At 42.0% G+C, this 57671-nt stretch carries 45 protein-coding genes, 1 pseudogene and 1 riboswitch (2 of these 47 cut by a window edge); of the genes and pseudogenes, 22 read left to right on the top strand and 24 right to left on the bottom strand.

Annotation, left to right across the window (positions count from 1 at the left end; all coding sequences use genetic code 11):
• The 6 genes from CWB80_RS01715 to CWB80_RS01690 form a co-directional block, all read left to right on the top strand.
• Positions 1 to 315 carry the 3' end of an HlyD family secretion protein gene (locus CWB80_RS01715; protein WP_138599091.1) on the top strand. The gene continues 963 nt to the left of window position 1, outside the view, so 315 of the gene's 1278 nt are visible here — the last part of the coding sequence; the start codon falls outside the window, past its left edge; it ends in the stop codon at positions 313 to 315.
• Complete coding sequence (locus CWB80_RS01710; RefSeq protein WP_055198568.1) at positions 312 to 1064, top strand: ABC transporter ATP-binding protein; 753 nt, start codon at positions 312 to 314, stop codon at positions 1062 to 1064. The genes CWB80_RS01715 and CWB80_RS01710 overlap by 4 nt, the downstream gene beginning before the upstream one ends.
• Positions 1064 to 3514, top strand: a complete 2451-nt coding sequence (locus CWB80_RS01705) for an ABC transporter permease (protein WP_138599092.1) — start codon at positions 1064 to 1066, stop codon at positions 3512 to 3514. Before CWB80_RS01710 ends, CWB80_RS01705 begins: the two co-directional genes overlap by 1 nt.
• Positions 3515 to 3571: 57 nt before the next feature.
• Complete coding sequence (locus tag CWB80_RS01700; RefSeq protein WP_138599093.1) at positions 3572 to 4948, top strand: sigma-54-dependent transcriptional regulator; 1377 nt, start codon at positions 3572 to 3574, stop codon at positions 4946 to 4948.
• Positions 4949 to 6229: a sensor histidine kinase gene (locus tag CWB80_RS01695; RefSeq protein ID WP_138599094.1), complete on the top strand. Its 1281-nt coding sequence runs from the start codon at positions 4949 to 4951 to the stop codon at positions 6227 to 6229.
• 185 nt (positions 6230 to 6414) lie between these two features.
• A complete protein-coding gene (locus CWB80_RS01690; protein ID WP_138599095.1) occupies positions 6415 to 9387 on the top strand; it encodes a DUF3857 domain-containing transglutaminase family protein in 2973 nt (990 codons plus the stop codon).
• Here CWB80_RS01690 and CWB80_RS01685 read toward each other — a convergent pair.
• Together CWB80_RS01685 and ylqF are read right to left on the bottom strand one after the other, a co-directional pair.
• The gene (locus CWB80_RS01685) at positions 9384 to 12833 is read right to left on the bottom strand and encodes a PAS domain-containing hybrid sensor histidine kinase/response regulator (RefSeq protein ID WP_138599096.1); all 3450 of its coding nucleotides are present in this window, start codon (positions 12831 to 12833) and stop codon (positions 9384 to 9386) included. The two genes, CWB80_RS01690 and CWB80_RS01685, sit on opposite strands and share 4 nt — an antisense overlap.
• A gap of 727 nt (positions 12834 to 13560) precedes the next feature.
• The gene (ylqF, locus tag CWB80_RS01680; RefSeq protein WP_054552314.1) at positions 13561 to 14505 is read right to left on the bottom strand and encodes a ribosome biogenesis GTPase YlqF; all 945 of its coding nucleotides are present in this window, start codon (positions 14503 to 14505) and stop codon (positions 13561 to 13563) included.
• 91 nt (positions 14506 to 14596) lie between these two features.
• Between ylqF and CWB80_RS01675 the strand changes: the two genes are divergently transcribed.
• On the top strand, positions 14597 to 15133 hold the full coding sequence (locus CWB80_RS01675) for a YaeQ family protein (protein WP_054552313.1): 537 nt from the start codon (positions 14597 to 14599) through the stop codon (positions 15131 to 15133).
• A gap of 8 nt (positions 15134 to 15141) precedes the next feature.
• On the top strand, positions 15142 to 15747 hold the full coding sequence (locus tag CWB80_RS01670) for a PGAP1-like alpha/beta domain-containing protein (protein WP_138599097.1): 606 nt from the start codon (positions 15142 to 15144) through the stop codon (positions 15745 to 15747).
• 4 nt (positions 15748 to 15751) lie between these two features.
• On the opposite strand, the gene CWB80_RS01665 is transcribed toward CWB80_RS01670, so the two are convergent.
• Positions 15752 to 15961, bottom strand: coding sequence for a hypothetical protein (locus CWB80_RS01665; RefSeq protein ID WP_054552311.1), 210 nt, complete (start codon positions 15959 to 15961; stop codon positions 15752 to 15754).
• A 364-nt stretch (positions 15962 to 16325) separates the two neighbouring features.
• Between CWB80_RS01665 and CWB80_RS01660 the strand changes: the two genes are divergently transcribed.
• A complete protein-coding gene (locus CWB80_RS01660; RefSeq protein WP_054552310.1) occupies positions 16326 to 16799 on the top strand; it encodes a Dps family protein in 474 nt (157 codons plus the stop codon).
• Between the two features lie 58 nt (positions 16800 to 16857).
• Here CWB80_RS01660 and CWB80_RS01655 read toward each other — a convergent pair whose 3' ends face one another.
• The 5 genes from CWB80_RS01655 to CWB80_RS01635 all read right to left on the bottom strand — a co-directional run bounded on the left by CWB80_RS01655 (position 16858) and on the right by CWB80_RS01635 (position 24896).
• Positions 16858 to 17259: a hypothetical protein gene (locus CWB80_RS01655; protein ID WP_054552309.1), complete on the bottom strand. Its 402-nt coding sequence runs from the start codon at positions 17257 to 17259 to the stop codon at positions 16858 to 16860.
• A 66-nt stretch (positions 17260 to 17325) separates the two neighbouring features.
• Complete coding sequence (locus CWB80_RS01650; RefSeq protein WP_138599098.1) at positions 17326 to 19404, bottom strand: S9 family peptidase; 2079 nt, start codon at positions 19402 to 19404, stop codon at positions 17326 to 17328.
• 275 nt (positions 19405 to 19679) lie between these two features.
• The gene (locus CWB80_RS01645) at positions 19680 to 20249 is read right to left on the bottom strand and encodes a hypothetical protein (RefSeq protein WP_054552308.1); all 570 of its coding nucleotides are present in this window, start codon (positions 20247 to 20249) and stop codon (positions 19680 to 19682) included.
• 108 nt (positions 20250 to 20357) lie between these two features.
• A riboswitch (cyclic di-GMP riboswitch) is annotated at positions 20358 to 20441 on the bottom strand.
• Positions 20442 to 20576: 135 nt separating this feature from the next.
• Positions 20577 to 23714 carry an efflux RND transporter permease subunit gene (locus CWB80_RS01640; protein ID WP_138599099.1) on the bottom strand — a complete coding sequence of 1046 codons (3138 nt, stop codon included), beginning with the start codon at positions 23712 to 23714 and terminating at the stop codon, positions 20577 to 20579.
• Positions 23715 to 23723: 9 nt separating this feature from the next.
• Positions 23724 to 24896: an efflux RND transporter periplasmic adaptor subunit gene (locus CWB80_RS01635; RefSeq protein WP_054552306.1), complete on the bottom strand. Its 1173-nt coding sequence runs from the start codon at positions 24894 to 24896 to the stop codon at positions 23724 to 23726.
• Between the two features lie 265 nt (positions 24897 to 25161).
• On the opposite strand from CWB80_RS01635, the gene CWB80_RS01630 reads away from it, so the two are divergent.
• A complete protein-coding gene (locus CWB80_RS01630) occupies positions 25162 to 27672 on the top strand; it encodes a zinc-dependent metalloprotease (protein ID WP_138599100.1) in 2511 nt (836 codons plus the stop codon).
• A gap of 47 nt (positions 27673 to 27719) precedes the next feature.
• Here the strand turns inward: CWB80_RS01630 and CWB80_RS01625 are convergent, their stop codons facing one another.
• Positions 27720 to 28334, bottom strand: a complete 615-nt coding sequence (locus CWB80_RS01625) for a PQ-loop domain-containing transporter (protein ID WP_054552304.1) — start codon at positions 28332 to 28334, stop codon at positions 27720 to 27722.
• A gap of 271 nt (positions 28335 to 28605) precedes the next feature.
• On the opposite strand from CWB80_RS01625, the gene CWB80_RS01620 reads away from it, so the two are divergent.
• Complete coding sequence (locus CWB80_RS01620; RefSeq protein ID WP_138599101.1) at positions 28606 to 29745, top strand: tetratricopeptide repeat protein; 1140 nt, start codon at positions 28606 to 28608, stop codon at positions 29743 to 29745.
• A gap of 1 nt (position 29746) precedes the next feature.
• Here the strand turns inward: CWB80_RS01620 and CWB80_RS01615 are convergent, their stop codons facing one another.
• From CWB80_RS01615 to CWB80_RS01595, 5 genes are all read right to left on the bottom strand, one after another.
• The gene (locus CWB80_RS01615) at positions 29747 to 32569 is read right to left on the bottom strand and encodes a TolB family protein (protein WP_138599102.1); all 2823 of its coding nucleotides are present in this window, start codon (positions 32567 to 32569) and stop codon (positions 29747 to 29749) included.
• Positions 32570 to 32654: 85 nt separating this feature from the next.
• Entirely contained in the window at positions 32655 to 32897 is a 243-nt protein-coding gene (locus tag CWB80_RS01610; RefSeq protein WP_054552301.1) for a hypothetical protein, read from the bottom strand.
• Positions 32898 to 32982: 85 nt separating this feature from the next.
• Positions 32983 to 34539: a PH domain-containing protein gene (locus CWB80_RS01605; RefSeq protein WP_249362488.1), complete on the bottom strand. Its 1557-nt coding sequence runs from the start codon at positions 34537 to 34539 to the stop codon at positions 32983 to 32985.
• Entirely contained in the window at positions 34502 to 35035 is a 534-nt protein-coding gene (locus CWB80_RS01600) for a PH domain-containing protein (RefSeq protein WP_138599103.1), read from the bottom strand. Before CWB80_RS01600 ends, CWB80_RS01605 begins: the two co-directional genes overlap by 38 nt.
• Positions 35036 to 35103: 68 nt before the next feature.
• Positions 35104 to 35955, bottom strand: a complete 852-nt coding sequence (locus CWB80_RS01595; protein ID WP_138599104.1) for a D-hexose-6-phosphate mutarotase — start codon at positions 35953 to 35955, stop codon at positions 35104 to 35106.
• Between the two features lie 329 nt (positions 35956 to 36284).
• Here CWB80_RS01595 and CWB80_RS01590 point away from each other — a divergent pair, with 329 nt between their 5' ends.
• The 6 genes and pseudogenes from CWB80_RS01590 to CWB80_RS01565 all read left to right on the top strand — a co-directional run bounded on the left by CWB80_RS01590 (position 36285) and on the right by CWB80_RS01565 (position 40990).
• Positions 36285 to 36770, top strand: coding sequence for a MarR family winged helix-turn-helix transcriptional regulator (locus tag CWB80_RS01590; protein WP_054552297.1), 486 nt, complete (start codon positions 36285 to 36287; stop codon positions 36768 to 36770).
• A gap of 105 nt (positions 36771 to 36875) precedes the next feature.
• Entirely contained in the window at positions 36876 to 38195 is a 1320-nt protein-coding gene (locus CWB80_RS01585) for a porin (RefSeq protein ID WP_138599105.1), read from the top strand.
• A 224-nt stretch (positions 38196 to 38419) separates the two neighbouring features.
• A pseudogene (locus tag CWB80_RS01580) lies at positions 38420 to 38809 on the top strand (YbaN family protein); the annotation flags it as partial.
• 196 nt (positions 38810 to 39005) lie between these two features.
• Complete coding sequence (locus CWB80_RS01575; protein ID WP_138599106.1) at positions 39006 to 39638, top strand: PepSY-associated TM helix domain-containing protein; 633 nt, start codon at positions 39006 to 39008, stop codon at positions 39636 to 39638.
• Positions 39638 to 40138, top strand: coding sequence for a DUF2271 domain-containing protein (locus tag CWB80_RS01570; RefSeq protein WP_138599107.1), 501 nt, complete (start codon positions 39638 to 39640; stop codon positions 40136 to 40138). Before CWB80_RS01575 ends, CWB80_RS01570 begins: the two co-directional genes overlap by 1 nt.
• Before the next feature lie 9 nt (positions 40139 to 40147).
• Entirely contained in the window at positions 40148 to 40990 is an 843-nt protein-coding gene (locus tag CWB80_RS01565; protein WP_138599108.1) for a DUF4198 domain-containing protein, read from the top strand.
• A 26-nt stretch (positions 40991 to 41016) separates the two neighbouring features.
• Here CWB80_RS01565 and CWB80_RS01560 read toward each other — a convergent pair whose 3' ends face one another.
• On the bottom strand, positions 41017 to 41553 hold the full coding sequence (locus tag CWB80_RS01560; RefSeq protein ID WP_138599109.1) for a hypothetical protein: 537 nt from the start codon (positions 41551 to 41553) through the stop codon (positions 41017 to 41019).
• Between the two features lie 128 nt (positions 41554 to 41681).
• Here CWB80_RS01560 and CWB80_RS01555 point away from each other — a divergent pair, with 128 nt between their 5' ends.
• Genes CWB80_RS01555 through CWB80_RS01545 form a run of 3 tightly spaced genes read left to right on the top strand, consistent with a single transcriptional unit; the run spans position 41682 to position 43976 of the window.
• The gene (locus CWB80_RS01555) at positions 41682 to 42107 is read left to right on the top strand and encodes a DoxX family protein (RefSeq protein ID WP_138599110.1); all 426 of its coding nucleotides are present in this window, start codon (positions 41682 to 41684) and stop codon (positions 42105 to 42107) included.
• A 60-nt stretch (positions 42108 to 42167) separates the two neighbouring features.
• Complete coding sequence (locus CWB80_RS01550) at positions 42168 to 43034, top strand: pirin family protein (protein WP_138599111.1); 867 nt, start codon at positions 42168 to 42170, stop codon at positions 43032 to 43034.
• Positions 43035 to 43088: 54 nt separating this feature from the next.
• Positions 43089 to 43976: a LysR family transcriptional regulator gene (locus CWB80_RS01545; RefSeq protein ID WP_054552289.1), complete on the top strand. Its 888-nt coding sequence runs from the start codon at positions 43089 to 43091 to the stop codon at positions 43974 to 43976.
• Here the strand turns inward: CWB80_RS01545 and CWB80_RS01540 are convergent.
• The 4 genes from CWB80_RS01540 to CWB80_RS01525 form a co-directional block, all read right to left on the bottom strand.
• On the bottom strand, positions 43971 to 44855 hold the full coding sequence (locus CWB80_RS01540; RefSeq protein ID WP_249362487.1) for an SMP-30/gluconolactonase/LRE family protein: 885 nt from the start codon (positions 44853 to 44855) through the stop codon (positions 43971 to 43973). The two genes, CWB80_RS01545 and CWB80_RS01540, sit on opposite strands and share 6 nt — an antisense overlap.
• Before the next feature lie 27 nt (positions 44856 to 44882).
• Entirely contained in the window at positions 44883 to 45590 is a 708-nt protein-coding gene (locus CWB80_RS01535) for a sulfite exporter TauE/SafE family protein (RefSeq protein ID WP_054552287.1), read from the bottom strand.
• 128 nt (positions 45591 to 45718) lie between these two features.
• Positions 45719 to 46498 (bottom strand): SDR family NAD(P)-dependent oxidoreductase, encoded by a 780-nt coding sequence (locus tag CWB80_RS01530; RefSeq protein ID WP_138599112.1) that lies wholly within the window; start codon positions 46496 to 46498, stop codon positions 45719 to 45721.
• A gap of 45 nt (positions 46499 to 46543) precedes the next feature.
• On the bottom strand, positions 46544 to 47266 hold the full coding sequence (locus tag CWB80_RS01525; protein ID WP_054552285.1) for a FadR/GntR family transcriptional regulator: 723 nt from the start codon (positions 47264 to 47266) through the stop codon (positions 46544 to 46546).
• A 261-nt stretch (positions 47267 to 47527) separates the two neighbouring features.
• Here CWB80_RS01525 and CWB80_RS01520 point away from each other — a divergent pair, with 261 nt between their 5' ends.
• Positions 47528 to 49156 carry a sodium:solute symporter gene (locus CWB80_RS01520; RefSeq protein WP_055020596.1) on the top strand — a complete coding sequence of 543 codons (1629 nt, stop codon included), beginning with the start codon at positions 47528 to 47530 and terminating at the stop codon, positions 49154 to 49156.
• A 43-nt stretch (positions 49157 to 49199) separates the two neighbouring features.
• Here CWB80_RS01520 and CWB80_RS01515 read toward each other — a convergent pair whose 3' ends face one another.
• On the bottom strand, positions 49200 to 50228 hold the full coding sequence (locus CWB80_RS01515) for a glycoside hydrolase family 43 protein (RefSeq protein ID WP_138599113.1): 1029 nt from the start codon (positions 50226 to 50228) through the stop codon (positions 49200 to 49202).
• 103 nt (positions 50229 to 50331) lie between these two features.
• On the opposite strand from CWB80_RS01515, the gene CWB80_RS01510 reads away from it, so the two are divergent.
• Positions 50332 to 51336: an arabinan endo-1,5-alpha-L-arabinosidase gene (locus CWB80_RS01510; RefSeq protein ID WP_105173865.1), complete on the top strand. Its 1005-nt coding sequence runs from the start codon at positions 50332 to 50334 to the stop codon at positions 51334 to 51336.
• Between the two features lie 85 nt (positions 51337 to 51421).
• On the opposite strand, the gene CWB80_RS01505 is transcribed toward CWB80_RS01510, so the two are convergent.
• The 4 genes from CWB80_RS01505 to CWB80_RS01490 form a co-directional block, all read right to left on the bottom strand.
• On the bottom strand, positions 51422 to 51847 hold the full coding sequence (locus CWB80_RS01505) for an FKBP-type peptidyl-prolyl cis-trans isomerase (RefSeq protein WP_138599114.1): 426 nt from the start codon (positions 51845 to 51847) through the stop codon (positions 51422 to 51424).
• 10 nt (positions 51848 to 51857) lie between these two features.
• Positions 51858 to 54302, bottom strand: a complete 2445-nt coding sequence (locus tag CWB80_RS01500) for a glycoside hydrolase family 127 protein (RefSeq protein WP_138599115.1) — start codon at positions 54300 to 54302, stop codon at positions 51858 to 51860.
• Positions 54303 to 54379: 77 nt separating this feature from the next.
• On the bottom strand, positions 54380 to 55717 hold the full coding sequence (locus CWB80_RS01495; RefSeq protein ID WP_054552279.1) for an MFS transporter: 1338 nt from the start codon (positions 55715 to 55717) through the stop codon (positions 54380 to 54382).
• Positions 55718 to 55989: 272 nt separating this feature from the next.
• Positions 55990 to 57671, bottom strand: partial view of a TonB-dependent receptor gene (locus tag CWB80_RS01490; RefSeq protein WP_138599116.1) — the 3' portion only. Its footprint extends 1135 nt past the window's final position; 1682 of the gene's 2817 nt are visible here — the last part of the coding sequence; its start codon lies beyond the right edge, outside the window — the gene reads right to left on this strand; the stop codon is at positions 55990 to 55992.

The raw sequence follows: 57671 nt of genomic DNA, 5'->3' as shown, positions 1-57671 counted from the left end.
CTTGATTTACAAGGCACACTGCCCGCTAATGCTCGCCCCGATTTAAGCATCGAAGGCTATGTCGTTAGCAACATTATTCCCGATGCATTAACCATTAACGTGCCACAAAAAGCACAAGCACACAGCGAAGCCACGCTGTTTAAACTTAATCCAAATACCCAGTTAGCAACGCCAACCAATATCGAATTTGGTACACTTAGTGACAATCAAATTCAACTTTTGAGCGGTGCCACCGTGGGCGAACAGCTGATCATTTCAGACCTTTCTAAATGGCAGCATTTGGCAACAATAAAAATCGAACAGGACAGTTTATGAAAACCAATACGCTTATCTCATTAAACAAAATCGCCAAAGTTTATCGCGGCCAAAATGTTGAAACCTATGCATTAAAAGACATCAGCCTGAATATTAACCAAGGTGACTATATCTGCATTAGCGGCCCATCTGGCTGTGGTAAATCGACGTTACTGTCATTATTAGGCTTACTCGATAGCCCAACTGCTGGCGACTATTTCATTAAAGAAGTCGACACAAAAACCCTTGATATGGATCAGCAAGCTGAACTTAGAAACCTTCACATTGGTTTTATATTTCAGTCGTTTAACCTAATTGATGAATTATCGGTATTTGACAACGTAGCACTGCCGCTCACTTATCGAGAGCCAGCCATGAGCCCAAGCGAAATTGAGCTTGCTGTAAAACAAGCCCTTGATGAAGTTGAGATGGGCCATCGTGCTCAGCATAAACCAAACCAATTATCAGGTGGTCAGCAACAGCGTATTGCTATTGCCCGCGCACTGGCTGGCAAGCCAAGCATTTTATTGGTGGATGAGCCAACTGGTAACTTAGATTCAAAAAATGGTGATGCCGTCATGGACTTGCTTGATGAGCTGAATAAAAAAGGCACCACCATTTGTATGGTAACCCATGATTTACGTTATGCCGGACGTGCTAAAACGCAACTTAAATTGCTAGATGGTGAAATTGTTTCCTACTCTGAAGCTCGCCAAGCACCTAGCAGCGACAATACTGAGCATGCACTTGAAAGCGCTGAGGTGATGTAATGAAATTAACCAAAACACGCGCCCAATTTAGCTTAGCGTGGGCATCATTAATGAATGCTCCGGGCTTTGTAACAGCAGTTATCGCAACGCTTGCTTTAACTCTTGCCACCTTGTTTGTGGTGCTTAGCCTTGTTAACAGCTACTTTTTAAAGCCCCTTGATGTGTACGATGAAAGCCGTATGGTGGTGGTTGAGCAATCACTTACTTATGATGACTACGATGCTACCGGCTTTCAAAGCTATCAATCGATGGTGCATTGGCTTAAGCATAATCAAAGCTTTGAACAAAGTATGATGATCAATGCGGGTGAGCAAATCTTTGCAAACCTAGATGGCGAACCGAAAGAGCCTGTGCTGTATGTTGGCGGCAACTATTTTGACTTATTAAACACACCATTTTTAATGGGACAAGGTTTTGACCTTGGAGAAACACTCGAAACTCCTGATGACCGCGTTGTTATCTCTGCTAATTTCTGGCGCAAGCATTACAACAGCGACCCGAACATTATTGGTAAAACACTTTCAGTCATGGCGGGTGAAACCGATTACGTTTACCGTATCGTCGGTGTTGTTGATGACTCATTCAGCCCACCCTACATGTTTAAAGCAAGTGACGTTGAAGTGTGGTTTCCATCCAGTGCGGACCGCCGTTTCTTTCACAATGACGATTGGCAAAGCCCGTGGACAAACACTTTCAAAAACCTAAAACTGATTGCAGTTTTAAAGCCTGGGGTCACCATAGATCAAGTTAAAGTCGATTTAAAACAGCAAATTGATACGGTTAAATCAGAGTGGCTAAACAACGGGGGGATCACCGATGTAAAACCTGAAGTAACCCCGTATCGTGACGTTGAGCTGGGTAATAACGATGACTTAAGCTTAATGATGTTAGCCGGTGCAGTAGGGCTACTGATTATTGCAGTACTTAATGTAAGCACGTTGTTTTTCTCACGCGCTCTTGCTCAACATAAAACCCTCGCTTTGCAGGCGGTGTTAGGTGCAAAACGCAGCACATTATTTAAAAGTATCTTTTTACAGTCACTGATTTTAATGACCTTATCGGTAAGCATTGCGCTGTTTTTATCGGTATGGGGCATACGTTTATTTAAAGTACTAGCAGAAGGCCGACTGCCACTGGTTAATAGCTTGGCCGTGGATAGCACGTTGGTCATTGTTGCCATCATACTGTGTATTGCTCTTGCTTATATTTTCTCTGTAATTACAGCGCGTTTGGTGAATTACAAAACCCTAAATACGCAAATGCAGAACAGTGGTAAAGGCGGGGTTTCACAGGTATCTGGCCGTACAGTGCGTATTTTAATTGGTTCACAAATGTTTGTTGCCGCGCTGCTTGTTAGCTTTTCAGTGATGGTAGTGAGTAAAGCCATGGGCACGATTAACCGCCCACTCGGCAGTGATACCGAAAACCTATATTTTGCCAACCTTTTCCAGCCAAATAATCAGATGTCATTGGCTGAGCGCTACGAACATATGCTGCAATACAAGCAGGTTTTGCTTGATAGCCAAGGCATTGATGATGTTGCCCTGGGTCATAGCCCGGTTTCGCAAAGACAAAACGCCAACACCTTGACTGATGTAAACGGTAAAAGCTCAGTTTTCTTCCCTAGTCAGTGGGTAGGGCCTGATTACTTTGCGTTAGTTAACACCAAAATTCTCGCTGGCCGCACCTTTACTGAACAAGCAATACGCGGTGAAACTAACGAGATACTGGTATCGGTCAGCGTGGCTGAAAACTTATTACCAGGCCAAGACTATCGAAATATCATCGGCAAGAGCTACCAAGGCTTAGAAGAAAAGATGTATGAAGTGGTGGGTGTAACCGAAGATTTTAATCACCCTAAATACTACGATGAATCGTTTGGTCGTCACATTTGGTGGCCTGCGACACCGTATAGCTACATGTTTACTATCAAAGCATCTGAAGGCGTTAAGCTGACTAATAAACAAATACTTAATACGCTAAAAGAAAAAAACAGCGACCTAACCATGTGGCAGTTTAATGACCTGCAACAAGAGTACGACAATTTACTGTACATGAGCCGACTGACCGTGGTTCTGTGTAGTACCTTAGCGCTATTTACTCTATTATTAGCAGCAATCGGTATTTTTGGGGTACTGAGCTACAACCTGGGTCTGCGCCGCTATGAGTTTGGTATTCGTATGGCATTAGGTGCAAAAAAAGCACGCTTATTCAAGTTGATGAGTGTTGAAGCTATTATCCCTGTGCTCATTGGTTTTGCGGTTGCTCTCGCCGCGGTAATGGTGGGTTTTTACATGTTACAAGGACAGCTCATGTCTTGGCTGATACTTGATGTAAGACTGCAGTTACTCGCTTGGAGTATTACCTTATGTATTGCGCTATTCACTTGCTTTAGACCTTTGGTTTTACTGCTTAAAGCAAAACCTATGGCCGCACTACGTAACGATTAACAGCACAAAATGGTGGCTTAAATTTAAGCCACCTCAACAGGATAATAAGAAAACATCATGGACAAAATCTTAGTCATAGACGATCAAGCTGATGTGCGTCTGGCTGCTACTGTTGCATTACAACAACTGGGCTTACATTGCCTTGAGGCCGAAGGCCCTGAACATGCCCTTGAATTATTAAAATCGGAGCACATTAGCCTGATTTTGCTTGATATGAACTACAAGCTCGACACCACCTCAGGTGAAGAAGGGTTACGCTTTTTAAAGCAACTAAATCAATTAGGTTCGACCATACCTGTCATTGTCATGACCGCATGGGCCAGCATTGATGTCGCTGTTAAAGCCATGCAATTAGGGGCTGTCGACTTTGTTGAAAAGCCATGGAATAACTTACGCTTAACCGCCGTTGTGCAACAACAACTCAAGCTCAAGCAAAGTAATCACGACAACGCGTGCTTAAAGGCGCTAACCAGTGACACAGAAGCACATTACATAGCTCAATCAGAAATCATGCAGCTGTTGCTTGCCAAAGCTGAGCGCGCAGCTAAAACCGATGCCAGCATTTTAATTACCGGCGAAAATGGCACTGGCAAAAGCTTATTAGCACATTATATTCACCAGCATTCACTCAGAGCTGATAAACGCTATGTCAGCGTGAATGTTGGCGCCATTGCGCCAACGCTATTCGAAAGCGAATTATTTGGCCATAAGAAAGGTTCTTTTACTGATGCCAAAGAAGACCGCCTAGGGCGTTTTGAAATTGCCGAAGGCGGTACTTTATTTTTAGATGAAATTGCGACTTTAAGCCTTGAGCTGCAAAGTAAAATGCTCCGTGTGCTAGAAAGCAAAGAATTCGAAGTGCTAGGCTCAAGCCAAACCAAAACCGCGGATGTTCGGATTATTTCTGCCACCAATAGTGAATTAGCTACGACCATTGAGCAGGGTGAATTCCGCCGTGACTTATTATTTAGACTCAATACCATTGAACTACACATTCCACCGCTTCGCGACAGAAAAGACGACATCGCTCCCTTGGCAGAACACTTGTTGTTAGTGCATGGTAAAAAATACCAACGCGCGAATATGGCGCTAAGTCCTGATGCCCTAAACGCGCTAAAAAATTACAGCTGGCCTGGTAATATTCGTGAGCTAAGTCACTGCATTGAACGCGCGGTGATCATGAGCGATAACAACAATGTTCAAGCCAATGACCTCATTTTAGATCAACCAAGTTGCGAGCAAACAAATAGTAATGCAGAACAAGCTTTGCCACTATTGCCCCTTGAAGAGCTTGAAAAACAGATGATTCAAAAAGCACTGCTGCAATTTAATGGCAATGTTATCGCCGCAGGAGAGTTTTTAGGATTAAGTAAATCGGCTATTTATCGTCGCATTGATAAACATCAGCTCGATTTAAAAGAAGTAGAACGCTAAATGAGTAGCAAGTTGTCGTTAGAGCAGCGTGTTCGACGCTATTTTTATATGGTTATAGCGGTGCTATTAGCACTTGGTATTGCCCTTTCGCTCAGCTTAGAACTAGATTTGTTTGCCAGTATCAGCCTATTATTGCCGTTTATCGGGATAAGCGCTTTTGCTTTAATTAAAAGCTACCGTGCGATCACCGATGTGGTTGAACGCTTTGGCCTGCAACTAGATGCACTGGCAAATGACGAAAGTAATAGTTGGCATTTAGCGTCTTATCAAAGTGGACGAGTCGCAGCGCTTAAGCAAGATTTTGCCAAGCTCAGCAATAAAATAGCCAAGAACAAACGCCATTATATGCAAACAGAAGAGTTTGTTTTTGAGTTTGCCAGCATGCTGGACTTACCCATCGTTATACTAGACCCCCATGGCTTGATTTACTTTAGTAATAAGGCGTTTATCAACAGTATTAGTCATCGCCAGATTGAAGGTAAATCGGCCAGCGACTTAGGCATTGCACTGCATGATGGCGAATGGCAACAAAACAGTGACTCACTGTTTAAACAACGCTTTCAAATCTCATCGCAGACTTTTTGGCGGACCGGCAGAAACTTTGAATTACTAACCTTCTTTTCAATTGAGCAACAGCTTCGCGATAACGAACAACTTGTTTGGCAACGTTTAATTCGCGTGTTGAATCATGAAGTACGTAACTCACTCACGCCGATTTATTCAATGAGTCAATCATTGCAAACCCTCAAGCGCCAAGGACAAATTAGCAGTCACGATGATCTCGCCCAAGATATGCTGCAAGTAATAGAAAAACGCGCTCAACACTTGCTTGATTTTGTAGCCAGTTACAGTGCATTTGCCAAGCTACCACCCGCACAAAAACAAACAATCAGTAGCGAGCAACTAAACACACGTTTAAACGCTATCTTTCCTGAACTAGTAATAAATAGCAGCGAAGAGTTACATGTTAATGCCGACTTTGGTCAGCTAGAACAAGCATTGATCAACTTGATAAAAAATGCCTTTGAAGCAGGCAGCAATTCTGCCCCAACCCTCACTTGGTCAAGGCAAGGTGATAACTTAAATATTGCAATTAGCGACCAAGGTTGTGGTATTCAAAACCCCGATAACTTGTTCGTACCATTTTACTCAACCAAAGCAAATGGCACAGGCATCGGGCTTGTGATCACCCGAGAACTTGTGCGCAACCAAGGTTTTGAGTTATCGATAAATTCAAAACCCCAGCAAGGCACACAAGCTATAATTACTGTGCCCTGCTAACTTATTTTACAAATGTGGCTTTCACACGCTTAGATAAACCTAAATAAAAAGCAAAACTTCAGCGCCATTTTCTAGGCATTTATATGAGCCAAATTAAAAAAGCCCTAAATAGTGAATTTTATTTGGCTCATGCAGCGAAATTCAGTAATTTGTCATATAAAGCTAAACGTAATTAGAAAATAACAATGAAATGGATGCACTTACAACTTAAGCTACTGGCTGTTTTTTTATTCTTTGTGAGCTGCTTTGCAGCCGCAGAAGAGTATCAAGTTGCGCCCGCAGCTAACTGGGTAAAACAACATAAGTTACTCACCCCTGAGATTCCTCGAGACCAAATACGAGACGGGACTTTCTACCTGATGCTCGACACTCAGCTTCAGGTATCTGAGCAAGCCCCACAGCAACGCTTTAATCGTACTGTAATGCAAGCGGTCAATCAGTCTGGGGTTGATTATATTAGCCAGCTGAATATTGATTTTGACCCAAATTATCAATCTCTTACGCTCAATAGTTTAGGCATTATTCGTGACGGCCAATATATAGATAAACTAAATAGTGCCGAGCTACAGGTGTTACAACGCGAGACTGACTTAGCAAGTCGTATATACAATGGCACCTTAAGCCTAAATGTCATTATTGATGATATGCGGGTCATGGATATTTTAGATTACAGCTATACGGTTTCGGGCAGTAATCCGGTTTATCAACACTTCAGCACCAAGCGCACACTGAACTGGTCGGTGCCGATAGTGCAGCAATTTATGCGGGTACAGTGGCAAAAGCCTACGCCCTTATATATCAACTTTATAAATGGCGAGTCGCCTGTTACTAAAACCAAGCTAGATACGGGTTTTGACTACCAGATTAGCCAACACAATGAGCCGACCCTTAGCTCTGCAAGCGAAGTACCGCATTGGTATTCGCCTTACAAGGAAGTGTACTTTTCTGAAGTAAATAATTGGCAAGAGGTAGTCAATTGGTCGTTACCTTTGTACCAATCTGCCATCGAAGTGAGCCCTGCTATTGAAACAATTGCTCGTCAAATTAAGTTTCAACATGCCGATTTAGAGTCTCAAATTGTGGCTGCCCTGCGCTTTAGCCAAGACGAAGTACGTTATTTGGGCCTAGAAATGGGCACCAACTCACACCAGCCTACTCCAGCATCAGAAACTCTGGCACTGCGCTATGGCGACTGTAAAGACAAAACCGTCTTGCTCATTTCTTTACTTAAAGCGCTCGGGGTAGAGGCTCATCCTGCTTTAGTTAACACTGAAGACCGAAAACGTACTGCTAGTTTACCGGTCTCTCCTAGCTTATTTGACCATGTCATTGTCACCTTAGAGCATCAAGGTAAACGATATTGGCTTGATCCGACCATTTCGTATCAACGCGGCGATTTAGAAAATTTAGCTCAACCGAACTACGATGTAGCGTTAATAATTAAACAAGGTGAAACAGGCTTTACGGATATGTTCACTGAGCCTGCCCTAAAACGCATACAGGTTTTTGATAATTATCAGATCCCAGAAGGTATTGATGAGCCAGTTAGTTTCTCAACTCAATATAAATACGGTGACTTTGAAGCAATTAGCCGCCGCAGTTCAATCGCTAAAAACAGCTTAAAAAGCATAGAAGATGATTACCGCGAATATTATCAAGATACCTACAAAGGCTTAAAAACTGCCAAACCTATGCTAGTTGAATCCCCAGAGGACACCGGTCAGCTAATTACCAATGAGCACTATACTATTGATAACTTTTGGCGACCTGAGGGTAATGATTTTCAAAACGACTTTTACGCCAGTGAAATTCAAAACTCAGTTTATAAGCCGGAGCAGCGAGAGCGAAACAATGCACCAATGTGGTTTCGTTACCCAAATAATATCGAAACAACCATAAAGGTTACGTTTACGGACTCTAATTGGCAGTTTGATGATGAGCAAGTCACGATCGACAACCCATTTTTTCATCTCGAAAAGCGCGTAACATTTAAAGACTCAGTGTTGACCTTATACTTTGATTACAGTGCTAAGCAGGATCATATTCCAGCCGATCAAATAGACCTTTACCTAAGCGAGCGCAAAAAACTCAATAACGCGACCCATTACGGCATCATTAAATACGGCACAAATAGGGCCACAACCACACCAGTAGATGACGAAACCAACTGGTATAGCGTTTTTATTTTAAGTTACTTAGCGGCAATCATCTTTTTCATCGCGGCTTGGCGTTTTGAAGTTCGAAAACGTCCAGAATTTGAAGGTGTGCAGTTTTACCCTGTAAGCAACAGTAAATTTTACCTTTATAGTTTATTCAGCTTGGGCATATTTATTAATTACTGGAGTTATCGCAATTGGAAGTTTATTAAGCAGCAACAAAACAGCCATATGATGCCCATTGCCCGAGGTATTTTTGCGCCTTTATTCTTTTTTGCACTGTTTCTTCAACTTATAAAACATAGCGAACAAACCTTTAACAAAAATAAAATATTACCAACTGCGGTTGCTTTTGTAATTTGGCTAATGATTATTGTATGTGAAATAGCAAGTTCACTAGGTGACTATGGTATGTGGCTATTCTTAATCATTCCTTTATTGTGGCTACCAATTGTTAACTACATTCAAAACCTTAACCAACCTAAAGATGCGTTAGAGTACAACTCAAAATGGCGTGCAAGACAGCTGCTAATTTCTGTATTCGCGACGCCTTTACTACTTTATGGGCTAATTGCTGAATTATACTTATTGCCTAATTCAACCATAGTTACAGGTGACAAACTTTGGTCTTATCAGGTTAACTTTTTAAAGCGTCAAGAGATTATGCCTAGTGATGAAAATGTGGAGTATTTTTATAGCGATGCATTTTTTGATTTCAGAGATGATGGCAATGGCATGACGAAAAATACGCTTTTTAGTTACTGGAAAAATGAACAAGGTGTAATTGAAAAAGATCTGCTCTACTTTAATGAAATAAAAGAAGTGAAAGCAGACTATGCAAAAAGTCCTCTAACAACATCTTCACTTACCGTTATTGATCATGACGGTAATGAGATGCTTTTATTCTTAAGCAATGAAGACGACCTAGATAGACGCTTTGTTGCCAAGGTTAAGCAACGCCTCAAAGAGTCAACCTTAGCAACTGAGCAAAACGCAGATTAAGTCAGTCGCTTAATCATGCGTTTTAAGGCGGGCGCTTTCAGAGGCTTATAAAGCAATGGATAGCCCGCATCGAGCACTAACTCGCGTATGCCTTCATCATGATTCGCGGTATTAACGATGGCTGGTAAGCGTGTTAGTGCCGCTTGCTCAATCACTTCAAGTCCCGTTACTCCATCATCAAGCTGATAATCAATAATCAACAATTGCGGCAGGGCTTGACTTGCCTTTAACTGCTCAAGCTCCGCTAAGTTAGTGGCTATTGAAATTTCACAGCCCCAATTTTCGAGTAGCTGCTTTAATGCCTCTAACACGTTGCGGTCGTTATCAAGCAACCAAATACGCAATTGCCCCAGCTCTGTTTCTTGTGATGCCTCAGCGCCTTTCGCTTGCGCAGGCGCAGTACTCACTCTACAAGGCAGGGTAAGGGTAAATTGCGTGCCTTTACCAAGTTCAGACCCCATCACTAAGGGTATTTTAAGTAAGTCACATATACGTTTAGTGATTGCCAACCCTAAGCCTAACCCCTCGGCGCTTGGCTTTGCACCAAGCTGTTTAAACTCTTGGAAAATAGTTTGTTGATCGCTCGATGCAATCCCAATCCCTGTGTCTTCAACAATAAAGGATACATGATCATCGTCGTACTGCATTTTTAAGCGCACTTCACCTTGCTCAGTATAACGAATCGCATTACTCAAAAGGTTACGCAGCACTCGTCGCAGCAGTGCTTTGTCGGTATGCAAGCGCACATCGCAGGTTTCAATAATAAACTTTAAGCCTTTTTCGCGGGCAAGGGCTTCGTAGTCATTACGCAATGGTTCAACCAACGAGCTGGCAGCAAACTCGCTCATTTGTACTTTAAACGAGCCCGAATCGAGCTTAGTTAACTCTAAAATACTCGATAATAACTCTTCGGCGCTGCCCAATGAATTCTTAATATTCATCGCCAGCTCTTTAAGTTCGGTGTCTTGGGCTTTTTCATTCATTAAAGAACAAAACAAGCTCGCAGCATTGAAAGGTTGCAGTAAATCATGGCTAGCAGCGGCAAAAAAGCGCGTTTTACTGACCGTTGCTTGCTCCGCCACTTGCTTTGCCATCGACAACTCTTGGTTTGCTTGAGTCAATGCTAAGGTGCGTGCTGCGACTTTTTCTTCAAGGCTAACATTGGCTTCGGTTAACGCTTTTTGTTGTTTTACGAACTCGGTGATGTCGGTATAGGTTGTTACAAAGCCGCCACCTGGCAGTGGGTTACCTTGCATTTCAAACACGCGACCATCATTGTGCGAGCGCTGGTATTTATAAGCGCTGCCTTGGCGTAAATAGGCTAAGCGTTTTTCAACTTCGCTGGTCATGCTCTCGCCGCTAAATAAACCGCGTTCGGCATTAAAACGAATAATGTCGGCAACCGGGCGGCCTATGTAAAGCGCATCATCTGGGTAGGCGAACATGTTTTTGTAGCCTTGGTTCCAAGCTACCAAGCGCAGCTCACTATCAACTACACTGATCCCTTGTTGAATATTTTCGATTGTTGATTGCAGTAAGTCACGATTAAATTTAAGCACTTGGCTTGCTTCGTCAACAAACTCAGCAACCTGCTCTAGAGGCTGGCGCTGCTCATTCTTAGCCACATCTAAAATAAGCCGTGCCGATGCGCCGCCGATCACCGCAGACATCTCACGCTCAACTAATAGTTCTAACTCAACATTGGCAGGACGTTTCCACTTACTTTTATCATCCGGAAAGTAATGATTTACCAAAGACTGTGCCGCTTCTTTTTCGGCAAATCGTTGCAATAGTGCACCTAGATCATGGTAACTCAAAGGCTGTAGATGATTACTCACTCGAGAATCACTAAGCTGCGACACAAACTTATTGCTCTGCAAGCGTTCAGCTAAGGTTGCTCGACTAAATAACGGTACTAAGAAATACACTAAACAGTTCGCACCTAGCGATAGCAATAAAGCTTGGCTAATGCTTTCCATGCCTAATGAGAATAAGTCGGTTGGCGCTAACCAGCTTATTCCCCAAGGTCCATTTACAAGCCATAAACTATCGCTTCCTAAACCTCCGGCGATATTCGGTAGTAAAAGTGTATAACCCCAAATAATAAAACCGCTTAAAATCCCTAATTGCGCACCGCGACACGATGCTTGTCGCCACCATAAGCCTATAATCATGGCTGGCGAAAATTGCGCGACTAAGGTGAACGACATCAAACCCACATTGGCAAGGGTTGTACTTTCGCCCAGCACTCGGTGAGTGAAATAGCTTAGCAATAAAATCAATACGATAACGATTTTACGTGCATGTAATAGGTTATTTTTATCAAGCCCGCGACTGCTCGATGTAAGTTGCGAGCGGCGTAAAATAAATTGGTTAATAAAGTCATTAGTGATCATCACTGAAAGCACAATTGATGACACTATTACCATACTTGTTGCCGCTGAAAAGCCACCTAAAAAGGCTAATAACGCCACAAAGGCATCATCAGCTGCCATAGGTAAAGCCAATACAAAGGTGTCGTAGCCGACTTTTTGACCTTGAAAGTAAATTAATCCGGCGTATGCAATCGGTAGAATAAACAGGTTAATAAGTAAGAGGTAAATCGGAAATAGCCAACGCGCCGAGGCCAGCTCTTTATCGTTATTTTTTTCGATAAAGCTCATGTGGAATTGTCTTGGCAAACATAAGGTCGCCAAAATACCAAGCAAAGTATGAGCAACATACACATAGGTTGGACTTTGTGTGGCAGCCACTTGCTGATCAATATTTAGGTCATGCGCTTTTTCAAACAGTGCCACAGGGCTGTCGAATAAAGCAAAGCACACATACAAACCCACCGCTAAAAACGCCAATAATTTAACCACAGATTCAAAGGCTATACTGGCAATCAAACCAGGATTATGTTCGCTGGGCTTTAACCGCCTCGCGCCGAATAAAATAGCAAACAGTGCCAATACAATCGTGATGTAAAAAGTACTGTCGGCCCATACTTCATGGCTTTGTGTGGCAGCACGGTCGGTAAGTAAGTTGATACTTTGTGCAGTTGCACTTAGCTGTAAAGAGATATAGGGCACAATGGCAATCACTGAAATCAATGAAATGAGCCCAGACAAACTCGACGATTGACCATATCGGGTCGCAATAAAATCTGCCATTGAGGTTATTTTTTGCTGCCGACAAATATGCGCTATGCGGCAATAGACTTGCCAGCCAAAAATGAATAACAAGATAGTGCCTGCATAGGTCGGAGCCAACCACCAACCGTTGTATGCAGCTTGTGCTGTGGTGCCAAAGAACGCCCAAGAGGTGCAATACACCCCAAGTGATAAACCATAGGTTAAGCCTTTAAAAGGCAATACTTTTCTTTTATCAGCCCAGCCTGCAACCGCAAATAAAATTGCCAGGTATACAATTGCAAGAAGGCTTATTGACCAAATTGAGAACATCGCATGTGATTATTTTAATTGTTATAGCCCCAGCATAGTTTTTATTGCACGTAATTTACAGCCTAACTTTAGTGCTAATGCATTGTATTACGGAAGTTTAAAAAACAAACACAAAGAAATGAGAATTATTTTCAATTGAGTGTTGACAGACATGTAAATCTAATTGATAATCACTATCAACAAGACGATAAAGTACTTGTTCGGAATAAACTGATTTGTTTCTCGACCCTGAAACACGTGTGGCCCACGATAAAGCTAAGATCGCCTGTTGCTAATCGCAACGCCCCTTGATATTGGCAACAGGTGATCGCCCTACTATTTTACTTGCTACATTGCTCATATCGGTGACGGTAGATATGAAACTCAAAAAGCCCTTACAGGGCTTTTTTTATGTCTGAAATTCGTACAAAACCTGCAATAAAACTAAATGAGAATTATTTTCAAAAAAGTATTGACAGCATCACAAACCTAATTGATAATTAATCTCAACAAGCCAAGCGAAGTATGATGACTTGTTGAGATTGAATTTGTTTCTCCCCAGAAACGCGTGTCGCCACGTTAAAGCTTTAGCTTATATGTTGCTAATCGCAACGCCCCTTGATATTGGCGACATATAAGCGACCCTACTTATTTTACTTGCTACATTGCTCATATCGGTGACGGTAGATATGAAACTAAAAAAGCCCTTGCAGGGCTTTTTTTATGTCTAAAAGTTAATGCGTTAACTTTATCGACGGTTCTTACGTGCACGTGCACGGCGTTGTTTTTTCTCTTCTTCTTTAGCGGCTTTTTTCGCCTCTGCAGCAGCGCGAAGCTGTGCAACCATTTGCTCTTCTTCTTCACGCATGGCCGGTGTTTCCATGGTAATACGACCAATAATGCCATCGCGTAATTCGTTGATAAGAATTTCAGACATTTTGTAAGTATCGATTTGATTACCACCGCGGATACAACCACGCTTTTTACCTGCCATTTCAACAAACTCCCAGTCAGACTCTGGTAGCTCATCAATTTTATAGCGGCTTTTTAAAAGCTCTGGGTATGCATGCAGTAAATATTCAGCGGTGTAACTTGCCACTTCTTCGTAGTCGATAGCGGTATCACGAATTGCACCAGTTGCCCCTAAACGATAACCAGAGTTTTCGTTCTCTACTTTAGGCCATAACATACCTGGCGTGTCGTAAAGCATAATGCCATCGTCAAGCTTAATACGTTGCTGCGCTTTGGTTACCGCAGGTTCATTACCTGTTTTTGCCACGATACGGCCGGCCAAGGTATTAATAAGAGTTGATTTACCAACGTTTGGAATACCCATGATCATGGCTTTAATTTGTTTATCAGCGCCTACTTTATGCGGCACTAACTTTTTACAAAGCTCATTAATACGGTGCACTTCACCCGCTTTATCATTACCAAAATCAATCGCTTTCACACCACTTTGCTGCTCAAAGTAGTCTTTCCAAGCTTGCGTTAACTTAGGATCAGCCAAGTCCGCCTTGTTCATGATTTTGATCACCGGCTTGTCGCCACGCAGCGCAGTAACCATTGGGTTTTCACTACTGTAAGGAATACGGGCATCAAGTACCTCAATGATCACATCCATCTGTGGCATGATTTCTTTAATTTCGTTTCGGGCTTTGTTCATGTGACCCGGGAACCACTGGATGGCCATTTTTAACTCCTACAAGATAATTTCACGGTATTTTAACTGGCTCGGCAACGAATTGCGCTATAATGACGCAAATTTTTTCAAGTAAGCAGTTATGGCTCTTAAATCAACCATTATTAAAGCGCAATTATCGTTAAGCGATATGGATCGCCACATTTATCAAGATTTCAATTTAACTCTGGCACAACACCCATCAGAAACCGAACAACGCTTGATGATCCGCTTGTTGGCTTTTGCACTAAATGCCCGTGAAGGCTTAGAGTTTACTAAAGGCTTATGCGCCGATGATGAACCTGAGCTTTGGCACATTAACTATAGCGAAGAAATTGAATTATGGGTTGAGCTTGGTTTACCTGATGAAAAACGCCTGAAAAAAGCCTGCAATAAGTCGAAGCAAGTTGTTTTATATACCTATGGTGAAAATAACCAAGCGATTTGGTGGCAAAAACATCAACCTAAGTTGTATGATTTTAAAAACTTAAGTATTTTTAGTCTCGATTATGCTGCGACTCAGGCATTAGCCGACTTAGCTGATCGTAATATTAAGCTCACTATTACCATTCAAGACGGTGAAGTATGGGTTAGCTCAGACACAGCAAATATCGAAATTAAACCGCAACAGTTAATGTAAGGAATGCGATGGCTATTAGGCAAGTTGTAGTATTACACGGACTATATATGTCAGGCTTTGTGATGCGCCCACTGTGCGCGCGTCTTGAAAAGTCAGGACTAAAAATACTCAATTTGACCTATAACACGCTCTCTCCCGATAGAGCGGCGATTTTCGATAAGATTGATCGCTTTATTGGTGGTAAACCTACCGCCTTAGTTTGCCACTCAATGGGCGGCTTGGTTGCTCGCGCTTACTTAGAGGCCAATTCTCTTCAAAGCCGCCATGTCGAAAAGGTGATCACCTTAGGCACCCCGCATAAAGGCAGCCATATTGCCAAACAAATGCAGCTGAAGGGCTTTGAAATGCTGTTAAAAAATAGCGTGGAGTTTCTATTATCTGAGAATGGCAATTGGCCGTTTAATGCCAAGCTTTATAGTATTGCTGGTGACTTACCCATAGGGCTAATGCCACTGATTGCTAAAGGCAGTGTCTCTGATGGTACAGTTTTGATAGATGAAACCAAGCTCAATGGCATGGCAGAACATAAGGTGTTTCATTTGAGTCACACCAGTATGATCTACTCACGCCAAGTGATGGATTACATCATTAAGCTTATAAATCAAAGTGAGTGATACTTTAATCTTCAGCACTTGCAGCCACTTTATATGAGATTAAAACAATGATCCCTAAGATCAATGGTACAGGTGCTGCAATATAGCCAAAGGTATCAAAGTTTGCGAAGCTAGCACCTGCTAGATGACCTACCAAACCGATAACAAATGCAAGTAATGCGATCACGACAACGACTATTTCAGCTTTGTTTTCTTTAACTGTTTTACCGTCCATTTTTCTTCTCCTGGTTAAATGCGGTAAAGTCATTATGCGCTTCTGGTTCGTTGTTTTTTTGACCTAAATCAAGTTCTAAATCAGCGTGTTTCTCAGCAGGTGCAAACCTTGTTTTAGATCATACTTTCTGCCTAATTTTAAAATATTCGTAAAATAAGGTAGATTTTTTGCTCAGTTGCCCCAAGTCTATTAAAAGTAATTCAAAGTTATATTGATAGTGCATAAATGGACAACACCAACCTTTGATAGGTAAAACCTATCACTGTGTTCGAATTAAACCATTTTACAGATTAACCAAGATGGCTAATACTTAACACCAAGCACTAGCAAGTAAACACTTAACGGTTTTTTTAAGGAGCAATCTATGTCACAGGTAAATGCAATTGGTTTAAACAGCGCAAAAAGTGAAGATATCGTAAATTCACTAAACTCTTTACTAAGCTGCTACCAAATTCAATATATGAACGCACGCGGCTTTCATTGGAATATCAAAGGTCGTAACTTTTTTGAATTACACCTTAAATTTGAAGAAATTTATAACTTACTACTTGAGAAAGTAGACGAGATTGCAGAGCGTATTTTAACGTTAGGTGGTACACCGGTACATGCATTCTCTGAATACATTGAAGCAAGTAAGATCAGTGAAGCTAAAAATATCACTGAAGGCACTGCTGCAGTAGAAAACCTTTTAGCAGGTTACAGCACGCTTATTCAAATGCAGCGTGAAATCTTAGCACAAGCTGGTGATGCAGATGACGAAGGTACAGCATCATTAATGGGCGACTACATTAAAGAACAAGAGAAACTTGTTTGGATGTTAAAAGCTTACCTAGGTTAATATTCAGAATTGACACGGAAAAGCCCTCTCTTGAGGGCTTTTTTATATTCAGAAGGTATTATTTTAACCACTTTCTTAAATTATCGTACTCGGGTCTTATTTGAAAAAAGCTTTCAGCGTCTTGGTGAAAGTTAATATCCATTTCGACACCAGACCAAACTGTTTCTAATAAATTGCGGGCAATGATATTCGCTTTGATGTAATCAACGCGTTTGTAGCCTCGTGCTTTGACAGCCTGAAAGTAAACCTTAGCAGTTTCAATACTATCGGCAGTTGCTAATTCAAATTGTTCCAAATTAACCACAGCATACTGAATTGAAAACTCTGGGTACTTCATGATTTCTTGAGCAACTTCAATACTAAATGAAGCAACGGCTTCTTTATTAAAACTGCCACTCATTTCCACATAAATCACCGGCGGCTCAACAAAATAACGCCAATCACCATGGGCTTTAAACATGCTTACCCCTTTGAAATACAACTTAAGTTTACGCTTATAAAATTTATTTACCTATTTATCTAAGCCTTAATTCGATAATAAAGCAATAAAAAAGGCCATTTCTAATGCCTTTTCTTCAAGGCTTTTAAAACGACCCGATGCACCACCATGGCCTGCATCCATGTCGGTTTTAAATACCAAAATGTTGTCATCGGTTTTAAGCTCACGTAGCTTAGCAACCCACTTCATTGGCTCCCAGTATTGCACTTGAGAGTCATGAAACCCGGTTGTAACAAGAATATTAGGGTAAGCCTGTGGCTTAATATTATCGTACGGTGAGTAAGCCTGAATCACATCATAAAACGCAGGATCATTTGGATTACCCCATTCGTCGTATTCATTGGTCGTCAGTGGAATACTCTCATCAAGCATGGTGGTTAGCACATCTAAAAATGGCACATGACACCCAATACCTAAATAAAGCTCAGGTGCTTGGTTAACCACAGCGCCCATTAATAAGCCACCAGCACTGCCACCAGACGCGAATACTTTCTCTGGGTGTGCATAGCCTTGCTCAGTAAGCGCATGCGTAACATCAATAAAATCGCTAAAGCTATTTTGCTTATATTGCTTTTTACCTTGCTCATACCAGTGACGCCCTAGCATTTCACCACCACGAATATGTGCAATCGCATAAACAAAACCGCGGTCAAGCAAGCTTAGTGAGCTACTTGAAAAACTAGGATCGATGGTAATACCATACGCGCCATAGCCATATTGCAACAGCGGATTACTTCCATCTTTATTAAATTGGTCGATACGATAAACCAAAGATACCGGCACTTGCTCGCCATCTCTTGCAGTAACCATTAAACGTTCTGAGCGATAATGCTCTGGGTTAAAATCACCCAATACTTGCTGTTGTTTTAATAAGGTTTTGTTACCTGTTTTTAAATCAACATCATACAAAGAGCCTGGCGTAGTTAAGCTTGAATAGTAAATACGCGCAGAGCTCACATTCGGCTCTGGATTCATGGCAATTGCAGCATAATAACAAGGGTCATCAAACTCTAAAGTAAGACGCTCGGCTTGCTGATCCACCACTACAAAACGTGTTTGGCCAAGCTCTCGCTCGGTGAGGATAAGGTAGTCATCGAAAATCTCGATCCCTTCTAACAATACGTTCTCGCGATGTGCTGTATGCTCTTGCCAACGATGTTTATCGGCAATGGTGCTTTGCGTCGCGGTCATTAAACGAAAGTTTTTCGCTTGCCAGTTGGTCACAATGTAAAAGGTATCACCTAGCTTATCGACATCAAACTCATGGCCTTCTTCGCGTGGCATTAAGGCGCTAAATCCACCTTCTGGATTATTGGCATCAAGCACCCAAGTATCGTTTGTTTCTGTGGTCGCAAGGTCAATTATGATCAGGCTTTCATCGCGGCTTTTGCCAAGCCCCATAAAGAAGCTTTTATCTTGCTCTTCATAAACCAGTACGTCATCAGCTTGCGGGGTGCCTAAAACATGGCGGTAAACCTGAAAACCCAATAAGGTTTGCAGGTCTTTTTTCACATAAAACACCGTTTTATTATCATTAGCCCACACCACTTGGCCTTCGGTGTTTTCCAGCACATCACTAAACATCTCACCGCTGGCAATATTTTTAAAACGCACGGTATAAATACGACGACCTTCAGTGTCTTCAGAGTATGCAAGTAGCTGCTCGTCAGGGCTAATTGCAACTTCGCCTAATTCATAAAATTCGTAATCGCCAGCTAATTGATTTACATCTAACAGCAAGTGCTTGTCGCGCGCCTCTATTGAGCTACTGCGATAATGACGTGCATATTCATCGTCGCCACGTACTTCTGAGTGATACCAATATTGGCCATCTTTCACGGGTACCGTGTTGTCGTCTTTTACAATGCGGTCTTTTAGTTCATTAAATAATTGTTCGCGCAGTGGCTTTATATCGGCGAGTTGCTCATCGCAATAATCGTTTTCGGCGTTTAAGTGCGCTAATACATCTTTATTTTCACGCTCATCATCACGCATCCAATAATAGTTATCGGTGCGAGTTAGTTGATGAGTAGTTAATGGATGAGGCTGTTTTTTGGCAACAGGAGGATGCGCTAATAAAGACAAAGAATACGAATTTGACGACACAAGAAAAAACCAAAATAAAAAACGAATTGCTGGCAGTTTATCACAGAATTATACCAATCAGCTTAATTAAGTAGTCTATTTTGAGGCAATAAAACCTCGTTGATAACTAGGCAAAAATTTCGTTATTTAGTTGTTCTAAATGAGAAATTTTTAACGCAGTTAACGACAGGTTTAATCCCTCAAAATGATTAAGTATTATTGCGGGTTGGTATTAAAAAAGCCCACTCAAATTGAGTGGGCTAAGCAATGCTAAAATAGCATTTAGGGGGAAACTCTTAATGTGAAACTTGCTGCCAAGCCATAGCCCAGCTTTTTCCTACACCTGGTTCAAATAGCGGGTTGTGTGAATCTTTAACACGACAAAACTCGCTAAATGGCCATGGTTTACACATATAAATATGGCCTGTTTTAGGTTGTAAAACCTTAATTCCTGCACTGTAATCGTTGCATGCTTGAGGATAAACATAGTCATAATCTTGCAGACTATCTTTTACTCGCTCTTCACACTTGGCGATACAATTAAACGCCACTTTTACATGCGTAATACCCGAGCCTTCTAGGGCATAAATTTGGTTTGAGCGATAGGCTACCACTAAACCTTGATCAGTCATTTTTCCAGCTTTTACTAGCGGAATATGCACATTAATATGCTCAGCAACGGAGCGCGGCCAATTATGAGGCTCACCTTGATCCGTACTGACTATTGGATATTCGAATGATAAATCGACTAGCTCTCCTTGCATGTCATAAAAGGTCACAATCACCCTATCACCAACAAATAGTTGGGTATGATGATTCAAGCAACCAATCGGCAACCACTTCCCGGAGGCCATTGACGTATGCATAAACAAAGTATCACCCTAAGAACAACTAATAGGCATTATCTAACAACCGTACAAAATAAATACTTTTTAGTTTGAGGCAAAAGATCCAAAGCACTAGATTATGTGCTTATCAGCGGTCCCGCTATCATAGTTTAAAACCTTAGACCGGAAACTTTGCGTCCTAACTTTTCAGTTAGTTTGCCAAAAACAAGACTGAGTATAATCGCGACCGAATCACAAATCAAACAAAAGAATGTAACCAAAGGTCTTATATAGCAAATAGTTACTAGCAAAAGATGCAGAAACAAAAAAGCCAACCGCTCGGTTGGCCTTAAAACAGAAAGAGCTTTAGTCTTTCACCAGCTTTCTTCTGGTCGTTACTCGGTGACCAGAACGGAATATATTCAAAAAGCCATTACCTACATCACTCATGATAATGTACAAACAAGGTACTAGTACTAAAGTGATTAGAGTTGCAAACATAACCGCAAAACCAAGTGCAACCGCCATTGGAATTACAAACTTAGCTTGCAAGCTGGTTTCGAACATAATCGGTAGTACACCCGCAAAGGTTGTAATTGATGTCAGGGTGATTGCTCTAAAGCGCGCACAACCTGCTTCAATAACCGCTTGGCGAGTTGAAATACCTTCGCGGCGTGCTTGGTTTACAAAGTCTGTCATAACTAACGAGTCATTAATTACAACACCGGCCGCAGCAATCAAGCCAAAGCCCGACATCAAGCTAATATCTAAACCAAACCAGAAGTGACCCCAAATAGCACCGGTTAAGCTAAATGGAATAACCGACATAACAATTAGAGGCTGCGAATAGCTCTTAAGCGGTACAGCAAGCAAGATATACACTAAAATCATACCGCCGATGAAGAACATGATTTGCTCATTAGCTTGCGCTTGTTGTTCTTCAATAGAACCACCTAGCTCAGTTTTAACTGACGGGTACTCTTCTTTTAACTGTGGCAACAAGTTCTCGTCAACTTGCTTAACAACTTCGCCCGGCTCAATAGCTTCTTCATCGATACTGCCGTAGATATACACAGTACGATAGCCACCTTCACGGCGAATATAGCTAATACCTGGTTTTTCGTTCAGCTCAACAACATCACCCAGCATCACCTCTTGACCTGCAGGCGTTGTGATCACGGCGTGCTTTAATGATGCAAACGCTTCACGTGTTAGTTTCGGGTAACGAACCATAACACGCACTTCTTCACCGCGACGAATAACACGCTGAGCTTCACCACCGTAGAAACTTGCACCTACTTGGTTAGCAATGTTGGCAAGGTCTAAACCTAGATCATATGCCACTGGTTTTAAGCTTAATTGCACTTCTTTACTCGCCGGATCGATAGTCGAGCTAATATCAAACAAGCCTTTTTGCTGTTGTAATAGTTGGATGAAACGACGACCAGCCTCATTTAAGGTATCGATATCAGGGCCATAAAGTAAGTAACCAAACTCACCATCCATACCACCGCCATTTACATCATCATAAATTTGCAGTGATTTCACACCTGGGATGCTTGGCATTTGTTCACGCCAACGACGAGATAGTTCGAATGCGTTATAAGGGCGAAGCTCTTCATCTACCAGCGGAGCAAGTAATTGTGCTTCAGTACGACCTTGGTTGAACACTAAGATATCGCGAATTAGCTTTTGGCCAAATTCACGTTCTGTTTCTTGGTCTACCTTGTTAACCATGGCTTCGATTTCACGAATAGCATTAATTGTTTGCATATCCGAGGCATTTTCATTCATTTCTAAACGAATTTGCGGAAAGTCCTGAGGTACTTTTGGTGTTGGTACCACACGCACTTGGTTTGAAGAAATTAAGCCAAACGTCAAAATCAATAAACCGATAAACGCAAATAGTACAAACCAGCGCCATTCAACACACAACTCAATAAAACGCTTATATGGACCATTTACAAACTCAAAGAAACGTTTGTTAAAGCGCGCTCGCCAGCTATTAGGATTAATTGGCGGAAACTTAGTATGGGCAATGTGCGCTGGTAAAATAAGTTTTGATTCAACCAAACTGAATATCAGACACAGAATTACCACCACTGCTATACCGAAGAAAAATGCACTCTCTGGGCCACTTGATAATGTAAACGGTGCAAATACAGCAATTGTTGTTAGAACACCAAATGTTGCTGGGGTAGCAACACGTTTTGCCCCATTTACCACGTTTACAACACCACCGCCTTTTTTCTCAATTTCGGTGTAGGCGCTCTCCCCTATGACTATGGCATCGTCGACCACGATCCCGAGTACCATAATAAAGGCAAATAACGACACGATATTAATACTGATACCAAATAATGGCATCATCATCATTGCCCCTAAGAAACACACAGGTAAACCAATCATTACCCAAAGTGCCAGCTTAAAGCGTAAGAAAATAGACAACATAATGGCCACCAAGATAGCCCCTTGGAAAAGGTTGGTTTTCATCATGTCTAAACGGGCATTTAGGTAATAAGTCATGTCCATCAGTGGCACAAGACGAAGACCGGCTGGTAGCTCTTTATTCTTTTGTTCAATAAAGGCTTTAACTGAATCAGCAACCGGGATCATATTTTGTTCTTTAGTTGCTTTTACAGATAAATAAACGGCATTTTCACCATTAAATTTAAAATAGCGTTCACCTTCAGTGAATTGGTCTTTGATCACAGCAATGTCGTTTAGCAGTACTTTCGCGCCATTAGCGCCAATTTTTACTGGGATCTGGCGGAACTCATCACCATTGTAATATTGATTTTCAACACGTACCGAGATAATACCTGCGTCAGTACGTAATTGACCGGCCGAAATATTCGCAGAGTAACGACGTACTGCACTGGCCACATCACTTAAAGTAAGGTTGTATTGACGCAGTGAATCTGGGTCAATTTCAATCGCAATCTCATCAAGTGGTACATCGTTTTGCACCAGCGACACATTAGATAACTGCAATAACTCATCTTCAATTTTGTTTGCAACAGGCTTTAACTCAGTCAGTGGAATATCACCTACTAGGGTCATACCAATCACGTCTTGGCGAAACTCAACCTGACTAATCGTCACCGGCTCCATGCCCGCAGGGAAAGTCGCAATACTGTCTACTCGTAGCTTCACTTTATCGAGTACATCAGTGAGCTCTGCATCTGTGTTGATCTCTAAACTTGCAGTGCCACTATTTCGGAACGAACGATATACACCACGTTTAATTTCGGTGACATCTTTTAGTGACTCTTCAATTTTGATCAGAATACTTTCTTCAATTTCCTGTGGTGAGGCACCCGGATAATTGGCCTGTACCTCGATATAGTTAATTTCAATATTCGGGAACATCTGACGCTGAATAGTGAAATAACTAATGATCCCCATGATGATGATAAACACCATCATTAAGTTAGCAGCGACCGAGTTATTGGCAAAATAGGCAATAAGGCCAGACTGTTTTTCTGTGTTTGTATCAGTCATAGTGCTACCTTAAAGCTTTTCAACCGCTGCAGTTTCTGCATCGCTTGTCATTTCTTTCATTCCAGCAATCTTCACTTCCATACCCTCTTGCGGATACTCAGGTAGCGTTAGAACCAACTGGTCATTCACTTCAAGGCCATCACTGATATAGAAGTACTCACCTTCTTCACGCACTACGGTTACTTTACGTGGTTCAAGTTTATTCTCGCCGTTCACAATCCACACCGTTTGGTTATTCACTAAAGACTGCGGTAAACGGTAGATGTTTTGTAATGTTGCACCGGCAAAGTTCACTTGAACGTAAGCACCAAATTTAATAGGTTGTACGTCGTGCTTTAAGCCGTATGGGTCATCAACACGAACAACTAAGTTGCTCATACGCGTCGCGTTATCAACAACGCCTAGGTCACGGTCAATTTCGGCTTCACGAGTAAAGCTGTTTAAGCCTTTATTGATAATGGTCGCTTTAACGCCTTTTAAGCGTTTTGGTAAAAATACACTATCGAAACCAGCAATTGGTACAATGATTTCTGCACTTTCAATATTATTAATTTCAGCAACTTGGCTGCCTACATTAATGTATTGACCAACACCAATTTCACGGCTGATCACCAGTGCATCGTAAGGTGCTTTCACCTCACAGCGAGCAAGGTCACGCTCGGCACGTTTTAATGCCGCTTGCGCTGATTTAACAGCTGCTTGTGCACTTAAAACTTGAGGTTTACGTAGGAATAAGTCGGTGCGCTCACGCTCTGGGTAACGTCTTGCTTCATCCTCTGCCACTTTAGCCTGTGCTTGCTCTTCGATCAGTGCCGCTTGAGCACTGGCAAGTGACGCTTCAGCTTGTAGTACAGCTGCTTCGTAGTTATCTTTTTCGATGGTAAATAACACTTCACCACGCGCTACGATGCCACCAGCAACAAAATTTGGATGCCAGCTTGTAACTTCACCTGCCACTTGCGAGGCAAGTAAGGTACTTTCAAGCGGTTTCACTTCGCCGTAACTATTAATAATCACTTGATGATCATCACTTGCTACTGGCTCAACCTGTACTAAAGGACGCACATCAACTACATCCTTGTCTTTAGGCTCTTGAGCAATCGCGTTTATTGCCTTAAAACCAGCAACACCAACGATTAATGCAACAAACGGTAAGATCCATTTTAATAAACTTGTGCGCATAACTTACACCTATAATATTTTCACTGGCCCTATCATACCAAAGCTGACAGAAACATTAATGTGACATTTGTAAGGAACTGTTACAAAAACAGATAAATTGGCAACACAAAAACCAAAACTTATCTAAGAACAATTTGTTACAAACAAAAACCACTTAATATCAGAGGCTTACAACACTACTTTCACACTTGTTAACAAACAGCCTTTTATCAAAGGGTTAATTCATTAAACTTGATTGAGAAATAATTAAAGGAACGAGTTAACAATGAAAATAACAAACATTGCGCTGGCACTAAGCTTAGCGTTTGCCATGAATGGCCACGCCGCCGAAGCGAAAAAAGAAGAAAAGAAGCCAAAAACACTGGCTGAAATGATCAAAGATAAAAGCGAGTTTGCCGGTGTTTTCAGCATTTACCAAGATGCGAAAACCGGCGATAACTTAATGGTGATCGACCAATCTCAACTTGATACACCATTTGTGTACTTTGCTCACACCGTTGATGGTGTTACTGACGCAGGTCACTTCAGAGGGGCATATCGCGAGACAAAGCTAATTGAGTTTCGTAAATACTTTGACCGCATTGATATTATTAGCAAAACACCGCGCTATAAATTTGATGAAAACTCAGCCCTAGCACGCTCTGCCGATGCCAACATCAGCGAAGCTGTCCTTGCGAGTATTAAAATCGAAAAAGAAGAAGACGGTAAAATTGCTTTTAAAGTTGATAAGCTCTTTTTAAGTGAAGCACTGCATAAAGTGTCACCTTGGGCAAACCCAAAAGATAAAAATGCCAGCAAACGCTTTAAACTTGGTAAGTTAAACGACAAAAAATCGCGAATCGTTAAACAGCGCCCTTACCCAAATAACCTAGATGTTGTGGTGGATTATGTATTTTCTAATGCTAACCCAACAGTGCGAGGCTCAAAAGCCGTAAGCGACCCTCGTAATGTTTCAATTAAAGTACAGCATTCATTTGTCGCGTTACCGAAAAATGATTATCAAGCTCGCCAAGATGACGCGCGTATTGGTTATTTCACTAACGAATTCGACAATATGACATCAGCAGATTGGGCACCATATGAAGATGTCATCAAGCGCTGGGACTTACAAAAGAAAGACCCATCAGCTGCACTTTCTGAGCCAGTTAAACCGATCACTTGGTGGATTGAAAATACCACGCCAGTTGAGTGGCGAGACACTATTCGTGATGCAGTACTAGCATGGAATAGCTCATTTGAAAAAGCAGGCTTTAAAAATGCCATCGAAGTAAAAGTACAACCTGATGACGCTGATTGGGATGCGGGCGATATTAACTACAACGTGTTACGTTGGACTGCATCACCACGCCCTCCATTTGGCGGTTATGGCCCTGCCCTTGCAAACCCATTAACCGGTGAAATATTAGGCTCTGACATCATGTTAGAGTATGTTTTCATGAAAAACCGTTGGATGTACGACACTTTATATACTCAAGGTGCAGCCACGCTTGAAACTAGCCAAAACAGCACCGATTTACATTGCTCATTGGGCCACAGCATTCAAGAAAACATGCTACTTGCTAAAGGCTTAGGCACAGGTGCGAGCATTGAAAACAAAGAGATTTTACGCCAAGGCTTAACTCAGCTTGTTTTACACGAAGTGGGCCATACCCTTGGTCTTAACCACAATATGAAATCATCTATCTTGTGGGATGAAAAAGAAGTTCACGATAAGAGTAAAACGCAAGGTATCGTAACGGGTTCTGTTATGGACTATGCACCAGCAAACATTGCCCCTATTGGTATGCAGCAAGGTGATATCTTCCAAACCAAACCTGGCCCTTACGATGATTGGGCGATTGAGTACGGCTACAGCCAAGCATTGGCTGATAAAGCAGCTGAGCAGAAGCGCCTTGAAAAAATTCTCGCACGCTCATCTGAGCATGCTTTAGCTTTTGGTAATGATGCTGATGATATGCGTGCCCCAGGCCGCCATATCGACCCACGTGTGATGATTGGCGATATGTCATCTAACCCTGCCGCATATGCTGATGACCGTATGGAGCTTATCAATAAGCTGTTTACTGAACTTAAAGACAATGCCACGGTTAATGGTGAGTCATACCAACAGCTGGTTACCTCAGCGAACATTTTATTTAGAAGCTACAGAACACAAGCAGGCGTGGTATCTCGTCAAATTGGTGGTGTTTATGTAGAACGTAATGTGGTGGGTGATGACAAAAATGGCGCACCATTTACGCCAGTGCCACTTGAGCGCCAGCAACATGCAATGCAAGTATTAGCCGACAAAGTATTCTCGCCAAATGTGCTTGCTAGTATGCAGCCACTGTATAACTACCTGCTACAGCAACGTCGTGGCTTTAACCATTATGGTAAGAACGAAGACCCTAAACCACATGGCATGATTTTAGGTATGCAAAAGCTGGTACTTGCTCAGTTGTTGCACCCAGCAGTTATGCTGCGTATTTCAGACAGTGCAATGTATGGCAACGAGTATTCACTTAACCAATTTATGAATGACTTAACAGCAAGCATTTTTGTAGACAGCAAAAAAGCAAACACCCTAAGTCACAATCTACAAGTTGAATATGTGAATCAGCTAATCGCGATCGCTGGTTTAGGCAAAGCGAGCAAGCACGATAACCTAGCCAAAGCTGCCGCGCTTTATCAGTTAAATCAAATTGCTGATATGAGCGTGCCTTGGGGTGCAGACACCGCAGCTAAAGCGCATAAGCAATATATCGATCGCTTAATTAGTAAAGCCCTCGAAGCATAATCTTAGCAACACAAAAAAGGCTGCCACTTGGCAGCCTTTTTTTTAGTTTAAGCCATTGCAGGGCGTGATTTATAATACTGAATACATCCTAATTGCGCTGCATTAGTCAGTAATATCATCACAAAGGTTAGTATGTGAGACACACTTGGTGTCGCCATAGCAAGCTCGGCAGCAAGGCCACAGCTTCCAGCAACAAACTGTAGGCTGAAGTAGCGCGCACTTAAATTACTAATATCACCACTTTTAATAGTTTTATAAGTCTGCGGCATAACACGAATAGAGCTCATGACTAAACCTACATAGGTGAGCCAGTTAAGCACCGTTGCTGTTTCATAATGAGGGTTAAGCAACAAACCAAAAGGCACGACCGAGATAGCTAATAACCCAGCTAGCTGCATGCGTTGCTTTCGTTCAGCATTGTAACGAACAAAGTAGTAAAGAATCACACCACTTAGCATGCCGGTAACAACAAACGGCAAAACCATGTAAAAACGCTGAAAAAACAAATTAAAGGTGATGAAATACACACTTTGCGCAACACCAAAGCTCATCATTAACAGCGAAACGCCCGACACACTGCGATTTTTACGGATCTTATTTAAAAGCGGATAAAAGCTAAACGCTAAAATAAAGCATGAAATAATCGGCAAAAAGTGCGCCAAAACAGACCTCTCTCGTTACAATTTAGTTAATAAGTTAGTAATTTATAAATCTCCCATAAAAATTCAGTAAACAACTGTTTTTAAAGCGATTTAAAAGAGCGCGGCATTGTAATGAGAGAGTTTTAGAATGCAATAAAGAATAAAAAATATACAATTGGCTATTGGCAAGATATCCGTACAAGCTGTTTACAGCTGATGACACTAGCGACTGACTTGAATAGTCACTGCAATATGGGTACATTGAGCGGATAGTATTCAGGAGAGAAAAGCTATGAAGCCAATTTTATATGTAATTGTTTTATTTTCCTTTTTGGCTGGATGCGAGAGTACAAGCCAACAGTCAGCCCCCCCTCCTAGCGTTGCCAGCTTACTAAACAATGAACATTTTCAACAAGTTGAACTAAAAGACCCTGAACTTTTTACCTTACCAGCCGAGGAACAAAAACGCTTCCTTAACTATTTCACAAGACACCAAGGTGACTATTTAAGAGATGATCAAGTTCTTTATCAATACTTAGAAAATAAGCTCAGTAATTTTAATTATTTTAGCGCCACCTTAAATGCCCAACAGGCATTACAAAATGAGCAAGGCAATTGCATTAGTTTAGCAATTTTAACTCACGCATACGCGCAACTAGTCGGGCTCAAAACTGGTTTCCAAGCGGTCTCAAGTGAGCCTGTTTATAGTAAGCAAAATAATATAGTGTATGTGTCAGGCCATTTTCGCACCAAAGTCTATGCCCCTTTAAGTGAAGAAGATAATTACTTGGTACCGCCAGGTACTGTCATTGACTACTTTCCTGCTCGTGGTAGTTTTTATTCCGGCCGTGCTGAACTAAAAGACTTAATTAGCCGTTATTACAGCAATTTAGCAAGCGACGCACTTATTGCTAACCAATTTGATTTGAGCTACAGCTATATTTTAAAAGCCAATGAATATACACCAAATTCTGCTGCGCTTTACAATTTAGCTGCCGTATTACATCGTCAATCGGGTGATTTAGCTGGAGCAAAACATATTTATCAAACAGCGATGCAGCATGGCTTTAAAGATACGAATTTACTACATAATTACGCAGTGCTGGCCGAGCAACTGAATGATCACGTATTGGCAGAGCAGCTCAATTCACAACTTGCTATGCTTAGACAAGACCCGTTCGAGTTACTCGCTACAGCGATTAACGCTCGTAACAATGGCCAATTTTACAAGGCAAAACAACAACTCGAGGAGGCTATCGCATTAGCTCCGTATTTATCTGAACCATATATAGAGTTAGCGATTGTAAGTTATCAGCAAGGTAATGAACAAAGCAGCAAAGAATGGCTAGAAAAAGCCATTGAGATAGAAAATAAAGACGAAAAACTAGCACTTTATCACGCCAAGCTTTTCGCCTTAAAAGGTCAACACTAGTTTATAACGAGTAATAAAAGCTTAGCCAAGCGCGTAAATCATTTTCAAAGTCGTCGCCTTCTACTCGGGCGACGCCAAAATCAAGGTTTACATCATTTAAACCTGCAGGCCCCATGCCAAAGCTAAAGTCTCCTTGCCACTTGAGACCGTAACTTTGTGCATAAACTCGGTTATCGACCTGATGCTGTTGGTAATAAAGCCAAGGTAATGAATCTTTGTAACTAATACCCCCGCCATAGCCTTTATAGCGGTTACCTAATTGACTAATAAACGGCAGCTCAGGGGCAACAACAAAGCCACTTTGCGTGTCATTATTAATTAAGTTTGACTCATAACCGCCAAGCGCAAGGCTACTGTTATCGCGATATTGCTGAGCAAAATTAACATAAACTGGAATATCATAGGCATAACCGCTCAATACGGTAGCAAAGTTATAGCCCTGCCAATTATTCGAGTCAGCATCACCGGATAGCCACTGGGCACTTACGGACTGAGCAAAACCATATTGCTGTCTATCATGTTGCCATTTTTGTTCAAGGCCAAGCGTTAACCATTGATCATCCCCATTACTAAAGTCACTGTAGTTATAGCTCAAACTCGGCGTAATACTAAGCTGCTGAAACTGCAACGGGTAACTCAAAGCTAAATGCGCCCCTGTGTTACTAATGTTTAGTGGCATTTGTGAGTGGTACTGTTTTGCTGATTCAAGGTCGTAATCAAATAACAGCGCTTTAAATTTTAAATCAAACGCTGAGTACTTAACGGCCGCGAACACCCCTTCTAATGCTTTGTCATGTAAATCAGCACTATAGCCTGCCTGTAAATCGAGCTGCTTTAAAAAGTCATTGCTTTTTACTCCAAGGGTAAGCAGTGAAGATGAAGCCGAATAGTACTGAGATGCCAACGAAAAGGTTGGTTTTTGCTGCCAAATATCATAATCGGCTGGCTCAGTTGGGCTTTGCGGGTAGATTTTCGCCTCAGGTAATACTTCGCTCGTTACTTGCCCTCGTGGTGGCGCCGCACTTTTAGCAAATTCAACAACCTCTAATCCTTGTGGTTGCTCAGCAAAATGCTTGATATTCGGCCCTTCAGCAGTGATCGATAAATACAAAAGTTCACCATTATTCATTGCCATTGGGTGTGCAACAGCTTCTTGGCCTTGCGTTAATTGGCGTAGTGAATTGCTTTGTAGATCATAATGATATAAATCGAGAGCTTTCTTTTTACCGGCAACAAAATATAGCCCTTTGCCATCTGCTTGCCAATTAGGTTGTGACAGATACTGATAGCCCTCAGGCATTGGCACAGTAAGTGATTTTTGAGAGCTTAAGTCTTGTATATACAACTGCCAATTGGCATTCAATGTCGCTTTTAAATAAGCAAGTTGAGCTTTATTAGGGCTTAGTAATGGATAGTCATAAACCGTTTCTAGGCTTTTCTCAAATAAAGGGGTAGAAACACCCGTATTGAGGTCAAGGCGCACTAGCTCAGAGAAACCATGCTGAGTTTGCTCAGCATAAACAGTTTGTCCGTTATCACTAATACTAAAACGGCGCAGCCCTGCATGATGCGTCAAAGGGCTCACTTTACCAGTGTCGATATCATAGCGGTATAAATCAGAAATACCTTGAATGGAGCCTTTAGCAACCGTTGTTGTGGCAGTGAAAAACAGAGTATTTTCGTCTAACCACTGCGGGTTTTTTATACCTTGCCTATTAATTTGCTGAAGCACATGTTGTTGCTTACGTTTAAAGACATTGGGGGCTTTATCTGCGATATCGACAGGATCATCATCAAGTAACGCTTGTTGCTGCTTTGCAAAATCATCGGCAGCCTGTTGATTGTCATCAGTGCTATAAATGACTAAACGTGTTTCGTCATCTTTGTTGCGCTCAACAATCGCAAGTTTACTGTTATCTAAACTTAAAACAGGGTTCGAAGCGTATAAATCAAGCTCTAACCAAAGCTTGCTTGTAAGTGTTTGCTCACTTACCTCTTTAGCCATTGCTTTATAAGTATATTCGGCAATAAAACGACGATATAGGCGCTCAGGTGAATCGCCAAATACCCCGCTAAAGGCCTCATCAAAATCACGTGCTTTAACCGCTTGCATACGTGTCCAAACTGCATCAAGAGTTTGCGCTGAATAGTTCTCTTCGAGCCAAGCAAGAAAGCGAGAACCCATTAAATACGCCATTGAGCCAGCTAAATAGCCTCCTTCGGTACTACTCAATTGGCTATATTGTGGCAGCGCACCTTGCTGGGCAAATTCAACCAGTATTGCTTCTGAAAGGTTATCGTATAAACGGCCTCGGCCTGTCATTTTCGACTCAAGCAGCGTTGCATAGCCTTCGGCAGCCCAGCGCGGCATTTCGCCATCAACTAAATCGTAAATATCCCAACTATTACGAATAGCTTGGCGCACGTCGCTTCGAGTAGGCTGAGCAAGATGCACTAAATGAATATATTCATGCAAAATCAATAACTGCTGCCAGCCATCAGTGTTAGAAATCACCGTGTCGGATTGCGGGGGCGTTGTAAACAAGGCCATTAAAGGCTTATTAGTTACAGGCAAAGCAAAGCCATTGGAGGCGTTAAACGGGTCGAAAACCAGTACATCGACCACTTCATCAAGGGCACGGTTTTGCTGTTTTAAAACCTTATCACGAACAATTTCAAGCTCTGTTGCTGCTGAACGGGCCCATTGCTGATTCTCAGTACTAAAATGCACGTTAAAGTGTTCGGTATGAATGGTTTGCCAAGTTTCTTGGCTTGAAGCGTGGCTAGCAGCAAGTAGTGCCGCAGTTAACAGGGCTTTTTTCATCACAATCCTTGATTAGCAAGTTACTTAATTTAAGGATTAGTATGCGATGCTTTTTAAAAAGGCTGAAGTTAAAAAGTGTAAGAAATTACTCGATTTTAAGTGGGCGAACCAAGCCTAGTAATTGATAAACAATAAATATTGTCGCTGCAAACATAATACTGCTTCTCAATGCACCAAGACCCGCAAGAGCCATCGCGCCAGTCACAAGCAAAGCAATACAAGTCACTGCACAACTTACGCAAAGACCTTTACACTCCTTCTTATTGCGAGCATAGCAAAGCAATCCGACAACACCTGAAATAGCTAAAATAGGTAGTAAATAAATCATTGCGAACCTCCATCTGTAGCTTTTGAGAAAGTATACTCAAAAACCCAAATAGGTCAATGATATTGAGAATTATTTTCATTTAAAATCAATTCCGCTCGACGCCTTCTATTTCATATAGGGCGAAATCAGCAAACTGCTCAGCCAGCTCTGCTTTTAAATAAGGCATTGATACTGAACCAGAAGCAAGTTGTATATACAAGCTTTTAAGCTGTGATCGGCGCATTAAATAAGTGCTTATTGTGGTGACACTTTGTGCTTTATAGATTTCAAAAACACGATACTGCACACCCAGCATGCCGGTTTTAAATACGGCAAAAAAGCGGCCGTCATGTTGATACATAGCCACACCCGTTTTTTGATAATTCAAAAACACACCGATCATCAAAACTAAGCCCACGACAATGCTCCACAGCATCGTAGCAGCATCAAATAAGACATTGAAAATTAAAGCAGAAAATATAGTAGGTAGGACCACATATAAAAACGTATTCTTATAAAGTAAAGCGCGCTCAGGCTTAACAAAGTTAAGCTCTGTTAAATCAACAAACCATGGAAATAACCAGCCACACACGGCTTGCACTTGCTCTTTGGTGATTACTGGCATCACTAACGTTTGTTTATTTTTATGTGCCGCAACCCCAGCTGCCATACCACCACTACTCACTTGTGGACAAATTAAGGTATAGCGATTAAGCAGCCGAGCAATAATATTTTGCTTGATTTGCACACTTTGAATTTTCGACACGCTGATCGAGAGTTGCTGGCGCTCAAATAAACCTGCCACACGCTTAAACTTATCGTCCTGAAAATACAGCTGAAAGTTAAAAAAGCGCACCAAGGCCATGACAACAGAAAGTAAAATAGCACATAAAACAATGGCAACAACCATGATTAACACAGCGATTGCAGCGGCACTACCAACGAACGCAGCTTGCTCATTCAGTATGGCCTCTAGGCGGTTTATGATGGTTTTTTCGAGGTACTCAAAAATCACATTCATAAATGGAGCAAGTGCAGCCAATGCCAATATTGCCATGTTCGACATCAAACCAAACTTAGCAATTTCAGCATTGCTGATCGTTAAGGTTTTCGGTTTATCTGTTGCTTCGCTCTGCTCAATAGACGGCTGTTCTTGCTGTTGTAACTGAGCCTTAAATTCCATAACTTGTTCACGAACTTGCTCGGCATAGCTAAGCTTAACTCCCGGGATCACAGCTTCTTGAGCACTACTACCGGCGGCATCGAAAATACAATTAACTAAATTAACTGGCTGAAAATAAAAAGGTTCGGCAATGTTTACGTTCTGTACTCGAGCAAATTTTAGGGTTAGCCGCTCTTTTTTAAATACCCCTTTATTGAGCAGTATTTCGTGACCATCCGTTATGCGGTATTTAAAATTACGATAATAAGCAAAGGCATACAGCACTAAAACTAAAGAGGCCACGGCAACAGCTATTTGCCCCCAAAACAGCTTTTGCTCAACTTGCGTAACAAATAACACCAAAATAGGCAGTAAATTAAGCAGCCCATCTTTTATGAAGCGCAGTGCAAAGTGAACAATAAAATACAGTAGCGCCCATGGCGACACGCGTTGCCATTGTTGCTCACTCATCGGCAAGCTCATTTTCTTGAGTTGCTGCATTATCACCATAACTTTGCACGAACTGGCGGACATCATTGCATTGTTCGTCCGTTAACCCACTGATATGTAAATCAGCACTCATGCCACCGGCACTGTAAAGCCTGAGTGTTGCGAGTCCTAACTTTCGCTCAATTGGGCCGCGATGAATTTCGGTGTGTTGCACGCGAGAAATAGGCAATAAGGTGATTTGTTGCCAAATTAAACCTCGCTTAAAGGCAATATCATGCTCTCTTACTGCCACCCCTTTGGCGCGAACGCTGTAAAGGTTGTAAACCATCGACAGTATTACCAACAATGGCAAAACTAAAAGCCAAGGTGTAGCAATAGCTTGGCTAACGGCAGGATTAAAGTGCCGTACAGCAATAATCACGGCCATTAGAGGCACATAAAACAACAACCAATTTAGTTGTACATGCCATATCGCATTATCTGCAAGTGGTTGGAATTGAATCGTTTGATGCTTTGGAAGGGTTTCTATTTGTTGATTACTAAACACGGTAATTCCTTGTAAAGGCCAGCGGTGCCGGCCTTACGTGCTAACACTGAGTTGTTATATGTTATAAATTATACCCAGCGTAGTTTTGTTGCAAGTGTATGGCTTGCTCCTGGTGCAAGTTCAACACTATCATCAAGGACATTAGCCGCTTCTAAACACAGCATGACGTGATATTCGTCATCAGCAAAATTTGAAAGACGTTTTGATTTATCAATCCATGGGTTCCAAAGTACACAGGATGTTGAATTTTCGCGGCCTACTTCAATAATGCCATCAGGTGTAATGATACGCTGAGTGTCTTTTGCTTCGGTGTAAACCATATCTGTTTCACGCGCGAACGACACTAATTCATTTTGCTCAAATGGACCTTCAGCAAATTCAATGTATTTCGCGCCTTGCAGACCATCTACTTTTGTTTCTTCAATTGCTGGTGTTGGGAAGTAGGTGTGCAGTGCTTGAGTAAACTGTACTGTTTGGTTATCTAAGTTCGTGGTTGTTAAACGTAGCTCTAAGCTAGAGGTTAAAATAAACTCAGCCAATAACTTAGTTTTATAAGGCCAATACTTTTCATCAACTTGCGTCATCGGTAATGACAAGCTGATATAAATAGAATCGTCTTGTTCTTTCACTTCTTCTGCACGCCATAAACTTGTGCGAGCAACACCATGAGCTGGCCAGCCTTCATGTTGGCTTACTCCGAACCATGGCCAACAAATCGGAATACCGCCTCGCACACCTTTGCCTTCTTGGTAATCTTCTAATTCTGAGACCCATAATAGTGGCTTTTTATCGGTTGGCGTGAACTCAGTGATCTGCGCACCTTGCAGAAAAATAGTAGCGCTACAAAACTCACTAGCAACTTTAATAAATTCAAGCCCGGTTTCACTTTGCTCAATCGTAACTGATGGCGATAACTTCATAATTCGTCCCATTTAATGAAAGAAAAATCCACCTTACCCAATGCAGTGGCTTTTAGTAAATAATATTTAGTTATTTGTATAAATTGTTTTACTACAAAGTGATGGTGTCACCTCGTAGTTGCATTTTAAGTGTTAACAACAATTACTCCATCTAAATTTCAACTTTTATGTTTTAATTTCTACTCTAATTAATAAATAAACACGATAACAACCTTTATGGCCGCAAATTATAAGCCACATAGTTATTATTTATTTGAACTCAATTTATTAGATGTGTAATATTTTGCGATTGCGGTTGTTCCACGCCGCCTTATTTAAGAGACAGAAACATGCAAAAGTATGACGAGCTACTAGTGTCGCTGCGCAAAGTGATCAGAGCCATCGACCTTCATTCAAAACAGCTCAATAAAACCTCAGGCTTAACAGGCCCACAATTACTGATTATGAACGAGGTTGCACAAACCGATGGCATAACCGCTAGTCGCATTGCACAAAATGTAAATTTAAGCCCGGCTACGGTTACCAATATCTTAGACCGTATAGAAAACCGTAACCTGATCACCCGTGTACGTAGCCAATTAGATAAACGCCGAGTTAGTTTGCATCTCACAGAAGCAGGTAAACAGCTATTAGAACAAGCACCTCAACCTCTGCAAGAACACTTCATCGAAAAGTTCTCAGCACTCGAAGAGTGGGAACAAAGCTTATTACTTTCATCAATGCAACGTATTGCCGCAATGATGGATGCAGATCAGCTTGATGCTTCACCACTACTTGAAGTTGGCGCAATCACCAAGACATTAGAACCACAGTAAAAATTAAAACTGATTGATTAATATTAATTTTCTGTGGCTAGTCTTGGGTTCAGCATGAATATCAACTATGCTTGGTAGTACCCATTCCAACACTAGCGAAAATTCATGCTTAAACTATCAAAGTTAGCCCTCGCAATAACCTTGGGCACAACTTCAAGTCTTAGTCAGGCATCTGAAATTGATGACCTTCAAAAACAGCTGCAGTTACTGAAACAGCAAATGCAGCAACTGCAAAGCAAACTTGATGCTGCAGAAGAAAAATCACAGCAACAAGCCGAGAAACAAGCGCAAATTGATGCACAAGTAGCAAAGCAACAAAAGCAACTTGAGCAGCAAACAGCGGCTGTTGAAGCTCCTAAAAAAGAATCTGGCATTAAGGTTGGGGGTGCAGTACGTACCAACTTCAGCCATACATCCTATGACGATGGTAATAAAAACCGCGGTGGCGACTTCGACTTTGACATCTTCAGACTAAATTTTGCAGGCGATGTCGGTGATGTACAGCTTAACGCTGAGATCCGTTTTTTCGATTACATGACTGCAGTTAAATATGCCTATGCAGCCTATGACTTTGCTGAAGACTGGCAGGTGCAGGCAGGTATTACCAAAGTGCCTTTTGGTAACTGGCCTTACAACTCGCACAACTATTTCTTTGGCACTACTTATTACATAGGTCTTGAAGATGATCATGATTTAGGTGTTCTATTCAAGCGCAAAATTGCTGATAACTGGCAAATTGATCTTGGCTTTTTCAAAAATGATGAGCTAGGTGGCGTTGACGGCTATGTAGACGACAGAAGCGACCGCTACTCATATGATGTTGTCGGTTTCCGCTCTGCTGATGAAGGTGTTTATGCCGAACCAACCAATCCAATTGGTGAGTACAATACCTTCTCTGGTCGTTATGGCTATCATTTTGAGCATGACGGCGGCACCACCGAGCTAGGTGTTTCTGCGTTATCGGGTGGCTTACATGACGGCGAAGATAAAGCCGGTGATTACTACGCTTGGGCTGTGCACTTAAACAGTACTATTGGCCCATGGAATTTCCAGCTTCAGCATGGTGAGTATAACTACGATATCGACAACGTCGACCGTATGGCTGTGGGTGCTTATGCGTTTTACGATAGCATTGCCGCAGAAGCAACCATGACTAATGCCAATATCGCTTACAGCCTGCCTGTAGAATGGGGTCCGGTAACAAACCTGCAGTTTTATAATGACTACGGCATTATTTATGACAAGTCAGATAACAGCGAAGATACATGGATGAATGTAACAGGGGTATCTGTTGCCGCAGGTGGCTTATTCACTTATTTTGATTTTGTACAAGCGAAAAACCAACCATTTGTTGGCGGCTCAATTGCTGGCGACAGCGACGACACCGAAACTCGCTTCAATATCAATATTGGTTATTATTTCTAGAAATAGCCAAAAATAAGACCTACAAGCCCAGTTTAAACTGGGCTTTTCATTTGTTTGAAGTAAGTTTACTTATAGCGTTAGCTAATAATATTAAGCTGAGCTAAAGTTAAATAAACAACATGGTGTAGACTATGTTGCTAAAACCAATAAATACAAACCAACTTGATCATAGGTATCAAGCAAGCACTACAACGATTTAAGTTTTATCAGGCCCAACTTTATTGATGAATGTGAGAGCGGCGTTTAACGCCTATAAAAATGGCTGCTATCAATTACTCGGGTTATTGATGGTGGGTTTAGGTATCATAGGTATTGCATTACCTGTGATGCCTACGACTATCTTTTTTATACTAGCATTGGCGTGCTTTACCCGCTCATCACCCAAGCTTTCTGCCTGGCTGCTAAACCACCCAAGATACGGCCAACCGTTAAGGTTTTGGCAAGAGCATAAGGTTGTTCCTACCCGTGCTAAGTTATTAGCAGGTTTTGGTATGGCTGTCGGATATGCTTTTTTACTACAAAGTACCGCGCCAATTTGGGTGATGTATCTTGTGGCATTGATTGAATTGAGCGTATTAGCTTATTTAATTAACCGCCCATCTGCGCCCAATAAACCAACCCTAATTCAAGTTAATATAACCACACAGATGCGCTTGATGTTGCTTGCCTGTTTTCTCAGCTCGCAGCTAGCAGTTATGGCTTATCTCGCTATTCATTTCTAGCACAAAGAAATGTAAAGAACGTAAACCTGCTTGTTATCAGTAATACAAATCATTATCATATTTGTATCTTTAACGAATAAACCGCATTATGTTCTCATTTAACAAACGCAACTTTTATAGCGTTAGCCGTGCCTTGCATATATACCTTTCGACGGCCTTATTCTTTTTACTTATTTTATTTTGTGTCAGCGGCATCATCCTTAACCACGTTAGTTGGCTCGAAAATGATAAACATAATGGTCAGAACCAACTACTTGTTTCTGCAGAGTTATTTGAAAAAGCGCAAACAAACCTCGACACATTGCCAAGCCTTTACCCTGAAATAGAACAATACATGCAACAGCAGTTTTCACTCAGCAATGTAAAAAGTATTGAGTGGGAAAAAGAAGATGCCTTGGTAATGCTCGACTACCCGCTTCCGGCTGGCTTTGCCTACGCCGAAATCGATTTTCAAACCGGTGAACTTAATATTGATTATCAAACCGGTGGCTTTATGAGTCTGATCGGCGACTTACACAAGGGCCGTCATACAGGTGAAGCATGGAGCTGGGTGATTGATATTTCAGCTGTTTTGATGATTCTGTTTGCTATTACCGGATTATTTATCCTCTTTCAAAACCGTAAAAAACGTGCCGCAGGTCTATGGTTAACGCTTCTTGGTGTTGCCACGCCTTTGGTTATTTATCTAGTTTGGGTGCCTCAACTTAAAGGAGTATCTTAATGAAACAAGCCCACTTACTCGTTGCTCTACTAATTAGCTGTTTATTCAGCCCTCTGAGCTTTGCAAAAGATCCCAACCTCACCGTTGAATTTACCTTACCTGAGCTAGATGTTTCTCCATATCATCGCCCTTACGTGGCGTTATGGCTAGAAACACCTGAACGTAAACACGTTACCACGATTGCACTTTGGGTCGAAAAAGCTGAATGGTTTAAAGACTTACGTCAGTGGTGGCGAAAAGCCGGTCGTAGCAACGACAACTTTGATGGTGTGACAGGTGCAACAAAACGCCCAGGTACTTATACGATTGAATGGCAAGGTAAAGATTTAAAGGGTAATCCAGTTAAACCTGGCAGCTACCTACTTAATGTTGAAGTTGTACGTGAAGAAGGTGGCCGAGATTACACCCGCGTTGAAATCGACTTAACAAAAGACGGCAAAGTCACAATTAAAGGCGAAAAAGAGTTCGCGACTAGCTTTGTTACCATTACCAGTAATTAAGGACAAACAATGAAATTAAAATTATTAAAAACAGCGCTGATCGGCGCTGTGACCTTCACAGCACTTGCATCTGGCTACGCACAAGCACATGCCCGTTGGTTAATGCCATCTCACACTTCTTTATCTGGTGAGAAAACTCACTACGTGATGATCGATGCCAGTATTTCTAATGAGTTATTTAGCCCAGATAAAGCATACCGCCCAAAACAAAAAGGCGCAGAGTATGACGACAACTTATTAGTTGCCCTTGCACCAAATGGTAAGCCGGTCGAAGAAACGATTCGCGCATACTATTTAAAACGCAAAAACTCAGCGGCAGTGAGCTTAACGCAAGACGGTACTTACCACATTGCTATGCAGCAAAAGCCAATGCTAATGACTTTCTATAAAGACAAAGATGGCAATCGCGGCCGTGTGTTCGCAGGTAAAAAAGAAGCAGACCTACCAGCAGGCGCAACCGACGTGCGCACTGTAAAATCAATCGCAACTGTTGATACTTTTGTCAGCCGTAATGGTACTTCTAAGCCAACATTACTTGGTCAAGGCTTAGAAATTTCAGGCCCTACTCACCCGAACGATCTATTTGCTGGTGAAGAAGCTAAGTTCCAATTATTAATGGATGGCAAACCAGCTGCCGACGTTGAGCTTGCGATTGTTCGTGGTAGTGCACGCTACCGCAACGAGCGTGACGAAGTGAAAGTAACAACCGATAAAAAAGGCTTCTTTACGGTGACATTCGCTCACGCCGATATGTATCTAATTGAAGCATCAGTTGATCAAAAACCAACAGAGGCCGATATCGATAACGTACGCTACTCATTATTCACAACACTTGAAGTAGCGCCTGAATAATAAGCTGATTAGGCCTCAATAAAGGCCTAATTCAACTTTCGAGGAAGACTGTAGTCAACCGTGTGATCGCAGCTACCGTCTTTCTCGCAATCATTTGCCCCATCACCATCGACATCCCAGCTTGGGTGCATGCCTTTTAATGTACTTTTTACGACGCTAATATCTGCTGTAAATTCACTTTGCTCATCACGGCGCGCAGCATTGCGCATCAAAAACACTCGAATCACATAATCGCCATTATCAGGAATTTTAATCTCGGCATGATCACCTTTTGCCGGGCCTACAAACAAAGCTGTTGGGTTGCCTTTTGGTAAAATATTAAAGTAGCTGCTTGAATTTGATGGAGCAAAATCAACCTTTAAAGTAGTGCCTTTATTAAGGTTAATTTGATATTCCAGCAACTCATAACCTTTGATTGCGTCTTTAACTTGCCAGCTTTGCTGCACAGCAATATCTGAAGCTAGCAACTCATAATGACGACTATTTGGTAAATTTTGTTCAGCAAACACCAAACTACTTTTAGCCACCGAAAAACAAAACCCTATTAATAACAACAACTTCATATTTTACCTCTTTTTAAATTCTCTTTTAAAGAATGATAAACGCTATTTTTACAATTTTTAATTCTTTTAAAGTGAACCTATAGTTACTCCATCGCAGACACACTGCTCAACTAAACAGGATACCTACTATGAAACTTTTTACTTTAATCTCAGCTCAACCACACTTACAAAATATTAGCACTTTATTGGCGCGTATTAGTTTATCGGCCATCTTTTTACTAACTGGCTTTAGCAAAATAGAATTCTTTGATGCAACTGCACAGTACATGGCATCAGTAGGTTTACCAGAGTTCTTACTGCCGTTTGTGATTGCTTTTGAAATTGTTGGCGGGTTATTTATTTTACTAGGGTTTTTAACACAACTAACCGCTATCGCTTTTGCTGGTTTCAGCTTAGTCAGCGCTTTGCTATTCCACTTTCAACTTGATGATCAAATGCAATTTTTAATGTTCTACAAAAACATTGCGATGGCAGGCGGCTTTTTAGCATTAGCCAGTGTTGGTGCAGGCAAAATCAGCCTAGATCAACTAGTGTTAAAACGTAGTCAGGCGTAATATTTCTACCAGCCAATGACCTAAGTTGTTGGCTGAATTTGTTTTTAAGGGAGCGCGAAAATGGCAACGTTATTAACAGCAACCAGCCACGATATTGGTGGGCTCGATGTAAAACGCATCTTGCCGCATTTTGACAAAAAAATGGTTGGCCCATTTATCTTTTTTGACCACATGGGGCCAAACCACTTTCCTCGCGGTGAAGGCATAAATGTGAGGCCTCACCCTCATATTGGCCTATCAACGCTCACTTATTTATTTACTGGCAGTATTTACCATCGCGATTCGCTAGGTAATAGCCTGCAAATAGAACCCGGCGATGTTAACTGGATGACCGCAGGTCGCGGTATAGTGCACTCAGAAAGAGAAAGCCTTGAAGTGCGGGCGAGCGAGCACGACATTAATGGTCTGCAATGCTGGGTTGCTTTACCTGAGAGTATGACCGAAATAGCACCGCGTTTTGAACATATCAAAAAACAGCAATTGCCTGAGAAAATCGAAAAAGGCGTGCTGATGCGACTTATTGTCGGTGATGCCTATGGCTTAAGCTCCCCAGTGAAAAACTACTCACCGATGTTTTATGTCGATACAGTCGCCGAGCAAGGTAGTCATATTACTAAACCGCACCCTCATCATGAAACCGCCGTGTATGTTATTTACGGTGAAATTAGTGTGGGTGATACTCGCTATACCCAAGGCGACTTTGTGCTACTTGATGACAGCAAACACGAAATAACGACTCTAATGCACAGCCGCTTTATTTTACTCGGTGGCAGTAAATTCAATAAAGTCCCGTATTTACACTGGAATTTTGTTGCTTACAGCAAAGAGCGCATCGAGCAAGCAAAACAAGATTGGCAAGCACAGCGTTTTGCTAAAATCCCCGGTGATGATCTTGAGTATATTGAGTTGCCCAATGCTAAAAAGTAAACTTTATCAGCATTTACAGGTACTATTAGGTAGTTAAGTAAGCAAAGGAACATCATGCTAAGAATTACGCTAGAACAGTGGCGCATGTTTCGTGCTGTTGTTGAATTTGGAGGCTTTAACCAAGCCTCACAAGGTATTCATAAAAGCCAATCGAGTATTCATAACGCAGTTGGCAAAATTGAATCTGCGCTCGATGTAAAATTATTCAGCATTCAAGGCCGTAAAACCGTGCTCACTGAAGCCGGCGAGATGATGCTACGGCGCGCCAATTACTTACTCGATGAAGCCGCTAAAGTTGAGGCCATTGGGCAAACTTTGGGTGAAGGTATCGAAAGTAAGTTACGCATTGCCGTTGATGCTATTTTCCCACAACAATTACTTTATAAGGTACTTAACGACACGTCATCGCAATACCCGCAACTGCGTATTGAGCTGCATGAGTCTGTACTAATGGGGGGCAATGAACTGCTCGAAAACGATCAGGTTGATATTGCTATTACCGGCTTTCCAATTGCGGCAAGCTTTCACGAAGAGTTATGTGATATCGAGTTTATTGCCGTCGCCCACCCAGATCATCCCTTGCATGCGATAGAGCGTGAAATTACCCTCGAAGATTTAAAATCACACCGCCAAATTGTTGTTCGCGATTCAGCGAATAAGCACAAACAAGATGGTGGCTGGTTAGGTGCCGATCAGCGCTGGACCGTCACTCATATGCGCACTTCGATTGATATGATCAGTAATGGATTGGGCTTTGCGTGGTTACCAAAAGTCGCGATAGAAAAACAACTTGCGACAGGGCAAATGAAAGCACTTAATTTAACCCATAACAGCAGTCGCAGCGCTAAGTTACATTTACTCTTTAAAGACGGTGACAAGCTTGGCCCGGCAGCACGCTCGTTTATTGGCGAATTGCGTTATCAAGTAATGGAAAACCTATAGCTTCAAGGGCGTTTCAGCAATACCTTTAACGCCCGGCTCAAGAATAAACACGCCACCACTGTGCGGGTAATCAGCGAGCACTGAGTCTTCTAGCCCTACTGCCGCTGTTGTCACCGCCAGATGCGTGAGCTCTTCACCTACAAATGCGACACTCGTAACACGCGGTGCGGGTAAGCGAATAAACTGTACTTGCTCACCGTTTGGAGCAAAACGATACACGCCATAACCATTCCATGCAGCAACCCACAGATGATCTTCGCTATCAACAGTCATGCCATCAGGAAAACCCATATTGTCAGTAAAGCGAATAAACTCTTGTTTATCTGCAAGCTCGCCATGCTCATTCAGAGTGAAGCGGTAGATTGTTTGTTTATCTGAGTCTGTAGAATATAGAAACTGGCCATTTTTACTTACCGCAGGGCCATTACTAATTGTGTAGTCATGATCAACCGTTGTCGGAGCCTGACCATGACCAAAACGGTATAACTTGCCACTATTGGTTTGCTCTTGAGAGTCCATTGAGCCAAAAAAGCCAAAGCCTTGGCGAGACGTTTTACCATCGTTTAAGCGGTTTTGTGAGGGTTCGTGATCGATTGAGTAAAGAAGTTCGCGGCTAAAGTCTTCACTATTGAGCTTATAAATGCCTTTGGCAAAGCCTGCGATTAATTCAGCTTGCTCGGTTTCCATCACCCAGCAAATCGGTTCTGGCATAGTAAACTGGCTAACTCGCATCGATTGACACTGCAAACGAAACAAACGCTGCCCTAAAATATCGACCCAAAATAAACAGTTATGTGCCTTAGCAAAATAGGCACCTTCGCCCAATTGGCATTGGCTAGAAATGATTATTTTAATGGTGTCATCGAGCATTGGCTTCATTACACAAAAAGCTGAACTATTCTCATTCTATCTGTGTATGAAAATAAGTGCTAGACCAGATAAACCCGCAACCAGCAAGATGATGCCGCGAATGGCCTTTTCATTGAGGTTATTGTTGATCACAAACGATAAGCCCCAGCCAATTAAAATGGCGGGTAAGCAAAAAAAGAACAGCTTTACATCGCCCATATCGGCAGAGCCTGTTAGCATCAATACAATAATGCCAAACAAGTTTATAAATACAAAAAAGGCACTTAGGTTTGCTTTAATTTTGTCTTTATCTTCAGCTTGATAGAGTAGCCCCATTGGCGCGCCACCGGCTGACGTTGTGGTACCTAAAAAGCCTGACGACATTGACGCAAGTAAGCTTGTAATAGTGGAAATTTTCGGTTTCATACCTATGATAGACAACGCCACCACTATCAAAATACTCACTCCTAGCAAGAGTTGATACTGCTTCGCATTGACATACCACATCACCACAGCAGCAAGAATAACTCCCACTGCACCACCAATAATGGAAATGCCCGTCTGTTTCATGTCTATCGCACCGCGGTGTTTAATCATTAACACCGACGTTAAAAACAGCGCATTCAAAATCATTGGCCCAGGCACCAGCTCTGGCATAAGCCAGTAAAGCACAGGCACACATAGCATGCCTAAACCAAAGCCAATAACACTTTGCAGGCAAGCGCCAATAATCAGAATTAAATAAACAAGTACAAAGTCGGTCAAACTTTCTTACCACCTTCCTAACTATTAGATTCAAATGTTTAAAATAATTATTTATTATTATAGTACTATTTGGATCGTGTAAAATTTTTTCTTTGGTTTAATTTAACTTAAAGCAACTAACAATTTAATTAAGTCCAACCTGCATCCACTATCAGTGATTGTGCTGTCATCATGCGGCTGTCATCAGCAGCTAAAAATAACGCGGCATTCACTATATGGTCTGGTTGTATTGTTTCGTTAATACACTGACTTAAACGAACATCTTCAATCATTTCTGGGGTTAGCCAATGAGTCATTTGGCGCTCTGTCATCACCCAACCCGGAACCAGTGAATTCACACGAATATTGTCTTTACCGTATGAAGCAGCTAATGAACGGGTTAAACCTTCAATTCCCGCTTTTGCGGTTGTGTAGGCTGGCATGCCTGTTTGCTTAATACGCCAACTTACCGACCCCATATTGATAATGCTACCGCCGCCCAAGCGCTGCATGTGTTCAACTACAGCTTGCGATGAAAAGAAACACGGGCGCAAGTTAACAGCAAACTTATCTTCCCAATATTTCACATCCATATTCTCAGCGGCATGGCGGGTGTCATCGGCTGCGTTATTAATTAACACACCAATGTCACCCTGTTGCTGACGCGTTTGCTCAATGGCCGCTTTTAAGGCTTCTACATCACGAATATCGCAATGGATAAACTGCGGGTCAAACTCATATTTACCCGCTAATTTAGCGCATAACGCATCGCTTTGCTCAGTTGCAATATCAACAAAGGTGACTTTCGCGCCCTGCTCGCAGAACCGCGTTACCATTACTTCACCAATTCCCGATGCACCACCAGTAATAAACACACTCTTACCAGCAAGGCTTGGGTAAACTGTTTTTAGCTCGTTTGAATTTGGCATGATAACCTTTTGTTTTAAAGTAATTACAACGTCAAGAAGCGATACTTATTGAGCCGCTTCTTTGTCGGCGATTTCTTTTTCAATAAACGCCATTGCTTCATCAATCATGTACGTCATCATGTTTTTAGCACGCTCAGGGTCGCCGCTTGCAATCGCGTTATACACTTTAAAGTGCTCTTCAGCGATCGCCTTTTTATTGCCCTTAGCAGGTGTAGTATGTTGAATACTCACGTGTAATGCGGTGCGAATAAAGTCACGTAATTGATAGAAAAAACGGTTACCACTGGCATGTAAAATTGCTGTGTGGAAGGCAAGATCTGGCTCATGCATTACGCCTTCTGGCTCTTCTGCTGCCGCTTGCATTTTATCGAGTGCCATTTTAATTTCTGCAATGGCTGCTTGGTCGCCTTTTCTTGCTGCAAGTGCTGCTGCTTGTGGCTCAATCGCCAAGCGCACTTGTAGAAATTCTTTAAGTACGTAAAGTGATGGGCTGCTTTCTAACAACCATTTTAATACGCTTGTGTCGTATAAGTTCCAGTTCTCCGCCGACTCAACACGAATACCTTGTCGTGGACGAGAAGAAATCAGTCCTTTTGCAGCAAGCATTTTCACTGCTTCACGAACAGCTGTGCGGCTAATACCATACACTTCACAAAGTTGTGCTTCGGTTGGTAGCCCCGTTTCAGTGTTATAATCACCAACAATTATTGCTTTACCAAGCTCATTGGTAACTTGTTGTGATAGGTTTAAATTTTCTAAACGCGCCATGTGTGTTCCTCAAAAGATCTGAGTAATATGATACATCTATAAAGCTATTCCGTCATCCTGGAAATAATTGATTAAAATCAATAACAAGCAAAAAACAGCCTAATACAAGTGTCTATATTTCAAACAATACAGTCACCATTTTACCTACAGACTGTCACCTTATTTTAACAAATCTCTTTCACTTACCTTATTTATAATATAATATTTTTATTCAACAACTAAAAAAGCAAAATTCTCTTTCAAAATTAGGTGGAACACACGATGGTCGAACTAAGTACCTTAGACTGGGCAGTGCTAGCAGGATTTTTTGTCCTGTTACTAGGCGTTGTCGTGATGTCTATGCGACAAAAAGAAGAAGACACCGCTGATTACTTTTTAGCGGGTCGTAATGCAAGTTGGTTAGTGATTGGTGCCTCTATTTTCGCATCGAACATTGGCTCGGAACATTTAGTGGGCCTTTCAGGTTCAGGCGCACAATCGGGTATGGCACTGGCTCACTGGGAAATGCAATCGTGGATCATTCTACTACTCGGTTGGATTTTCGTGCCTTTCTATTGGAGTAGTAAAGTCTACACCATGCCTGAATTCTTAGAGCGCCGTTTTAACTCTAAATCACGTACCTTCTTATCTGTTATCTCATTGATTAGTTATGTATTAACCAAGGTTGCGGTAACTGTTTATGCCGGCGGTATCGCATTTAAAACAATCTTAGGTATCGAGAGCATTTGGGGCATCGACTTCTTCTGGATTTCAGCTATTGGGCTTGTGGTGATCACCGGTATTTATACGGTACTTGGCGGTATGAAAGCCATTATGTGGACCTCGGTGTTGCAGACCCCTGTACTCATTATTGGCTCCTTAGTCATATTAGTTGTTGGTCTAGATAAAGTAGGTGGCTGGGCAGAAGTTGAGCGTATCAACGATGCTAATATGCATCTTATTCGCAGTGCTTCAGATGCTGAATTCCCATGGCCTGGCATTGTATTTGGTTCATTCATTATTGGTTTTTGGTATTGGTGTACCGACCAATACATCGTACAACGTGTTTTATCTGCAAAAGGCATTAAAGAAGCGCGTCGCGGTACCATGTTCGCCGGTTACTTAAAATTACTTCCTGTATTTATCTTCTTAGTACCAGGCATGATTGCATACGCATTGAATGTTAAAGGTATTATTAGCTATGAAAGTGCTGACCAAGCTTTCCCAACTTTAGTTGCTGAGCTATTACCAGCCGGCGTTAAGGGGATTGTAATTGGTGGTTTAGTAGCGGCTCTTATGAGCTCTTTAGCATCATTATTTAACTCATCAGCAACCTTATTTACCATTGATTTTTATAAGAAATTCAAACCTGAATCATCTGAGAAGCACCTTCTGAAAGTAGGCCGTATTGCCACTATCGTGATTGTTGTATTAGGTCTTCTGTGGATACCCGTCATGAGCTTAATTGCCGATGTGCTTTATGAATATCTGCAAAGTGTGCAGTCTCTTATTGCACCAGGTATTGCTGCGGTATTTTTACTAGGTTTATGTAGTAAACGCATCACTCCAACAGCGGGTTTTGTGGGCTTAGTATCAGGTTTTGTGCTTGGTATGATCCGCTTAGTATTACTGCCATTTAAAGATGATTTAACAGGTTCATCATTTGCGTGGATCACCACAATGAACTGGTTATATTACTGTATTCTTCTATTTGTCGTGGTCGTTGCGATTATGATTGTGGTAAGTATTTTCACCAAACAAGCAGACGAAGAACAATTGAAAGGTCTTACTTTCTCAAGCCTAGATAAAGCAACCATGAAAGAAGTGGCTGCCGGCTTAGATAAGTGGGACTACATTCATACTGCGGGTATTATTGGTATTACTGCCTTTATTTACTACCGCTTCTGGTAATCGTTCGTTCCCAAAGTTGTAGGGCGCCAATTGGCGCCCTTTTTTAATCAGCGAGTTCTGGTGAAAACACTGGAAAACCGTTTTTATCCCACGTAATAATGCGTGCTCGCGCATGGCGATTTGGGTCTGTAAGCGGTGTTCCTTTCAGCTCTTTATAGTCACGACTGTGATAAATCATTAAATCGGTTACCCCATCTTCAGCTTTTACAAAACTGTTGTGCCCTGGGCCAAAACGACCTAGCTCAACATTGGTGGTGAACACCGGCTCAGCCTTTTTATGCCAACTAGTAGGATCAAGTAAATCAGCATTCACATCTGCCCATAGCAAGCCCATCGCATATCGATGATCGGTGGCACTGGCTGAATAAGTGACAAATATTTTATCGCCATGGGTAATGACTGCAGCACCTTCGTTCACCTTGTAGCCTTGCACTTCCCAATCAAGGGTTGGCTCAGTAATCGCGATAATGGGTTCTTTAATTGATGTTGGTGAGTCCATTTCAGCTAACCATAAAGCTGAGTTATAAGTTGCAGGCTGGTTCTGCTGCGCCCAAATCATGTAACGCTTCCCCTTGTGCGTAAAACTTGTGGCATCAAGCGAAAAACTATCAAGGTGGCTAGTTACTTGCCCCATTTCTTGCCACTCACCTTGCATCGGATCATCACTGTCGTTTTTAAGTGCATACATACGAATACTAAACGGTTTTTCGATATCACCTGCGGCGAAATAGATATACCAACTGCCATCAATCTGATGTAGCTCAGGGGCCCAAATGTTGACACTCATTGGGCCTTTATCGCGCTTTTGCCAAATAACCTTCGGCTCAGCTAATTTTAAATCGTTTAAACGACAAGCTTGGCGTAGTTCAATTTCATCAAATTTCGGCGAACTACCTATAAACGTGTAACAGCCACTTTTATCATCGCGAACTAACCAAGGATCAGCACGTTTGAGTACAATGGGGTTATCAATTGGCGCTAAATTCTTGCTACTATTAGCATCAGCAAAGGCTGACAATGGCGAGGCGCTTAACGCACTAAGAAGCGTTAGCCGAGATAATTTTTTGAGCATAATGTGTCCTGTATTTCGTCTTGATTTTATTGTTAATATTGTATTACATATTATATAGTAGCTGAATGAACACAAGAGTTAAAACAACAAAAGGTATTCAAGCATGAGACCCGTAAGTAAGGTGACACACGCAATGAAGTGGCTTTCAACAGGGCTACTTTTTTCTGCCGCAGCCGTATCTGCAAAGCAAGTTGAAGTTCACGACCCGGTAATGACCAAAGAAGGCGACACGTACTATGTATTTAGCACAGGCCCAGGCATTACCTATTATGAATCGAAAGATTTAACCAACTGGAAACTTACCGGCCGCGTTTTTAAAGATGAGCCAAGTTGGGCAAAGCGTATTTCACCAAGTTTTGATGGCCACTTATGGGCACCCGATGTGTACGAGAAAAACGGTAAGTTTTATCTTTATTACTCAGTCTCTGCATTTGGCAAAAACACCTCAGCAATTGGTGTAACGGTTAACGAAACCCTTGACCCATCATCACCTGATTACAAGTGGATTGATTACGGCATTGTGGTTGAATCTGTGCCTGAGCGTGACGATTGGAACGCTATCGACCCAGCAATTATCGAAGATGACAATGGTACACCGTGGATGAGCTTTGGTTCGTTCTGGGGTGGTCTTAAACTAGTACAACTTGATGATGACATGGTGCGCTTAGCAAAACCTGAAAAATGGCATCACATTGCGAGTCGACCAAACACGGAACATGGCCCAATTGAAGCACCTTATATCTTTAAAAAGAATGGCTATTACTACCTGTTTGTTTCGTTTGATAAATGCTGCCGTGGCGTAGAGAGTACTTACAACGTACGCGTAGGCCGCAGTAAAAACATCGAAGGCCCATACTTAGATCAACAAGGTCGCTCTATGGTTGATGGCGGTGGTAGTTTAGTGATTGAAGGTAATAAAGATTGGGCAGCCCTTGGCCACAATGCCGCATACACCTTTGATGGTAAAGACTATTTAGTATTACACGCCTACGAAACAGCCGATAACGGCGTGCAAAAGCTACGTATTTTACCTATGAGTTGGAAAAACGATTGGCCGGTTGTTAACCCCGCCGACCTAAATAAGCTTAAAACCAAACTTAAGAAGTAATTATCCAACACACAAAAAAACCTGCAAAATTTGCAGGTTTTTTATTTAATTAAATGGCCTAGCTTGAGGTTGAAAGTAGGTGTTATTAACTAAAATCAACCAAGGTAATATCAACGAGCATGGGGCTTTGGCAGCCTTGCAGATGCTTTTCTTCAATAAATGCGCTGTACACATCACGCGCCAGATGTGCAGGTATTAGCACCTCAAAGCGACTGCCTTTATTCATTAATTGCAACGCTTCTTGCAAGCCCACTATCGCCTCTGCAATTTCGTACTCTACAGCAGCGCCTTGCTTGCGAGTATCAAATAACACCCGACCATTTGTAAGGGTAACGCGTTGATGCACAGTCACAGTAGCATCCCAACTAGGTTTATCCCCCTGACCTTGCTCAATCACTCGATAACCAAGCCCTGTGGGTGTTTGGTAAAAACTGTGTTGCTCAGCGCTGTTATCTAAAAGCGACGGTAAAACATGCTCTTTAGCCGTCGCAAACACATTGTTGCTTAACATAGCCAACTCTTTATTGTGCGTTGATTAAACGAATACCATAGATACCACCGGCAACAGAGTCTTTGTCGGCAGCAAAACGTAAAGTAAGCGTTTTCGACTTTTTCATTGCTTCTGTTAATGGGTAATCAATGGTGTAGAACTCATCCGTTGGTTTACCTACAGGCAAACTAACTCCAGCTAATTGCTCACCATTTAAATTAATTGAGAACTGACGGTTCACATCGCCAATAAAATAGCGAATACGCAAAGCAACCGCTTTTTGTTCTGGGTTACTAAGCTGATACTCAAACCAACCTGTCGCATCGCGCCAATGATGACCATTATTAACACCTGCGCGGGTTCCCTCACCTTTAAAGTCGTGTTCGACTTCAGGTTGTTGCTCACCCGGTGTAATTTGATCAACGGTTAATAAACGAAGCTGTTCTTTCGCTTGCTCAGCCGCTTTTGCATCGGCAACAAATTGCGTGAACTCAGCTTCGCTTTGCTGCGGCCAATACACTTGATAGCGACTATCGTGTAAGCGGAAGAACGGAATTAGCTCTGTGCTCTTTGTGTTATCGATACCTTGCTTGGCAATCGCCACATTTTTATCGGCGATAAATGCGAGCTCTTGGCCCGGTTTACGAGTGAGATCGGCAATAAACTTTTCTGGCTCACTCAGCATGATTGGCAGAGCTTCTGGCGGACAAGTCGGCCCTGCGGCAATGTGGCCCATGCGGCTATTGTCAGCAACAAAGTTAAGCTGCTCATTTGCAAATGCTTGTACTTTAGTGGCCATTACAACAGGTCCGTACATCACCGAATAATAATGCTGACCATCAGGTAGCTGTTCAGTATAAAGCTTAGGACTAAGCTCAAAGGCAAGCTTATCACCGCTTTGCCATGCATAGCTGATGCTGTAGTAACCGTCTTTTTCGGTTGCGCTTACAGCTTGTCCATTTAAAGTAAAGCTCAGCTCACCTTGCTGCCAAGACGGTTTACGAATATGAATTACCGACTCAGTGCTTTGCCCCTCAGACAAACGATTCACGGTCAGTGAAACCTTGTTATCATCTGGAAATTGGCTGTCTTGCGTGATCTGCAAACCCTGCTGTTGCCAATTTAACGTGCTTGGAATAAACAAGTTTACCCATAGCTCTTTACCGGTATTGCTATAAATCAGCTCACCATATTTGCTGTGATTCTCAATACCTGAGCCTACACAACACCACATTGAATCTTGCACTGACGAATACATGCGGTAATGCCCAGGGCGCATTGAGGTAAAGTAAACAAGACCACCATGCTCTGGGTGTTGTGACGATAAAATATGGTTATATGTGGCGCGCTCATAATAGTCTAAATAACGCGTATCACCGGTTTTTAAGAATAATAACTTACTCAGTTTCATCATGTTGTAAGTGTTGCAGGTTTCTGGGCCTTCAACATCTTCAACCATTGGCGTGAAGTCACTTTTATTATGAAAATGCTCACGTACCGAGTTACCGCCAATTGATACTGAGCGCTCTTGGCTGACTGTTTTCCAGAAAAAGTCAGCACCTTGCTGCCATGCTTTGTCATCGCTGGCATTTGCGACCTTCAACATACCAATAATTTTTGGAATTTGCGTATTGGCATGCAGGCCTGTTAACTTATCTTCTTTGTGTAATAAGGGTTCAATAATGATGTTATGAGAGAACTGACGGGCTAGTTTTAAGTAGCGCTCATCATCACTAATAAAGTACATATCAGCAAACACATCATTTAAGCCACCATGCTCTGAATACAGCATTTGTTGAACTTGTTCATCAGTTAGCTTAGCAGTGGTCGCTAAAAACCATTCGCCTAGCTTAAATAGCATTTGTTTGGCTTTATCACTGCCGGCTACGTCGTATGCATCACGCAAGCCATGGAAAATTTTATCTATGTTATAAAGCGGTACCCAGCGGTCGTTTAAACTGAATAAGTCGGCTTTGATTTCACCCTTTTCAATCTGCTGCCACATTTCATCGCCATTTGGGATACCGCCTAAGTAACCACCTGTAGCTTGCTGGGCGCGATCCAGCTCGCTTAGCATATAATCTAAACGCTGCTTTAATTCTTCGTCACCTGTGGCTGCCCATGCAAGGCTCAAGGCTGAAAGATAATGACCGCCAATATGCCCATCAAGGCCTGTGCTTTCCCAGTTGCCATAGTTAGGCGCTTTTGGCTCAAGGCCAGCTTCACGCAGATAAGGAGTAAGCAGCTGATCAGGATGAAGTGCTAATAAATAACGCACATTCGTTTGCTGCGCATGTAAAAACGGGCTGGCGCTTAAACTTACTTGGTTTAGGGCAAATAAATGTTGTTCGCTGGTATGTTCAGCATGCTCCACAGCAGCAGTTTGTTTACTGTCTGTTGGCAGCTCACTGCAACCAGTCACAGTTAAAATTGCAGCGCAAACGCTTGCTAAATAGCTAACTTTGAATGTGTTCATACTGTTGTCTCCCAGCGAATTGTTATTTTAAAGAGCAAAGCGCACACACTTAGTTAGTGTGTGCGTTTAAAGGATGGTTATTTTGGTAGGCGTTTATGAATAACCATATCCGTATAGTACTCATCGGTAATTTTGTATTTTTTCAAAATCAAACCAAGTAAGGCGTGGAATACACCCGGAATGATAGTTAGCATCAGTGCTAAGCCCATAAGGGTAAATTCAGTTTGCTCAACGTTAGGCTTGTACTCAAAGAATGCCAGTAATAAACCACCTGCTAAGCCAGCTAAGCCACCCCCTGCTTTTTGGCAGAATGAAATACCACCAAATGATAGGCCCGATGCACGAACGCCGTCTTTAATTTCACCGTAATCTACAGCTTCAGCAATGGCAGACCAGAACACTGGTGCATGTAAATCAACAACAAATGACAAGATGATATAAAGCACAAACGCCATCATTACATCACCCGGCTGCACCACAAAATACATTAGCAATGAGATGAATAGCACGGCGATTTGTGATTGACGGAATAGCTTCATTTTACAGTAACGCTGGGTGATCCACGTACTTGCCACCATAGAGACAATAGATGCTGCAATACCCGCACTGGTAAAGGCACCCGCTAAATCTGGTACACCTAAGTAATAGGTTGCGTAATACATAGCAACACTGCCACGAATCGCATAGCCAAGCGTACCAAGCACACATGCTGCACACAGGAGTAACCATTGGTCGTTTTTAATAAGTACTTTTAATTGTGTAAGTACACCTTCGGTTTGTGGCTCATGGGTAATACGTTCGCGAGTAGTAAAAAAGCAAAACAAAAATAGTGCTACGGCACAAGCCGATACTAATGCCATTGCCAGTTTATAACCATACGACAAGCTGCCATCTCCCCAATATGAGGCAAGCAGCGGTACTGAAAATACGATCACCACATTGGCAATCTTAGCGAAGAACATACGGTAGCCATTAGCTGACAAACGCTCTTTAGGATCGGCAGTTAATACACCAATGTAAGAGATATAAGGGATAGCAACACCGGTAAACATCAAGGTCGCAAACAAGTATGTGGCATAAGCCCAAGCTAACTTCATGTTGTAGTCGAAATCTGGTGTGGTAAAGAGCAGTACGACCGATAAACCATACGGTACAGATAAAAATAAGAACCAGTGACGGAACTGACCCCAACGGGTTTTCACTTTATCGGTGATCACCCCCATTAAAGGGTCGGTAAAGGCATCAACAAAACGCGCCACTAAAAACAACACACCCATATCAACCGGATCAAGCCCGTAGATATCGGTGTAAAAGAAAGACATAAAATAGAATAACGCTGCAACCATGACATTTACTGCCATGTCGCCGGCACCAAAGCCGACCTTTTCTACAACGGATAACTTTTGAGATTCCATACAACAACACCCTAATTGGTCAATAATGAGCCGCCGCTCACTATTTCAAGCAATGCTAAAAAGTTTTCAACACTGCGTATCAAATAAATTTACAGCCTTAGATATTACACAGCTTGGCCATTGCGTTCGTTATTTTTGTAAATTTAATGCTAATCTAATTAATAGTATTATCATACTTATTAAATCGCAACTCTTTTCGACCGATGGTTTGGTTTATAAAAACCAATAAAAAACCCCAGCAAAGCCGGGGTTTTTAGGTCTATAAAAGAAATTTAGAAAGAATAACGTGCGCCTAGTGCGAATGTACGTGAGTAGATACCGTTACCAAAGTTAAATAGGTTGTCGTTACCTTCACCGTAGTAGCTTTGATATACGTCATCTAGGATGTTCGTTGCATCAAAGGTTACGACAAAGTCATCATTCACATTGTAGCTAAATTGGAAATCTAAGCTTTGCTCAGGACGATTCCAGAACTGAATTGGGTTAGCAAAGATTGCCGCTTCGTTACCTGTGTAGAACTCAGAACGCCATACATATGATAAACGCATATCGAATGAATCACGCTCGTAGATACCTACGATGCTGTACGATTCATCAGAAACACCGGCCATTTGCGAATCAACATACCCAGAGATTTCACCTAGCTCATTGAATTCAGGTGTATCTTGCTCTGAGTCAAGCATCGTGTAGCTTGCTTGCACACCAAAACCATTTAAGTACTCTGGTAAGTTTTCTGGGAAGTAAACTAAACCAACTTCTAAACCAGACAGTTCACCGTTTGAAGCATTCACTGGTGCACTTAATACATATGGGCGTGTTACGCCATCATCGCCTTCGCGCACAACTTGCTTACGACCCGCAACAACTAAGCCTTCAATTTCGCGCTTAAAGTAAGCTGCGTAAAGTGAGCTTGTATCTGCGAAGTACCATTCAAGTGATACATCATAGTTCTTTGATTCTGTTGGTTTAAGATCTGGGTTACCACCATTACCTGTACCGTAGGTAGCACCTTCTGTTAAAGGATCATACCAGTATTGCAGCGCGTTTAAGTCAGCAAAGTTAGGCATACGTAGTGTTTCTGTGTACGCGACACGGCCCACTACATCATCAGTGATGTTCCAGTTTAGTACTAAGCTTGGTAGTAATGCGCTGCTATCAGCACTTGCTGAGCTTTCTTCAAATACATTTGAGTTCATACCGCCAGACTCAGCAACAAAGTCCATGTCTTGCTCATAGCTTACATAACGTAAACCAAACTCACCGCTGATATCTTCCGTTAAGAAAAAGTTAGTTGTTGCATATAGCGCGTACGAGTTTTCTTCGATATCAAATGTTTTGTATACGTCTTCAGCTTCAAGGCCATATACGCTACGGACAGCATCGCCGTTATCTAGCATGTAGCCACCGTCAGCAGTTACAAAGCTATTGAATACATCAGCACGGCCATCGAAATAGTCATCAACTTGGAACACAATGCCTGTACCATCGCCAGATGCACCCGCCGCTGCTAGCTGTTCAATTAAGCTAGCCACAGAGGTGTTAGCAATACCAGCCTCTTGACCACGCGTGTACTCTTGCGCAGTTCGTTTTTCGTAACGACCGCCGAACTTCACTTTATCAAAATAAGTACCACCAATTAGGTATTCAGCATCAAATGTGAAAGTTAATGCGTCACCCGCGTTACCGCCGCCATTGTCATAAACAGTACCTGCATTCCAGTTTTCGATAGCAGCCATATCTGCTTCGTTTACCGCTGTGTTTGGATCATCCCAAAACGCAATACCTGGTACGCCGTCTTTATCGTTAAAGTCTACATCTAAGCCATATGCAGTGCGGTCAAAACGCATTGCGAAGAAATCTGTTTCGTACTCACTGTCTTGGTAAACAACTTCTGTGTTGATGGTTAGGTAATCGCTTGCTTGCCACTCGGCACCTAATGCATATAAGTAGCTAT

It is taken from the genome of Pseudoalteromonas sp. S1650, from assembly GCF_005887195.1.
Lineage (GTDB): Bacteria > Pseudomonadota > Gammaproteobacteria > Enterobacterales > Alteromonadaceae > Pseudoalteromonas > Pseudoalteromonas simplex.
This window is presented reverse-complemented; position numbering and strand designations above follow the sequence as displayed.

What these genes read in the sequence shown, in the direction of transcription:
- CWB80_RS01710 (WP_055198568.1), top strand. Translation starts at nt 312, where the DNA reads ATGAAAACCAATACGCTTATCTCATTAAACAAAATCGCCAAAGTTTAT.
- CWB80_RS01705 (WP_138599092.1), top strand. Translation starts at nt 1,064, where the DNA reads ATGAAATTAACCAAAACACGCGCCCAATTTAGCTTAGCGTGGGCATCA.
- CWB80_RS01700 (WP_138599093.1), top strand. Translation starts at nt 3,572, where the DNA reads ATGGACAAAATCTTAGTCATAGACGATCAAGCTGATGTGCGTCTGGCT.
- CWB80_RS01695 (WP_138599094.1), top strand. Translation starts at nt 4,949, where the DNA reads ATGAGTAGCAAGTTGTCGTTAGAGCAGCGTGTTCGACGCTATTTTTAT.
- CWB80_RS01690 (WP_138599095.1), top strand. Translation starts at nt 6,415, where the DNA reads ATGAAATGGATGCACTTACAACTTAAGCTACTGGCTGTTTTTTTATTC.
- CWB80_RS01685 (WP_138599096.1), bottom strand. Translation starts at nt 12,833, where the DNA reads ATGTTCTCAATTTGGTCAATAAGCCTTCTTGCAATTGTATACCTGGCA.
- ylqF (WP_054552314.1), bottom strand. Translation starts at nt 14,505, where the DNA reads ATGGCCATCCAGTGGTTCCCGGGTCACATGAACAAAGCCCGAAACGAA.
- CWB80_RS01675 (WP_054552313.1), top strand. Translation starts at nt 14,597, where the DNA reads ATGGCTCTTAAATCAACCATTATTAAAGCGCAATTATCGTTAAGCGAT.
- CWB80_RS01670 (WP_138599097.1), top strand. Translation starts at nt 15,142, where the DNA reads ATGGCTATTAGGCAAGTTGTAGTATTACACGGACTATATATGTCAGGC.
- CWB80_RS01665 (WP_054552311.1), bottom strand. Translation starts at nt 15,961, where the DNA reads ATGGACGGTAAAACAGTTAAAGAAAACAAAGCTGAAATAGTCGTTGTC.
- CWB80_RS01660 (WP_054552310.1), top strand. Translation starts at nt 16,326, where the DNA reads ATGTCACAGGTAAATGCAATTGGTTTAAACAGCGCAAAAAGTGAAGAT.
- CWB80_RS01655 (WP_054552309.1), bottom strand. Translation starts at nt 17,259, where the DNA reads ATGTTTAAAGCCCATGGTGATTGGCGTTATTTTGTTGAGCCGCCGGTG.
- CWB80_RS01645 (WP_054552308.1), bottom strand. Translation starts at nt 20,249, where the DNA reads ATGCATACGTCAATGGCCTCCGGGAAGTGGTTGCCGATTGGTTGCTTG.
- CWB80_RS01640 (WP_138599099.1), bottom strand. Translation starts at nt 23,714, where the DNA reads ATGACTGATACAAACACAGAAAAACAGTCTGGCCTTATTGCCTATTTT.
- CWB80_RS01635 (WP_054552306.1), bottom strand. Translation starts at nt 24,896, where the DNA reads ATGCGCACAAGTTTATTAAAATGGATCTTACCGTTTGTTGCATTAATC.
- CWB80_RS01630 (WP_138599100.1), top strand. Translation starts at nt 25,162, where the DNA reads ATGAAAATAACAAACATTGCGCTGGCACTAAGCTTAGCGTTTGCCATG.
- CWB80_RS01620 (WP_138599101.1), top strand. Translation starts at nt 28,606, where the DNA reads ATGAAGCCAATTTTATATGTAATTGTTTTATTTTCCTTTTTGGCTGGA.
- CWB80_RS01615 (WP_138599102.1), bottom strand. Translation starts at nt 32,569, where the DNA reads ATGAAAAAAGCCCTGTTAACTGCGGCACTACTTGCTGCTAGCCACGCT.
- CWB80_RS01610 (WP_054552301.1), bottom strand. Translation starts at nt 32,897, where the DNA reads ATGATTTATTTACTACCTATTTTAGCTATTTCAGGTGTTGTCGGATTG.
- CWB80_RS01605 (WP_249362488.1), bottom strand. Translation starts at nt 34,539, where the DNA reads ATGCAGCAACTCAAGAAAATGAGCTTGCCGATGAGTGAGCAACAATGG.
- CWB80_RS01595 (WP_138599104.1), bottom strand. Translation starts at nt 35,955, where the DNA reads ATGAAGTTATCGCCATCAGTTACGATTGAGCAAAGTGAAACCGGGCTT.
- CWB80_RS01590 (WP_054552297.1), top strand. Translation starts at nt 36,285, where the DNA reads ATGCAAAAGTATGACGAGCTACTAGTGTCGCTGCGCAAAGTGATCAGA.
- CWB80_RS01585 (WP_138599105.1), top strand. Translation starts at nt 36,876, where the DNA reads ATGCTTAAACTATCAAAGTTAGCCCTCGCAATAACCTTGGGCACAACT.
- CWB80_RS01575 (WP_138599106.1), top strand. Translation starts at nt 39,006, where the DNA reads ATGTTCTCATTTAACAAACGCAACTTTTATAGCGTTAGCCGTGCCTTG.
- CWB80_RS01570 (WP_138599107.1), top strand. Translation starts at nt 39,638, where the DNA reads ATGAAACAAGCCCACTTACTCGTTGCTCTACTAATTAGCTGTTTATTC.
- CWB80_RS01565 (WP_138599108.1), top strand. Translation starts at nt 40,148, where the DNA reads ATGAAATTAAAATTATTAAAAACAGCGCTGATCGGCGCTGTGACCTTC.
- CWB80_RS01560 (WP_138599109.1), bottom strand. Translation starts at nt 41,553, where the DNA reads ATGAAGTTGTTGTTATTAATAGGGTTTTGTTTTTCGGTGGCTAAAAGT.
- CWB80_RS01555 (WP_138599110.1), top strand. Translation starts at nt 41,682, where the DNA reads ATGAAACTTTTTACTTTAATCTCAGCTCAACCACACTTACAAAATATT.
- CWB80_RS01550 (WP_138599111.1), top strand. Translation starts at nt 42,168, where the DNA reads ATGGCAACGTTATTAACAGCAACCAGCCACGATATTGGTGGGCTCGAT.
- CWB80_RS01545 (WP_054552289.1), top strand. Translation starts at nt 43,089, where the DNA reads ATGCTAAGAATTACGCTAGAACAGTGGCGCATGTTTCGTGCTGTTGTT.
- CWB80_RS01540 (WP_249362487.1), bottom strand. Translation starts at nt 44,855, where the DNA reads ATGAAGCCAATGCTCGATGACACCATTAAAATAATCATTTCTAGCCAA.
- CWB80_RS01530 (WP_138599112.1), bottom strand. Translation starts at nt 46,498, where the DNA reads ATGCCAAATTCAAACGAGCTAAAAACAGTTTACCCAAGCCTTGCTGGT.
- CWB80_RS01525 (WP_054552285.1), bottom strand. Translation starts at nt 47,266, where the DNA reads ATGGCGCGTTTAGAAAATTTAAACCTATCACAACAAGTTACCAATGAG.
- CWB80_RS01520 (WP_055020596.1), top strand. Translation starts at nt 47,528, where the DNA reads ATGGTCGAACTAAGTACCTTAGACTGGGCAGTGCTAGCAGGATTTTTT.
- CWB80_RS01515 (WP_138599113.1), bottom strand. Translation starts at nt 50,228, where the DNA reads ATGCTCAAAAAATTATCTCGGCTAACGCTTCTTAGTGCGTTAAGCGCC.
- CWB80_RS01510 (WP_105173865.1), top strand. Translation starts at nt 50,332, where the DNA reads ATGAGACCCGTAAGTAAGGTGACACACGCAATGAAGTGGCTTTCAACA.
- CWB80_RS01505 (WP_138599114.1), bottom strand. Translation starts at nt 51,847, where the DNA reads ATGTTAAGCAACAATGTGTTTGCGACGGCTAAAGAGCATGTTTTACCG.
- CWB80_RS01500 (WP_138599115.1), bottom strand. Translation starts at nt 54,302, where the DNA reads ATGAACACATTCAAAGTTAGCTATTTAGCAAGCGTTTGCGCTGCAATT.
- CWB80_RS01495 (WP_054552279.1), bottom strand. Translation starts at nt 55,717, where the DNA reads ATGGAATCTCAAAAGTTATCCGTTGTAGAAAAGGTCGGCTTTGGTGCC.